The 57,671-nt window shown below is 56.9% G+C and carries 47 protein-coding genes (1 of these 47 running past the window's edge); 39 read left to right on the top strand and 8 right to left on the bottom strand.

Translation table 11 applies throughout. The features are described 5' to 3' along the window. From DQG13_RS04905 to DQG13_RS04845, 13 genes are all read left to right on the top strand, one after another. A protein-coding gene (locus DQG13_RS04905; protein ID WP_113018630.1) for a CoA-binding protein crosses the window boundary here: on the top strand, positions 1 to 397 show its 3' portion. The gene continues 29 nt to the left of window position 1, outside the view; only the last 397 of its 426 coding nucleotides appear in the window; the start codon falls outside the window, past its left edge; the stop codon is at positions 395 to 397. Between the two features lie 92 nt (positions 398 to 489). Beyond that, a complete protein-coding gene (thiE, locus tag DQG13_RS04900; protein WP_113018629.1) occupies positions 490 to 1,155 on the top strand; it encodes a thiamine phosphate synthase in 666 nt (221 codons plus the stop codon). Positions 1,156 to 1,314: 159 nt separating this feature from the next. Then, positions 1,315 to 2,112 carry a hypothetical protein gene (locus DQG13_RS04895; RefSeq protein ID WP_258525466.1) on the top strand — a complete coding sequence of 266 codons (798 nt, stop codon included), beginning with the start codon at positions 1,315 to 1,317 and terminating at the stop codon, positions 2,110 to 2,112. An 80-nt stretch (positions 2,113 to 2,192) separates the two neighbouring features. Further along, positions 2,193 to 2,411, top strand: a complete 219-nt coding sequence (locus tag DQG13_RS04890) for a hypothetical protein (RefSeq protein WP_113018628.1) — start codon at positions 2,193 to 2,195, stop codon at positions 2,409 to 2,411. Positions 2,412 to 2,430: 19 nt separating this feature from the next. Then, positions 2,431 to 2,754 (top strand): spore coat protein, encoded by a 324-nt coding sequence (locus DQG13_RS04885; protein WP_113018627.1) that lies wholly within the window; start codon positions 2,431 to 2,433, stop codon positions 2,752 to 2,754. Between the two features lie 198 nt (positions 2,755 to 2,952). Further along, the gene (locus DQG13_RS04880; RefSeq protein WP_113018821.1) at positions 2,953 to 4,848 is read left to right on the top strand and encodes a glucose PTS transporter subunit IIA; all 1,896 of its coding nucleotides are present in this window, start codon (positions 2,953 to 2,955) and stop codon (positions 4,846 to 4,848) included. After that, entirely contained in the window at positions 4,841 to 6,568 is a 1,728-nt protein-coding gene (gene ptsP, locus DQG13_RS04875) for a phosphoenolpyruvate--protein phosphotransferase (protein WP_113018626.1), read from the top strand. The genes DQG13_RS04880 and ptsP overlap by 8 nt, the downstream gene beginning before the upstream one ends. A 29-nt stretch (positions 6,569 to 6,597) precedes the next feature. After that, a complete protein-coding gene (locus tag DQG13_RS04870; protein WP_113018625.1) occupies positions 6,598 to 7,131 on the top strand; it encodes a type 1 glutamine amidotransferase domain-containing protein in 534 nt (177 codons plus the stop codon). Further along, positions 7,128 to 7,544, top strand: a complete 417-nt coding sequence (locus DQG13_RS04865; protein WP_113018624.1) for a VanZ family protein — start codon at positions 7,128 to 7,130, stop codon at positions 7,542 to 7,544. The genes DQG13_RS04870 and DQG13_RS04865 overlap by 4 nt, the downstream gene beginning before the upstream one ends. A 149-nt stretch (positions 7,545 to 7,693) precedes the next feature. Then, a complete protein-coding gene (locus DQG13_RS04860) occupies positions 7,694 to 8,116 on the top strand; it encodes a hypothetical protein (RefSeq protein WP_113018820.1) in 423 nt (140 codons plus the stop codon). 153 nt (positions 8,117 to 8,269) lie between these two features. After that, positions 8,270 to 8,620, top strand: a complete 351-nt coding sequence (gene ytxJ, locus DQG13_RS04855) for a bacillithiol system redox-active protein YtxJ (protein ID WP_113018623.1) — start codon at positions 8,270 to 8,272, stop codon at positions 8,618 to 8,620. Between the two features lie 127 nt (positions 8,621 to 8,747). Next, complete coding sequence (gene ccpA / locus DQG13_RS04850; RefSeq protein WP_113018622.1) at positions 8,748 to 9,752, top strand: catabolite control protein A; 1,005 nt, start codon at positions 8,748 to 8,750, stop codon at positions 9,750 to 9,752. Between the two features lie 119 nt (positions 9,753 to 9,871). Then, entirely contained in the window at positions 9,872 to 10,591 is a 720-nt protein-coding gene (locus DQG13_RS04845; RefSeq protein WP_113018621.1) for a 5'-methylthioadenosine/adenosylhomocysteine nucleosidase, read from the top strand. A 377-nt stretch (positions 10,592 to 10,968) separates the two neighbouring features. On the opposite strand, the gene DQG13_RS04840 is transcribed toward DQG13_RS04845, so the two are convergent. Next, positions 10,969 to 14,166 carry a transglycosylase domain-containing protein gene (locus tag DQG13_RS04840; protein ID WP_113018620.1) on the bottom strand — a complete coding sequence of 1,066 codons (3,198 nt, stop codon included), beginning with the start codon at positions 14,164 to 14,166 and terminating at the stop codon, positions 10,969 to 10,971. 513 nt (positions 14,167 to 14,679) lie between these two features. Here DQG13_RS04840 and tyrS point away from each other — a divergent pair. Then, a complete protein-coding gene (gene tyrS, locus DQG13_RS04835) occupies positions 14,680 to 15,939 on the top strand; it encodes a tyrosine--tRNA ligase (protein WP_113018619.1) in 1,260 nt (419 codons plus the stop codon). Between the two features lie 429 nt (positions 15,940 to 16,368). Continuing rightward, positions 16,369 to 16,980 carry a 3'-5' exonuclease gene (locus tag DQG13_RS04830; RefSeq protein ID WP_113018618.1) on the top strand — a complete coding sequence of 204 codons (612 nt, stop codon included), beginning with the start codon at positions 16,369 to 16,371 and terminating at the stop codon, positions 16,978 to 16,980. Between the two features lie 103 nt (positions 16,981 to 17,083). Here the strand turns inward: DQG13_RS04830 and rpsD are convergent, their stop codons facing one another. Beyond that, positions 17,084 to 17,686 carry a 30S ribosomal protein S4 gene (gene rpsD, locus DQG13_RS04825; protein ID WP_113018617.1) on the bottom strand — a complete coding sequence of 201 codons (603 nt, stop codon included), beginning with the start codon at positions 17,684 to 17,686 and terminating at the stop codon, positions 17,084 to 17,086. Positions 17,687 to 18,048: 362 nt separating this feature from the next. On the opposite strand from rpsD, the gene DQG13_RS04820 reads away from it, so the two are divergent. The 6 genes from DQG13_RS04820 to DQG13_RS04795 all read left to right on the top strand — a co-directional run bounded on the left by DQG13_RS04820 (position 18,049) and on the right by DQG13_RS04795 (position 23,533). Beyond that, positions 18,049 to 20,010 carry a sensor domain-containing diguanylate cyclase gene (locus tag DQG13_RS04820; protein ID WP_113018616.1) on the top strand — a complete coding sequence of 654 codons (1,962 nt, stop codon included), beginning with the start codon at positions 18,049 to 18,051 and terminating at the stop codon, positions 20,008 to 20,010. 139 nt (positions 20,011 to 20,149) lie between these two features. Next, positions 20,150 to 20,800: a hypothetical protein gene (locus tag DQG13_RS04815; RefSeq protein WP_113018615.1), complete on the top strand. Its 651-nt coding sequence runs from the start codon at positions 20,150 to 20,152 to the stop codon at positions 20,798 to 20,800. Positions 20,801 to 20,863: 63 nt separating this feature from the next. Next, positions 20,864 to 21,547, top strand: a complete 684-nt coding sequence (locus DQG13_RS04810; RefSeq protein ID WP_258525465.1) for a TVP38/TMEM64 family protein — start codon at positions 20,864 to 20,866, stop codon at positions 21,545 to 21,547. A gap of 54 nt (positions 21,548 to 21,601) precedes the next feature. Continuing rightward, positions 21,602 to 22,717 carry an aminopeptidase gene (locus DQG13_RS04805; protein WP_113018614.1) on the top strand — a complete coding sequence of 372 codons (1,116 nt, stop codon included), beginning with the start codon at positions 21,602 to 21,604 and terminating at the stop codon, positions 22,715 to 22,717. A gap of 99 nt (positions 22,718 to 22,816) precedes the next feature. Further along, positions 22,817 to 23,065, top strand: coding sequence for an HPr family phosphocarrier protein (locus tag DQG13_RS04800; protein ID WP_113018613.1), 249 nt, complete (start codon positions 22,817 to 22,819; stop codon positions 23,063 to 23,065). Between the two features lie 180 nt (positions 23,066 to 23,245). Next, positions 23,246 to 23,533: an Fpa/YlaN family protein gene (locus tag DQG13_RS04795; protein WP_113018612.1), complete on the top strand. Its 288-nt coding sequence runs from the start codon at positions 23,246 to 23,248 to the stop codon at positions 23,531 to 23,533. Between the two features lie 48 nt (positions 23,534 to 23,581). On the opposite strand, the gene cax is transcribed toward DQG13_RS04795, so the two are convergent. Further along, positions 23,582 to 24,646, bottom strand: coding sequence for a calcium/proton exchanger (gene cax / locus DQG13_RS04790; RefSeq protein WP_258525476.1), 1,065 nt, complete (start codon positions 24,644 to 24,646; stop codon positions 23,582 to 23,584). 221 nt (positions 24,647 to 24,867) lie between these two features. Here cax and DQG13_RS04785 point away from each other — a divergent pair, with 221 nt between their 5' ends. Continuing rightward, a complete protein-coding gene (locus DQG13_RS04785) occupies positions 24,868 to 25,248 on the top strand; it encodes an Asp23/Gls24 family envelope stress response protein (RefSeq protein WP_113018610.1) in 381 nt (126 codons plus the stop codon). Between the two features lie 63 nt (positions 25,249 to 25,311). Here DQG13_RS04785 and ftsW read toward each other — a convergent pair whose 3' ends face one another. After that, a complete protein-coding gene (ftsW, locus tag DQG13_RS04780) occupies positions 25,312 to 26,505 on the bottom strand; it encodes a putative lipid II flippase FtsW (protein ID WP_113018609.1) in 1,194 nt (397 codons plus the stop codon). Positions 26,506 to 26,687: 182 nt separating this feature from the next. Here ftsW and DQG13_RS04775 point away from each other — a divergent pair, with 182 nt between their 5' ends. The 5 genes from DQG13_RS04775 to DQG13_RS04755 all read left to right on the top strand — a co-directional run bounded on the left by DQG13_RS04775 (position 26,688) and on the right by DQG13_RS04755 (position 32,299). After that, complete coding sequence (locus tag DQG13_RS04775) at positions 26,688 to 27,863, top strand: M20 metallopeptidase family protein (protein ID WP_113018608.1); 1,176 nt, start codon at positions 26,688 to 26,690, stop codon at positions 27,861 to 27,863. A gap of 87 nt (positions 27,864 to 27,950) precedes the next feature. Beyond that, positions 27,951 to 28,391 (top strand): CBS domain-containing protein, encoded by a 441-nt coding sequence (locus tag DQG13_RS04770; RefSeq protein ID WP_113018607.1) that lies wholly within the window; start codon positions 27,951 to 27,953, stop codon positions 28,389 to 28,391. A gap of 108 nt (positions 28,392 to 28,499) precedes the next feature. Then, positions 28,500 to 30,203 carry a DNA repair helicase XPB gene (locus DQG13_RS04765; protein ID WP_113018606.1) on the top strand — a complete coding sequence of 568 codons (1,704 nt, stop codon included), beginning with the start codon at positions 28,500 to 28,502 and terminating at the stop codon, positions 30,201 to 30,203. Continuing rightward, the gene (locus tag DQG13_RS04760; RefSeq protein ID WP_113018605.1) at positions 30,200 to 31,831 is read left to right on the top strand and encodes a helicase-associated domain-containing protein; all 1,632 of its coding nucleotides are present in this window, start codon (positions 30,200 to 30,202) and stop codon (positions 31,829 to 31,831) included. The genes DQG13_RS04765 and DQG13_RS04760 overlap by 4 nt, the downstream gene beginning before the upstream one ends. 21 nt (positions 31,832 to 31,852) lie before the next feature. Further along, the gene (locus tag DQG13_RS04755; protein ID WP_113018818.1) at positions 31,853 to 32,299 is read left to right on the top strand and encodes a YlbF/YmcA family competence regulator; all 447 of its coding nucleotides are present in this window, start codon (positions 31,853 to 31,855) and stop codon (positions 32,297 to 32,299) included. 73 nt (positions 32,300 to 32,372) lie between these two features. On the opposite strand, the gene DQG13_RS04750 is transcribed toward DQG13_RS04755, so the two are convergent. Then, a complete protein-coding gene (locus tag DQG13_RS04750) occupies positions 32,373 to 33,398 on the bottom strand; it encodes an asparaginase (protein ID WP_181592581.1) in 1,026 nt (341 codons plus the stop codon). Positions 33,399 to 33,478: 80 nt separating this feature from the next. Between DQG13_RS04750 and DQG13_RS04745 the strand changes: the two genes are divergently transcribed. After that, positions 33,479 to 33,763 (top strand): YlbG family protein, encoded by a 285-nt coding sequence (locus DQG13_RS04745; RefSeq protein WP_113018603.1) that lies wholly within the window; start codon positions 33,479 to 33,481, stop codon positions 33,761 to 33,763. Positions 33,764 to 34,221: 458 nt separating this feature from the next. Here the strand turns inward: DQG13_RS04745 and DQG13_RS04740 are convergent, their stop codons facing one another. Further along, positions 34,222 to 36,489: a helix-turn-helix domain-containing protein gene (locus tag DQG13_RS04740; protein ID WP_113018602.1), complete on the bottom strand. Its 2,268-nt coding sequence runs from the start codon at positions 36,487 to 36,489 to the stop codon at positions 34,222 to 34,224. Between the two features lie 265 nt (positions 36,490 to 36,754). Between DQG13_RS04740 and DQG13_RS04735 the strand changes: the two genes are divergently transcribed. The 5 genes from DQG13_RS04735 (at position 36,755) to DQG13_RS04715 (ending at position 48,427) form a co-directional block, all read left to right on the top strand. Further along, positions 36,755 to 37,954 carry a glycoside hydrolase family 88 protein gene (locus tag DQG13_RS04735; RefSeq protein WP_113018601.1) on the top strand — a complete coding sequence of 400 codons (1,200 nt, stop codon included), beginning with the start codon at positions 36,755 to 36,757 and terminating at the stop codon, positions 37,952 to 37,954. 70 nt (positions 37,955 to 38,024) lie between these two features. Beyond that, a complete protein-coding gene (locus DQG13_RS04730; protein WP_113018600.1) occupies positions 38,025 to 44,642 on the top strand; it encodes an S-layer homology domain-containing protein in 6,618 nt (2,205 codons plus the stop codon). Positions 44,643 to 44,823: 181 nt separating this feature from the next. Beyond that, on the top strand, positions 44,824 to 45,795 hold the full coding sequence (locus DQG13_RS04725; protein ID WP_113018599.1) for an ABC transporter permease: 972 nt from the start codon (positions 44,824 to 44,826) through the stop codon (positions 45,793 to 45,795). A 24-nt stretch (positions 45,796 to 45,819) separates the two neighbouring features. Beyond that, complete coding sequence (locus DQG13_RS04720; protein WP_113018598.1) at positions 45,820 to 46,707, top strand: carbohydrate ABC transporter permease; 888 nt, start codon at positions 45,820 to 45,822, stop codon at positions 46,705 to 46,707. An 85-nt stretch (positions 46,708 to 46,792) separates the two neighbouring features. Further along, on the top strand, positions 46,793 to 48,427 hold the full coding sequence (locus tag DQG13_RS04715) for an extracellular solute-binding protein (protein ID WP_113018597.1): 1,635 nt from the start codon (positions 46,793 to 46,795) through the stop codon (positions 48,425 to 48,427). Between the two features lie 67 nt (positions 48,428 to 48,494). On the opposite strand, the gene DQG13_RS04710 is transcribed toward DQG13_RS04715, so the two are convergent. Further along, positions 48,495 to 48,686, bottom strand: coding sequence for a hypothetical protein (locus DQG13_RS04710; protein ID WP_113018596.1), 192 nt, complete (start codon positions 48,684 to 48,686; stop codon positions 48,495 to 48,497). A 394-nt stretch (positions 48,687 to 49,080) separates the two neighbouring features. Between DQG13_RS04710 and DQG13_RS04705 the strand changes: the two genes are divergently transcribed. From DQG13_RS04705 to galU, 4 genes are all read left to right on the top strand, one after another. Continuing rightward, positions 49,081 to 49,518, top strand: a complete 438-nt coding sequence (locus DQG13_RS04705) for a hypothetical protein (protein ID WP_113018595.1) — start codon at positions 49,081 to 49,083, stop codon at positions 49,516 to 49,518. 178 nt (positions 49,519 to 49,696) lie between these two features. Next, positions 49,697 to 50,608, top strand: a complete 912-nt coding sequence (locus DQG13_RS04700) for a selenium metabolism-associated LysR family transcriptional regulator (RefSeq protein WP_113018594.1) — start codon at positions 49,697 to 49,699, stop codon at positions 50,606 to 50,608. A 45-nt stretch (positions 50,609 to 50,653) separates the two neighbouring features. Beyond that, positions 50,654 to 51,535: a PHP domain-containing protein gene (locus DQG13_RS04695; RefSeq protein WP_258525464.1), complete on the top strand. Its 882-nt coding sequence runs from the start codon at positions 50,654 to 50,656 to the stop codon at positions 51,533 to 51,535. Positions 51,536 to 51,548: 13 nt separating this feature from the next. Further along, positions 51,549 to 52,421 carry a UTP--glucose-1-phosphate uridylyltransferase GalU gene (gene galU, locus DQG13_RS04690; RefSeq protein ID WP_113018593.1) on the top strand — a complete coding sequence of 291 codons (873 nt, stop codon included), beginning with the start codon at positions 51,549 to 51,551 and terminating at the stop codon, positions 52,419 to 52,421. 113 nt (positions 52,422 to 52,534) lie between these two features. On the opposite strand, the gene DQG13_RS04685 is transcribed toward galU, so the two are convergent. Then, the gene (locus DQG13_RS04685; protein ID WP_113018592.1) at positions 52,535 to 53,281 is read right to left on the bottom strand and encodes an SGNH/GDSL hydrolase family protein; all 747 of its coding nucleotides are present in this window, start codon (positions 53,279 to 53,281) and stop codon (positions 52,535 to 52,537) included. Positions 53,282 to 53,452: 171 nt separating this feature from the next. On the opposite strand from DQG13_RS04685, the gene DQG13_RS04680 reads away from it, so the two are divergent. Both DQG13_RS04680 and DQG13_RS04675 read left to right on the top strand, forming a co-directional pair. Then, entirely contained in the window at positions 53,453 to 55,711 is a 2,259-nt protein-coding gene (locus DQG13_RS04680) for a helix-turn-helix domain-containing protein (protein ID WP_113018591.1), read from the top strand. Further along, positions 55,712 to 57,253 carry an extracellular solute-binding protein gene (locus DQG13_RS04675; protein WP_113018590.1) on the top strand — a complete coding sequence of 514 codons (1,542 nt, stop codon included), beginning with the start codon at positions 55,712 to 55,714 and terminating at the stop codon, positions 57,251 to 57,253. Positions 57,254 to 57,671: the final 418 nt, after the last annotated feature.

The following is a 57,671-nucleotide window of genomic DNA, read 5'->3' as shown; positions in this document are numbered from 1 at the left end:
GATTAAAGCGATTCTGGAGAAAGCGGGCAATATCGCCGTTGTAGGTTTGTCGGACAAACCCGACAGAACCTCCCATATGGTGGCTGCGGCTATGCAGGACAGGGGCTACCGGATTATTCCGGTGAATCCCACCGGCGCGGATACGATTCTGGGGGAGAAGCGCTGCAACTCCCTGGCCGAAGTGCCCGAGTCCATCGATATTGTGAATGTCTTCCGCAGAAGCGAGTTTTGTGCGGAGGTTGCCGAGGAAGCCGTCAAGGCGGGCGCCAAGGTGCTGTGGCTGCAGCAGGGGATTATCAGCGAGGAAGCAGCGGAGATTGCAGGCAAGGCGGGGCTTCAGGTGATTATGGACCGCTGCATTAAGGTAGAGGACGCCATCACCCGGCCTGCGCGCTGATCATTTCCCCGAAATTATAAGGTCTGACACGCAGCGAAGGGCGGAGCCACCTGTCTTTCGCTGCAGTTTTGTCCGAGAGGAGTGTTTCGCGTATGAGTAAGGTTGTGGATTGGAACGGCCGTCCGCTCCGGGAGTGGCTCAAGCTGTATCTGGTTATGGATATGCAGAGCTACGGGGGCCGCACCGCCGCGGAAATTGCCCGGGAAGCCATTGCAGGAGGCGTCACCATGATCCAGTGGCGGGAGAAATCCCAGCCGCTGCGGGAGGTTCTGGAGGAGTCCAGACGGCTTCGGGCCTTGTGCCGGGAGCAGGGCATTCCCTTTGTGGTTAACGACCGTGTGGATATTGCCCTGATTCTTGATGCGGACGGAGTCCATGTGGGTCAGGACGACCTGCCCGCGCAGGAGGTCCGGAAGCTTATGGGGCCGGACCGTTTTGTCGGCGTATCCGCAGGCTCCTGGGAGGAAGCCCAATGGGCGCTGGAGCAGCAGGCCGACTACCTGGGGGTCGGACCGGTATATGGCACTCCTACCAAGCCTGATGCGGGAGAGGCTATCGGGTTTGAGCTGCTTGCCCGGCTGGCGGCCGAGTGCGGCGGGGTTCCGCGGGTTGGCATCGGCGGCATCAACCGCACCAATGCCGGATTGGTCATGGGAGCGGGAGCCGACGGGATTGCAGTGGTTTCCGCCATCACCCGGAGCAATAGCCCGCTGGAAGCGGCGGCGGAGCTGAACCGGCTGGTTCGGCAGCATATATGAAACGGAACGGAGCAGCCCGGCTGCACCGTTTCTTTTTTTTCCCAAACATAAATACAGTGCAGGTGAAGACACTATTAGAGGCTTCAAAGGAGAGACTTCTTCCCCAGGGAGGAGAGCCGGAGAAGACTAACGCAAGCAAATATGAGGGAGGATTCACCTGTGCATCAATCCCAGCAATTCCACACCTCCAACTACCGCGGCAATCAACAAGGCCACGACAACTATCTGAGATCCGATTCCCAATCTCCCAGTTCCTTTGGCGTGAACCAAAATGTGACCTCTCAATACAAGGGTATGCAAAAGGGCTTCCAGCCTACCGGAATGGTGAATTCCGTCTATGGCCAACAGCAAAACCAAAACCAAAACCAAAATCCGGCCAGCTTCCACACCGCCAGCTACCGCGGCGACCAGCCGGGCCATGACGCCTATCTGCGCTCCGACTCGGCCCAGCCTTCCCAAAGCGGCTACAGCGCAGCCAATACCTCCGTCAATTACGGGTATACCTCCAATACCGGCTATGGGGTTTCCTCCTACGGCCAAAACCAGCAAAATCAACAAAACCAAACCCAATATGTATCTCCGGATTCCTTCCACACCGCCAACTACCGCGGCAACCAGCAGGGTCATGACGCTTATCTGCGCTCCGACTCCTTTCAGCCGACACAAGGGCAAGTCAACACCTCTTATAATCAAAACAGTATTCCGCAGCAGTTCAATACCAACGCCCAATCCGGCCAAAACTTCTCCGGCGGAAACTACGGCATGAATTCCGGATACGGCAACAGCCAGCAAAACACGAACCAGCAGCAGTATGTTTCCCCCAATTCCTTTCATACGGCCAACTACCGGGGCGACCAGCCGGGCCATGACGCATACCTGCGTTCCGATTCGAGCCAAACGTCCCAGTATGGCAACACCAATATGAGCACAAACTATAACAGCTCCAACAAGTTTTAGCCAGCTGACCATATAGAACAGACCTGAAAGCGGGCCGCAGGGTCCGCTTTCAGCCACAAATGCAGAAGGAGGCATACCAAATGCAGCAAAATCAGAGTACCCTCACCCAGGACCGCAACCTGATCGGTGAAAAAGAATTGCTCTATATCAAGGACTATTTGTCCTGGGAGCTGTTGGCCGTGAAAAAATGCGAGGATACCGCAAACACCATGGAATGCCCGCAGTTGTCGCAGCTGGTGCGGGATTTGGGCAAAAAGCATCAGCAGCACTACAACACCATTTTGAGCCAGCTTCAATAAATTTAAGGAGGGATCGCTTGTGAGTGTGGAAATCGCTGTTCCGGAGGCCGCCAACCAAACCGCCCAGGGTCCTGAATTCAGCGACCGCGACCGGCTGAATGATATTCTGACCATGGAAAAGTATATGACCGCCAGCTACAACACCGGCTTGAACGAAATGCAAAATCCGAAGCTGCATGAAGCTGTTCAGGGCATCCTGAGCGACGAGCACAACATGCAGTATCAGGTGTTCGACAAAATGTGGCAAAAGGGCTGGTACAAGATTGAGGCTGCCGATCAGCAGAAGATCCAGCAAGCCTACCAGCAGTTCAACGGCTACAAATCCCAGTTTCCCAAACAATAAAGCGGCTCCATCCAAAGAAGTCCGGGTCCGAAACCCGGGCTTTTTGCTGCGACGAGGTTTTACGGCCGGGACTGTTGGGGAGATTGTCCGACAAACCTTTGACAAAAGTCCGGGCAGGCATTACCATTCAAAGGTAGAGCATTGTGGGAAAGGAGCTGCACTATGGCGCGGCAAGACAAAGTGGACCGAAACTATACGATGAATTGGATGGGCAATCTTCAGCAGCTCGGCCGTTCATTAATGCTGCCCACTATGGCCCTGCCGGTGGCGGCGATTCTGCTTTGGCTGGGGCATATGCCCTGGCAGCTCGTCCATTTTTCCCAGGCTGGAGAATTGCTGGAGTTTGCCGGACGTCTGATCATCCAGTATCTCCCCTTTCTGTTTGCCGTGGGGGTGGCCATGGGGCTGACGGACAACGGCGGAACGGCAGGGATGTCTGCTGTCCTGTCCTATTTTATGTTTACGCAGATTACCGAGCGGTTTGCCGGCAGCGCCATGCAGCTGGGAATATTCGGGGGCATCCTGATCGGGGTTCTCGCCGCGTTGTGCTACAGGCGGTTCCGGTTTATCCAGCTGCCTGAATATATCCAGTTTTTCGGCGGCCCGCGCTTTGTGCCGCTGGTCACCAGCGTGGCCACCATCTTCTTATCGGGAATTGTGGTGGCTGTAGGCCCCTGGGTGCAGGAGCTGTTTGGCCGGATCGGAGAGTTTCTGCTTTCCCTGGGCGGCTTTGGGGCGTTCCTGTACGGCTTTGGCTACCGGCTTTTGGTTCCCTCGGGGCTGCATCATATTCTGAACAATGTATATTGGTTCCAACTGGGGGCCTATCAGCTGCCCGACGGCACCATGGTATACGGGGATATTCCCCGCTTCTTCTCCGGCGATCCCACTGCGGGCACCTTCATGGCGGGGTTGTACCCGATTATGATGTTTGCGCTTCCCGCGGTGGCTCTGGCGATCATCCAGGAGGCCCGGGAGGACTTGAAGCCCAAGATCCGCAAGACCTTTCTTACGGCAGCGCTAGCCTCGCTTTTGACAGGGGTGACGGAGCCTATCGAATTCGCCTTTTTGTTTGTGGCGCCGTATCTGTTCTTTATCCATGCCGTATTGTCCGGCGCTGCCATGTGGATTGCCTATGAGCTGAATATCCACCACGGATTCTCGTATTCGGCCGGGGCCATTGATTTTATTATCAATATGCATCTGGCCCGCAATGAGTGGCTGATTTTGCCCATCGGCATTCTGTATGCCGCCGTTTATTATTTTCTGTTCCGCTATGCCATCGTCAAGTATCAGCTGCCTACGCCGGGCCGGGAGGAAGGGTCCACCATCGACGAGTTTGCCGGGGATATTCCGTACCGGTCGCCGTTGATTCTTCAAGCCCTAGGGGGCAAAAACAACATCAAGACCATCGAGGCCTGCATCACCCGGCTTCGCCTTACCCTGGTCAACGACAAGCTGATGGATATCGCCACCCTCAAGCATCTGGGCGCAGCGGGAATTATCAATCTGGGAGCGGGGAATGTCCAGGTGGTGTTCGGCACCTTCTCGGAGCTGATCCGGGAGGAAATTGTCCGCATTACCAAAAAAGACCTGCATCAGGTGCTGTTCAACTCCCCCATGCTGGGCCGGATGATTCCGCTGGAGGATGTGCCGGACCAGATTTTCTCGAAGAAGATCGTCGGCAACGGTGTGGCCTTCCTTCCGGAGAAGGGGGAACTGGTAGCCCCGGTCAACGGGACGGTGACGCTGATTTACCCGTCGCTTCACGCCTTGGGCATCACAACCGACGAAGGTTTGGAGGTGCTTCTTCACGTGGGCATCGATACCTCCCATTTGAACGGGAAATATTTCACCTGTATGGTCAAGCAGGGTGATCGGGTGGAAGCCGGGGATTTGCTGTTGAAGTTCAATCTGAACAAGGTGAACCAAAACGCCAAATCCCTGGCGACGCCCATGCTGATCACCAACTCCGACCGGGTCAAGTCATGGAGCTTTGCCCCGTTCAAGTCTGTCCGGAAGGGGCAGGCGTCGGTCATGTCGGTTATTCTGAAGGATGAAATACGCGCAGCGGGGGGCGAGACCAATGGTTAGGGGATTCGGCGGAGCATCGGGGTTTGCCATCGGCAGGGCGTTTGTGCTGCCCTCACTGGAGCTGGAGCTGCCGGACAAGCTGGTGGATGTGGCGGACTTGGCAGTGGAATTCGAGAAGCTGTATGAGGGCATCCGCTGCTCCAAAAGCGAAATTGAGAACATCAAGCAGGATATCTCCGATCTGATCGGCGAAGAGGAGTCCAATATCTTCAACGCCCATCTGGCCATTTTGGAGGACCCCATCTTCATGAACGAAATCCAGGGGCTCATGCAGCGCCATTACAAGGCGGCGGAGGTGGCGGTGAAGGAAACCATCGACAAATTCGTCAGCATGTTCGATCTTCTGGACGACGATTACATGAAGGAACGGGCGGCGGACATCAAGGATGTGGGCAACCGGCTCCTGAAGCATCTGCTGGGGGAGTGGGAGGAGGCCGATCCGCCGGCGGATACACCGTATATCCTGGTGGCCAAGGAGCTGAGCCCGTCCCATCTGGCCCGCCTGGATTCCGCCCAGGTGCTGGGTGTGGTGACCATGCTGGGAGGCACCACCTCCCATGCCGCCATTATGCTCAGGGCCATGGGGATTCCTTTTGTAATGGGAATGGAGAACCGGCTGCCCGCCGCCATCCAGACCGGCGACATTCTGATTATCGACGGGGATGAGGGCAGCGTCATCGTAAACCCTCCCCAGGATATCATCCGCCTCTACGAAGAGAAACAAAGCCGCGCTGCGGCCAATCTGGAGCGCCTGAAGCAAATCGCCCATGTGCCCACCGTCACCAAGGACAGCGTCAGGATGGAGCTGAAGGTCAATATCAGCTCGGCCAAGGAGCTGGATATGGCCTTGAAATACGGAGCCAAGGGGGTCGGGCTGTTCCGGACGGAATTCCTGTACATGGACCGGGTATCCCTGCCTCTGGAGGATGAGCAGTATGAGGTGTACCGGGAGGCCGCTGTAAAGCTGGGAGACCGGCCGCTGGTGATCCGCACGCTGGATATCGGCGGGGATAAAAGTGTGAATTTCATGAATCTGCCCCAGGAGGATAATCCGGCGCTGGGCTACCGGGCCATCCGCATTCTGCTGGATTGCAGAGAGCTGTTCAAAACCCAGCTGAAGGCGATTCTCCGGGCGGCCCTGCACGGCAACATCCGGATTATGTATCCCATGATCTCCTCCGTGGATGAGGTGCGGCAGGCCAATGAAATTCTGGAGCAGGCCAAGAGGGAGCTGGCCCAGGAGGGCAAACCCTTTAAGGAGAACACCCCTGTGGGCATCATGATTGAGGTGCCGGCAGCGGTGGTGGTGGCGGATCTGCTGGCGGAGGAGGTGCAGTTCTTCAGCATTGGCACCAATGACCTGATCCAGTACGCCCTGGCGGTGGACCGGATGAACGAAACGGTGTCCAATCTGTATGATCCGTATCATCCGGCAGTGCTCCGGCTGCTGAAGCAGGTGGCGGACGCGGCAAGGGCCCAGGGAATTCCGGTCAGCGTCTGCGGAGAGCTTGCCGGCGATCCGGAGGCGATTCCCCTGTGGCTGGGCTTGGGCATTCATGAGTTAAGCATGTCCGTTCAATGCCTGCTCCCGGTGAAGGAGCAGGTGCTGCAAAGCGATGCCCAGGCAGGGAGGAGCTTTCTGGCCGAGGCGCTGCGCCTGCGCCGGTCCAGCGAGATCAAGGAAAGGCTGAGGGCCGTTTCACAAACCATTTCCCATTAAAGCAATCCCCAAAAAGGAGGACAAACGCCATGGAATTGCGCGGCAAAAAGATACTGGCCTTTACGGAAGAGGAATTTGAGGATCTGGAAATGTGGTATCCGGTGCTCCGTCTGCGGGAATCCGGGGCCCAGGTGGATATTGCCGCTACCGGGGCGGGCAAGGTGCTCCACGGCAAATACGGGGTTCCCATCACTTCGGATGTGGGCTTCGATGACGTATCGTCGGCGGATTATGACGGTCTGTACGTTCCCGGAGGGTGGGCGCCGGACAAGCTGCGCCGTTATCCGCAGGTTCTCCGCCTGACCCGCGAATTCCATGAAGCGGGCAAGCCGATTGCGCAGATCTGCCATGCCGGCTGGGTGCTGATTTCGGCAGGCATTGTCAAGGGTTATACCATGACCTCCACACCGGGCATCAGGGATGATCTGGAAAATGCCGGGGCGGCCTGGATCGACGAAGAGGTGGTCATAGACCGGAATATTATTTCCGGGCGGCGTCCGCCGGATCTTCCCGCGTTCTCCAAGGCGTTTGTGGATGCGCTGGCAGGCGGCGGCCAAGCATGACCAAGCAGCTGGTCCGATGGTTTCCTCCCGTGCTTGTGATGGGAGCCATCTTTTATTTTTCCTCCCGCACCGGCGATGAGCTGGGATCGCTGATGCCTTTCTTCCACCGCTTCTTTCCTGCCATGGAAAGCTTCGATTGGGGGCATTTTGTCGCTTATTTTGTCCTGGGTCTGACCTTTCTGTGGGCCATTGCCGGTCCCAGGCCTACTGCGCGGCAGCGGCTCCTTGCCGTGCTGCTGAGTACAGCCTACGGGCTCACGGATGAGTTTCATCAGCTTTTTGTCGGCGGCCGCTCGTCGGATTGGCATGATCTGCGCAATGACGCCATCGGCGCAGCCCTGGCCATGCTGGCGCTGTACCTCCCGTTCCTTGCCCGCCAATATGCCCGCCTGCCCCACCGGAAAAAGCAGTAATGCGGATTTCCTGTGCGGACAATGGCTGTTGTGCCAATAAATACTAGCCCTCTAATGGAAGGAAAACCGGCTCCCTGGTCGAATTACAAGAGAGTGGAGGCATGTGCTGCTGCAGCCTTCTCTTTTTTTGGATGAAGGAGCTGGTTTTTTTGCAAAAGGAATGTAAATGCGGTCAGACGATGAATATCTGTCTGCGAAGTGTCATCTATCAGGGCAAGGTGGAGATCGCCCATGTGCCGGTGCTGACATGCGAATCCTGCGGCCGCAGCGAGGTATTCGCCGCTGTCAAGCCGGATATGACGAAGCTGATAAGCCAACTGGGCAGCAAACCGGAAAAACAGTATATACGCTTTGAGGAAATAAGCGAAATCTCCCATCTGATGGTTGCGGTAACCGATAAGGAGCACCGCCATGAGTCTGTGGGCGCGATACTGGAGGAACGGATCAACGAGCTCTTGGATATGCTGCTTCTGGCCAGATCCCTGGAGGATGACGCATGGAAGCGGGATGTGACCGAGCGCCTGTCCCAGATCACCCGGTACGCCATGAATACTTACGAATTGAAGCTTTGACCCGACTGAAAGGGAGAATAGGGGCCTCACATTGGCTTCGCCGATGTCGAGGCTTCCATAACTTATCCGGCCGCCTGCAATATGGTTGGCTTTTTTTCTTTATTTTTGATACTATTGATTGAAAGGAAATCATTTGCAGGCAGGTGAGGGAAAATGGCCGATGTGCAGGAATTAACGAAGGTTGAGGAATGGAAGCGGCTGCTGGCCGAATCGGAGAATACGCCGGTAATCCTGTTGAAGCACAGCACCCGCTGTCCCATCAGCGCCGAGGCCCACGAGGAATTTATGAAGCATGCGGAAGTGGAAGCGTTGCCGGGGGTCCTCTACGCCCGGGTCCTGGTGGTGGAGCATCGCCCCGTGTCCAATGCGGTGGCGGAGGACACCGGTGTGAAGCATGAATCGCCGCAGGTCCTGCTTTTGAAAAACGGGGCGTCCGTCTGGACTGCCTCCCATTGGAGAATTACTGCGGCGGCATTGAAGGAACAGACTTCCCGGTTAGGATAATTGACCCGGGAATAGAGGCGGAATCTCTTGCGGCGGAGAGGTTTCCGTTGCAAGGCGAATTATTTTGTCGTATCATATCGTTATTATACGGGAATGAAAATACGTCTATATATTGGAGAGAGATAACGTGACAGTAACTATTTACGATGTTGCCAGAGAAGCCGGAGTATCGATGGCTACCGTATCCCGGGTTGTCAACAACAATCCGAATGTGAAGCCCCAAACCAGAAAAAAGGTGTTTGAAGCCATTGAGCGGCTGGGCTACCGTCCCAATGCCGTTGCGCGGGGGCTGGCCAGCAAGAAGACCACCACTGTGGGCGTTGTCATTCCCGACATCTCCAACGCCATTTTTGCCGAGGTAGCACGGGGCATTGAAGACATTGCCAACATGTACCATTACAATATTATCCTCTGCAATGCGGACAAGCGCAAGGAGAAGGAAATCCGGGTCATCAACACCCTTCTGGAGAAGCAAGTGGACGGGCTCCTGTTTATGGGCGGCGTGGTAACGGACGAGCATCTGCAAGCCTTCCAGACGGCCACTGTGCCGATTGTACTGTGCGGCACTACCGTTGAAGGCAACACCATGGCCGCGGTGGATATTGACCATGAGCAGGCCGCTCATGACGCTGTGAAGCTGCTCCTGGACAAAGGCCACCTCCGGATCGGCATGATCAGCGGAACTCTGCAGGACCCCAACAACGGCTTCTCCCGGTACAACGGGTACAAGCACGCCCTGGAAGAAGCGGGGGTGGCATTTGATGAATCTTTGGTGCGGATCGGCAACTACCGGTATGAGTCCGGTATTGAAGCGATGAAATATTTCCTGAACCTGCCCGAACGTCCCACCGCCATTTTCTCGGCTACCGACGAAATGGCCATCGGCGCCATTCATGCCGCCCAGGATGCCGGTCTGTCCATTCCCGGAGATATCTCCGTCATCAGTGTGGACAACAGCCGGATGGCATCCATGGTCCGCCCGCTGTTGACCACTGTGGCCCAGCCCATGTACGATATCGGGGCCGTGTCCATGCGTCTGTTGACCAAGCTGATGAACAAGGAAAATGTGGAAAAGGGCAAGGTTACACTGATGCATGAGGTTATCCAACGCCAATCTGTGGCTGAGGTATAAGAGGCGCAACATAACGATGGTCAACCGCAGCTCCCTTCCTTCCGGGGAGCTGTTCTTGCATGTGCTGATCCTCCGGGATGAACCGGAGCGTATGGAAAGAGAAGGGAGCTGGGAGCCAAATGGGAGAAGCGGGCCTGGGCAAATACGGGGTTATCGGCATTATCGGCGCCATGGACGAGGAGGTGCGGCTGCTCGCCGGCAAGCTGGAGGAGCGGGAGGAAATCCAGGCGGCGGGAATTCGCTTCATGAAGGGGAAAATCGCAGGCCGCCGGGTGGTTCTGTGCAAATCCGGCGTGGGCAAGGTGAATGCGGCGGTGACGGCGCAGCTGCTTGTAACGGTGTGCGGTGCGGAAGCGGTTCTCTTTACCGGAGTGGCGGGAGCGCTGGACCCGGAGCTGGAGGTAGGGGATCTGGTGGTGTCCCTGGATTGCCTTCAGCATGACATGGACGCCAGCGCCTTGGGCTTTCCCCGGGGCGTCATTCCCTTTCAGGAGCAGTCGGTATTCACCGCCGATCCGGAGCTTGTCCGGCTGGCGGCGGCCTCCGGCCAGGAGCTGCTGCCTGGCAGGGTGCGGACCGGCCGGGTGCTGTCGGGCGACCGGTTTATCGCCGACAAGGAGGAGGTAGCCGCGCTGAGGCGGGATTTCGGCGGAGTCTGCGCGGAGATGGAAGGAGCGGCCGTGGCCCAGGTCTGCGGGATGAACGACATCCCCTTCGTCATCATCCGCTCCATGTCGGACAAGGCGGACGGCTCCGCGCCGGTAAGCTTCGCCGAATTTACCGCCCTGGTTGCGCAATGCTCCTGCCGGCTGGTGGAGCATATGCTGGGGAAGCTGTAGGGCTGTTGCGCATAAGATTAAGCTGCGATGGAAGGAAACTAATTTGACCATGCCCTGGTCGGATGCTAACGGCAGGGAGAGCCCTTATTTCGGCCAAAACACCGCTTTTGAAAATCTAACGGCGGCCACAGCCGCTATTGGGGCGGATTGCTCCGCTGCAAGCCCTTTTTTAGCCTGATAAGGGCTCCTGCTTCCGTTAGATTTGGCAGCCCCCCGTTTTGGAGCCAATAGAGGCTCTCACCGCCGTTAGGAATCGGGGGGATGGTAAATCGAACGAAGAACGTGTTCAAAGCAGCACAAACAACCACCTATCCCCGTTAGGGGAAGGTGGTTGTTTGTTTTCCTCCAATGCAGCGGATTACATGCCGCGGCGGCGGTTATTGCGATTGGGTGTAGTGCACGGCGCCGGTGAGCGGCGATTCCCCCAGCTCGTTGACGGCGGAAAGCTTGTAATATCCGTCATTGGTGGCGGCGAAGTAGATGAACTCCGTGCCTTCGGAGGTGCCGATTAATTTGTAGGCGCCATTCTCCGTATCGCTATAGTACACCTTGTACTCGCTCACAGCCTCTGCCCTGGGGTTGGCCGACCAGGTGAGCTGCAGGGAGACGCCCTTGCTTTTGGCCTTCAGGCCCTTGGGCTCGGAGGGCTCCTTTTGGGGCGCCGCCGGGGCAGGCGTAGGTTTGCCTGGCGTGAGGCTGCCGCCCGGGGAGGCTCCTTTGTTCGGCGTACCGTTGCCCGGGGAAACGCTGCCCGAGGGGAGCAGGCCGCCGTTGCCGGTCTGGTTGGCCTGGCTATGGTTCCGGCCGTCGGCAAACACCGGCTGGGAGGGTACGCTTTCCCGTCCCGCCACATCTACTGCGCTGACATAGTAGCCGTAGGCTTCGCCGCCGGGGGCCGGATCGGTAAACACCGGTTCGGCCGGGTTGGTCATCAATACCTGGGGCGTGCCGGCCCGCACGAAGGAATGACCGTCCGTCGTCCGGTAAAGCCGGTAGCCCACAATGTCCGGGGCCGCAACCGGCGCAAAGGAAATCCGGTTCACATCCCCGCTCCGCGTTACCGCAATTCCTCCCGGCTGCCCCGGAATGGTTCCGTCGTCCGTCCGCGGATCGGTTTCGGAAGGAGCATCGTCGCCGGCGTCCGCAGGGACAAACAGGTCCAGCGGCTTCCGGTTGTCCTCCGGCAGCTTCTCCATGGCGTCCTTAATCTCGCTGAGCAGCTTGCTTACCGATTTTTCCCTGCGGATGACCACCTGCTCGCTCAGGAAGTCGTCCGGCGTGCCGGGCTGGGGAATATAGTTCACCCCATTGTAGGTGATATATTTCATCTTCACCATTACGTCGTCTTCCTGGGTGGGCACATATTTCTTGTTGAACAGATCGGTGACGGATTTGCCCGCGGCTGCGGTAAGCTCATTGGGGAGCTTGCCGGAAACGCTGGAGACCGTCATTTCCACAATATCGGCCGGTTTGGTAAAGGCCTTGGTGGGGAACAGCTCGGGACGCTTCTCCACCGCTTCGTTCATGACCTGGGCCCAGATGTTCAAGGCCCGTTTGGTGCCGGTTCCCTTCACCAGCTTGTTGACCGGCTGGTCGTAGCCTGCCCATACCCCCAGGGTAATGTCGGGGGTAAAGCCCATAAACCAGGCGTCGGCGTCATCCTGGGTGGAGCCTGTTTTGCCGGAGACGGCCATGTTCTTGTAATACTTAAAGTTGTTCTTGATTTCCGGGGCGGTGCCGCTGGTAATAACGGTCCGCAGCATATCGGTCATCAGGTAGGCGGTCTGCTCGGAATAAACCCGGGACGGCTTCCGCTCATGCTGGTACACCACCTTGCCGGTGCTGTCCACGATCTTGTCGATCAGGTAGGCGTCGTAGAAGACCCCCTGATTGGGGATGGTGGTATACGCATTGGTCATTTCCTCCACATTGACGCCCTTGTACAGGCCGCCGATAACCCCTGTTTGGGCCACGGCGTCCTCCTTGGTGATGGAGGTAATGCCCATCTTGGCAGCGTAGTCCCATGCCTCCTTGATGCCCACCTGATACAGGAACAGCTTCAGCGCAGGGATGTTGTAGGATTGGTTCAACGCCTCCCGCGCAGTAACCAGGCCCTGGAACTTGTTGTTCCAGTTCATCGGAATGTGGACGCCCTTCTGGCCGTCGGGCAGGATAATCGGCGCATCGTCAATGACAGTGGCCGGCTGGATGGCGCCCTTTTCCAATGCGGGGATATACGCCGCAATGGGCTTCATGGTGGAGCCGGGCTGACGGTAGGCCTGGGTCGCATGGTTCAGCTGCTCCGTATAAAAGTCGCGGCCCTCCATCATGCCGAGAATGGCGCCGCTTTTGTTGTCGATCATAACAGCGCCGATCTGCTCGATTCCATCCTTTTCCTTCTGGACATTCTTCAGGTTGGCCGTAAAATTCTTCGGATTCTGCGCAATGGTCTGCATGGAATCATAGATGGTTTTGTCGATGGTGGTATAAATATGATAGCCGCCCCGCAAAAGCTGGTTCAGGGCATCCTTCTGGGCTTCGTTGAAAGCCGCTTTTTTGCTGTCCGTATCCAGCTTCAGATCGGGGTACTGGGCCTTGACCATAGCTTCAGAGGCCTTGCGCTCCACCTCCATCATCAGGTACGGATAGGTGGTATAGGCCTTTTGGGAGGATTTGGCCAGCGAGCCCTTCAGGTCAAAGGCAAGGGCCCCATCGTATTGCTGCTGGGTGATTTTGTTCTCCTCCAGCATGCGGCGCAGCACCAGCTGCTGGCGCTTCACCGCCCGGTTGAAGGCGGCGGAATCGAACTCGCCCTTGCCGGAGAAGGCGGAATAATCGCTGGGCAATTGGGGCAGTCCGGCCAGATAAGCGCTTTGGGCAATGTTCAGCCCATTCAGGTCGTCCATGTCGAACAACCCCTTGGCGGCGGCTTTGATTCCATACACCGTATAGCCGTTGGAGCCGTTGCCGTAAGGAATTTTGTTCAGATAGGCCAGCAGGATTTCATCCTTGGTGAGAAAACGCTCCATCCGGACAGCCAGGAAAATCTCCTTGAACTTCCGGGTAATATCCCGGTCCAGGGTAAGGAATACCCGTCTGGCCACCTGCTGGGTAATGGTGCTTCCGCCGGTCTGGACATCTTCGTTCAGCAGCTTCTGCTTGACGGCCCGGACCAGGCCGTTCACGTCCACGCCGATGTGCTCGTTGAAGGAGTTGTCCTCAATGGCAAGCGTTGCGTCAATAAGCATCTGGGGAATGTCCGCCATGGTGGCCATGCGCCGGTCCTCTTCGGTCCGCAGCTGGCCGATGGGAGTCTGGTCGTTGAAGTAGACAAACCCGGTGAGCATGTTCTGCTCGATCTGCTCCCGTATAAACGCTTCGCTGCGGATGGGCTCGTCCTTCAGCACGGAGGCCAGGTAGCCGAAGGCGGCTCCGCCGGCGGCAAAGCAGGCGATGATGATGCTGATAATCATCCATTTTACTGTCATAAACAAGACCAATCCGGTTCTGCGGACCGCCCGTTTCCGGAAGAACGCGCCAATGCGCTTCCAGACGGATGTGTTGGTTTGGGTCATTCCATTTCCTCCTGTACGTCCGACCCTTAAAGATGACCTTAAGGCGATATGTATAAAATGCGGGTTTCTCCGGACTGTATCCATTATACCGGGCCTGATTGACTTTTCCAAGCCGAGTATGGTATAAAAGGTGAAATGCTGGCGCAAACCTGCGCCTTTATATGGCAAAAAGCGTCGAAGGACACGGTGTGATGAACGCCCAGTAGGCTGCGCACATGTAAATTCAGAGAGCCGGCGGTTGGTGGGAGCCGGTACATGGCGGCAGAATCCGAATTACATTGTCCGGAGCTTGGAGCAGCCTTTATTCTGATGGCCCAGCTGTAAGATGGGCGCCGTCACCGGCTTCTCTCACGGGTTCTCCCGTTATCTGTTTAGAGCGAAAGCATCGGCTGCGATGCTTTAATCAGGGTGGTACCGCGGGTTTAACCTTCTCGTCCCTTATGTTGGGGGATGGGGAGGTTTTTTTGTTTGCGTCTGTTTTGTGTTTTGCACATATGAAGAGGGGGAGCTATTATGGCGGAATGGAACGAATTGTCAACAGAGCAGCAGCAGGAGGTTGAGCGGCAATGGGCGATTCTCCGGAGCGGAGCCAGCGAGGTGGTGCCGGAGGATGCGCTCAAGCAGAAAATTGCCGATTCCATAGCGGAAGGCAGGCCGTTGAACGTAAAGCTGGGTATGGACCCGTCTGCGCCGGATATTCATTTGGGCCATACGGTGGTGCTGCACAAGCTCCGCCAGTTTCAGGAATGCGGCCACCGGGTACAGCTGATTATCGGCGATTTTACCGGCCGGATCGGCGATCCCACGGGGAAGTCGGAGACCCGCAAGCAATTGTCCGAGGAGGATGTGCGCCGCAATGCGGAAACCTACCGCAAGCAGATTTACAAGATTCTCGACCCGGTTTTGACGGAGGTCCACTTCAACTCCAAGTGGCTTGCTCCGCTGACCTTTGCCGATGTGGTGGGGCTGGCGGCCAAAACCACGGTGGCCCGGATGCTGGAGCGGGATGATTTCCAGAAGCGCTACACCGGCGGCCAGGCCATTCATATCCACGAGTTCTTTTACCCGCTGATGCAGGGGTATGACTCGGTGGCGCTGCATACGGATGTGGAGCTGGGCGGAACGGACCAGACCTTCAATCTGCTGATGGGCAGAACCCTGCAGAAGGAGTACGGAATGCCGGCTCAGGTGGCCATGACCATGCCGCTGCTGGAGGGGCTGGACGGCGTCAACAAAATGAGCAAAAGCCTGGGCAACTATATCGGCATTGATGAGGAGCCCCGGGAAATCTTTGGCAAGGCCATGTCCATTCCCGATGAGCTGATGCTGAAATTCTACGGGCTGGCGACGGATATTTCTCCGGCGGAGCTGGAGGCTCTGTCCGCCGGACTCCGGGAGGGGTGGATTCATCCCAGGGATGCCAAAATGAATTTGGCCCATACGCTGGTCCGTTTGTATCACGGGGAACAGGCGGCGGCGGAGGCGAAGCGGTATTTTGTCACCGTCTTCCAGGAGCGGGCCCTGCCGGCGGATATTCCGGACGCGGTTCTCCGCCGCAGCGAGCTGGGGGAGAACGGCGCCATCCGGGTTGTCCGGCTGCTGGTGGCTCTGGGGCTTGCGCCCTCCAACGGGGAAGCCCGGCGCAGCATTCAGGGAGGAGCCGTCAAGCTGAACGAGGTAAAGGTGGAGGACCTCCTGGCGGAGGTGGTTCCCGCAGACGGGGACGTGATTCAGGTGGGCAAACGCAGTATGGTGCGAATTCGACTGTTATGAGAACTCAACATGGCAGCCGTATTCGGACAATCAACCTCAAGAACCGCCGCCCCTTGGGGCGGGCAGAAAAAAGCTGTTGGACGGGGAAAGCAGCGTTTCCCTGGCTGACAGAGAATCCGTTATTTGCCCATCATGTGGAGTTTCTTCATTCTGGCGGACACAGGAGCCGTTATTTGGCAGGAAAGAGCTGATTGGGACGGGATGGCGAGGTAATAACGTCCCGTGTGTCCGCGAAAGTGTGAAAAACGCAAAAATACCGCAAATAACGGATCGTCAGTCCGGATAGCGCTGCGCTTGTCTCAGGCGACAGTGCTGGAGGAGCCGTTATGTGATGGTTTTAGCACCCAAAGAAGGATTTTCCAACAGCAACGGCGAATAGATGATTATGGTTCTCATTATTACAATACATTCTAGGATACGGGGAATGAGATGAAGGATTCATTTATTACTGTTTTTGATTTTGAAACGTCGGGTTTGGATGCGGAGAAGGACCGGGTGATCGAAATCGCGGCCATCCGGTGCAAAGGCGGCAAGGTGGTCAGCGAATTTTCCACTTTGGTCCGCTTCGGCGGGAGGATCCCGCCGAAAATTACGGAGATTACCGGGCTGAAGGATGGGGATCTGGCGGATGGCATGGATGAGGATACGGCTTTCCGGATTCTGAACCGCTTGTTGAAGGACAGCATTCTGGTGGCGCACAATGCGGCCTTTGATCTGGCCTTTCTGCATCATGCCCTGATGCGGCTGGCGAAGCGCAGCTTCGACAATCCCTTCGTGGATACGCTGACCATCAGCAGGGAGCTGCTGTATTACCCGTACACGCTCCAGGAAACCTGCAACCAGTACGCGATCACGCTGGATGGCGCCCACCGGGCCATGAATGACGTGTATGCCTGCTGGGAGCTGTTCCAACGCTTCACCCAGGAGGTGGATGTGGCAACCTACCTGAATAAGCTGTCCTATCTGAAAAAGTACGGCCCGCCCAAATGGACTCCGCCGCATGCCGTTTTATATCCCACGGAGAACCGGTACAGGTCATAGAGGGGGATGGGTGTATAGGCGGGAAAACAAGCAGGCCCATGCATTTGCGCATGGGCCTGCTTGTTGTGCCATCATAATCATGCGCCGCGGCGCATGAAAAGGATTAACGGCTGTAGAACTCGACGATTTGCTTTTCGTCGATGTCTTGGGACAGCTCGGCGCGTTCCGGATAACGGACGAAACGGCCTTCCATAGCGGATTCATTGAATTCCACATAGTTGGGAATGGACACACGGCCGGAGAGAGCTTCCTTGATCACGGTCAGGTTGCGGCTTCTTTCACGCAGCCCGATTACGTCGCCCGGTTGTGCCAGGTAGGAAGGGATGTTTACTTTCTTGCCGTTTACGGTCACATGTCCGTGGGCGACCAATTGGCGGGCGCCGGCGCGGCTGTTGGACAGGCCCATGCGGTAAACCAGGTTGTCCAGACGGCTCTCCAGCAGGAACATGAAGTTTTCGCCGTGAATACCCTTGATCTTGGCGGACTTGTCAAACAGGTTGCGGAATTGCTTTTCGTTCAAGCCGTACATTTGACGCAGCTTTTGCTTTTCTTGCAATTGAACGCCATAGCCGCTCAATTTCTTCTTTTGGCCGGGGCCGTGTACTCCGGGGGGAAACGGGCGTTTTGCCAGTTCTTTGCCGGTGCCGGACAGGGAAATGCCCAGACGGCGGCTCAATTTAAACTTAGGACCTGTGTAACGTGCCATGTATCAACATACTCCTTTAAGGTTCAATTTGTTGGAGTGATCCATGGTGAACGTAAAGTGCCTGACTTTGTTTAAAGGCTTGTCTCTAAGGCAGCCCGCCTGACAGGAAAGTTCAGCCGCTGTCCCATCAGCAACAAAATCAGTAAGGGTGACACTTGTCATTCCACCGGCGGAAATATCCGCGTGAACTCAACAAACTATATTATAAGAAATGGGGATGAAAAGTCAAGCGGAAGAAACAGCATTTTTATTAAAAGCTTAGGTGCAACTTGGTTAAAAAAATAGTATCATAGAACTAACTGATACAATTCGAAAGAGCGCTTTGGTCCCGTGGAGTGCTGATAGAAGAAGAGGGATTCAAAATGGAAAGCCAGAGCATAGGCCGAGAGCCGGCATCCGAAGAGAGGTTGCGGGAGGAAGATGGGGCTGCAGCCGCCCCGTGCAGGCTGCAGCTGAACCCCGAATACTGCGAGGCTTCGGCTGCATCGTTTGGCAACGATATACAATGGATTGCTCTGGCCAAAGCCGCATTTGACGATTGGGCCAAGCAGGCGGAGCCGGTATTAAGCGCGGAGGCCAAAGGCTGGTTTATCCGGGACGCTTCGGGCAATTGGCTTGAATTCAGAGAAGCGGCTCCGTTGAGCTGCCCGGGAGCGGAGCTGCGGGAGGGCTTGCTTCGTCATGGCATAGACCCGAACGGGGAATGCAGCGGAGTCTTCCGGGTATCCGGAGAGCAAATTGCCCAGATGGCGCTGCATGACTCCCGCGGCAACCCGGCCCTTGCCCTGGGGCTGGTGATGCGGGAGGGGTATCCCGCAAGTGCGGACAGTATAACCAAGCTTGGCCTGGGCTTCCCCGGCTGGCTGTATGTCCATATTGAGAAGACGGCGGGCCGTTCCTTGCGGAACGAGCGGATTGCGGAGGAGCGGGAGACCCGCAAAAAGGATATTCTGTTTCAGATGGCCCTGGATCTCTACTCCAAGATCGATACCGACGAGGTGCTGGGCGGAATGATCCGCCGCATCAACGAATTGTACCCCGACGCGGGGATCGACCTTTTGATGACACAGGAACAGCCCCGTTCCGGGCTTCCGGTAAAGGTGCTGAATTTTGCCGGAATGGACGAGCATGTCTGCACAAGAGCTTTTATGGAAGGCAAAATCGTCATTGACGAATGCAGGCGTCCCGGCGAATTTCAGATGGCGGTGCCCATCAGCGGGAAGCAGGGGATTTACGGAGTGATGCATCTGCACTCCCATAAGGGTAATTTCGGGCCGGCGGACATCCGGATCATGCAGGTGCTCTCCAGCGCCGCCGGATCGGCTTTTGAGAACGCCAAGCTGTACGAGCAGTCCAATCTCCTGGTCAATGAGCTGCGGCTGATCAACGAGCTGACCAAACAATTGAATCAAAGCCTCAAGATGAAGGATATCTTCAATTTTGCATCCGCGGAGCTGATGCAGACTTTTAAGGCGGATTACTGCTGCATTCTCCAGCTTAATCAGGGGACGGGCAAATTTGTGGTTCATGCGGCCAATGTTCCGGCCATTCTGCAAGAAACCTTCGATGAAAATTCAGGATTTGCGGGGGCGGTCTGCAAGTCCAAGGAGCCGGTGATCGTCTCCGATTATTGGGCTCAGCCCAATGCCCCAACCTCCCGATTGATGCAGCTTACCGGCGCCCGCTCGCTGATTGTGGCCCCGCTGCTTGTCCACGATGAAGCCAAAGGCGCCATTCTGGTGGCCCATCAGCAGCCGGGATTTTTTTCGTACGACAATTACAAGCTGCTTCAGGTTCTGGCCGGCCATATCGGATTGGCTCTGACCAACGCCTCCCTGCATGCGGAGGTGCGGCGGATGGTAATTACCGACAACCTGACGGGATTGTACGCCCGCAGCTTTCTGGACGAGCAGGTGGGCAACCATCAGAAGAAGGATGTCTGCGGCTCCCTGATTGTGGTGGATATCGACTATTTCAAGCAGGTGAACGACACTTACGGGCATCAGGTGGGGGATGAAATTCTGATTCAGGTGAGCAAGATCATCCGCTCCTGCATCCGGGATACGGACATTGCCGCCCGCTGGGGCGGAGAGGAGCTGGCCATTTATCTGCCGCAGGTGATGGCGGAGCAGGCCCTCAGGATTGCCGAACGCATCCGCTTCCGCGTGGAGAAGGATACCCGCCCTTCCGTAACGGTGTCCTGCGGCGTGTCCGAATGGCATTGGAAGGATGATAAGATCAGTGTGGAAAGCCTGTTCTATCGTTCGGATATGGCGTTGTACAAGGCCAAGCACGTAGGACGCAACAGAATTATGAACGGATAAACACAAAACGGATGCAAAACCGCCGCGGGGCGGTTTTTTTGCTTTTGGGGAAGCCAAGCTCCCCCGCAGGATGAAATCTCTTCCTGATTGGCAAGCTAAGGGCTGAGCGTTCATTTTCCGTGAAGGAGGAGGTTGCTTCATGCGCGGCTTGAAACAAGGAATAACGTCAGGAATGATTGGTTTGTGCTTGTGTCTTGCGGTCGGCTGCAGCGGGGCAGCCGGCCTGCAAATGACCACAGATGCGGACAGGGGAGAGCGGCTTTTGGTCAGGGCGCTTTCGGAGCTGGGGAAGGAGCGGGTGACGGCCCGGGCGGCAGAGGCGGAAATCGTTGCCGACGGCATAGTCCTGTCTGCGGTCCCTCCGCAGGTGCTGGCCTCCACATGGGGGCAGTGGTCTGCAGACTACCGGGAGGCCATCAAGCTGGTGCAGCTTATGGACCGCTCCGTTGCCATCCAGAAGCCTGCCGATAGTTTGCCCGCCACCACCCTGGTGGTGTCCCTGGAGCAGGAAGCGTGGAGCCGCACCATGAAGGAAGGGCTGGAGGAGCGGCTGGCCTCGCTGCGGCGGGTTACGGAGGAGCTGGAGAACCCGCAGATCCTTGCCGCAGCGCAGAAAAGCCTGGGCACACTGGAGGAAGCGATCGGCTCCCTGTCTGCGGAAGGCAGCTGCACCATCCGGCTGAACCAGGCCACCGGGAGGCCGGAGCGCCTGATTATGGAGAGCCGGATGATCTATGAGGAGTCGGGGGAGGCCCGCGGTGAGACAGTTCGAACAATCTACGATTTTTAGGACGTTTACATCATCTGCAAACATGGTACAATAAGGGAGGGAATTGGACAGGGGGTTAATTTTTTGGCAAAAAGCTGGCAAAAGGCGGGGAAGATTCTCCTCCCGGTCTGTTTAATTGCGGCAGCGGTGGCTTTCATTCTGCTTACCGATACCGGCAAGCGTCTTACCCGTATGAATGTGCAAGAGCTTTCGGATTATTTGCGTTCCTTCGGAGCCTTTTCCGTCATTCTGGGAATGGCCATTGTCTATGTTCAGGTTATGGTGCCCTTTGTCCCGTTTGTCCTGGTTGCCGGGGCGAATGTTCTTGTATTCGGGCTGGGCTGGGGAATTGCCATCAATTATGTGATGGCTGTTTTGGGCGCCGTTACCGCCTTTGCCTTCGCCCGTTCGGCAGGCAGGGCCAAGGCCGAAAAAACCCTTTCCCGTTACAATGCCGTCCGCGTGTTCAACAAACGGATGGAGGAGAACGGCTTTTTCTATGTCCTGCTGGGCCGGCTGATTCCGGTGATCCCCTCGACTGCCGTCAGCCTCGGCGCAGGGGTGGTCAAGATCAAGGCGCGGGATTATATTCTGGCTACCGTCTTCGGCAAGCTGCCGATTGTCCTGCTGGAATCCTTCATCGGCCATGATCTGCTGCACTTCCGCGAATACAAAGGCAGGCTGCTGCTGTTATGCGCCGTCTTTGTCATGCTGTTGGCTCTCGGTACGGTGTTCAAGAACAAGCTGACCGGCAAACCGATTAAATAACCTGCCGCTTTTTGAATGGGCATGAAGCCGCTTCGTCATGTGAAAGGAGACACTATGCGAGATCCCAGACTTCAAATTTTAGCGCAAAATCTGGTTCAATATTCCCTGGACGTACAGCCGGGGGACAAGGTGCTTATCGATATGCTAGGCTCCGAAAGAGAAATTGTCCGCTGTCTGGTGGAAGAGGTCTACAAAAGGGGCGGAATGCCGTTTGTGGAGCTGCGGGATGCCACTGTCATGGCCAGTGTTCTCAAAAGCTGCACAGAGGAGCAAATCCTCACCTGGGCCAAGCTGGACCTTGCCCGGATGAAGGAAATGCAATGTTATATCGGCATCCGCGGCGGCGACAACCAAAGCGAGCTGTCCGATGTGCCGGAGGACAAAATGAAGCTGTTCAACCGGCTGTACAGCCATCCGATTCATATGGAGCAGCGGGTGGAGCATACCCGTTGGACCATTATCCGCTATCCCAATGCGGCCATGGCGCAGCTGGCGGGAACCAGCACCGAGGCCTTCGAGGACTTTTACTTCGATGTGTGCAATCTGGATTACGCCCGTATGGCCCGGGCTATGGACCCGCTGCAGGAGCTCATGAACAAAACCGACCGGGTGCGCATCACCGGACCGGGAACGGATATTTCATTCTCCATTAAGGATATCGGCTCGGTCAAATGCTGCGGCCGGCGCAATATCCCCGACGGAGAACTGTATACCGCTCCTGTCCGCAACACGGTGAACGGCGTGATCAGCTACAATACCCCATCCGTCAATGGGGGCGTGACCTACGAAAACATCCGTTTTGTCTTCAAGGACGGCAAGATTGTGGAGGCCACCGCCAATCATACGGACCGGATCAATGCAGTTCTGGATGCGGATGAAGGCGCGCGGTATATCGGGGAATTCAGCTTCGGCTTCAATCCCTTTATCAAACACCCGATGAAGGATACGCTCTTCGACGAGAAGATTGACGGCAGCATTCACTTCACTCCCGGCCAAGCCTACAAGGCGGCCAACAACGGCAATGTGTCCAGCGTGCACTGGGATTTGGTGCTGATCCAGCGCCCGGAGTACGGCGGCGGGGAAATCTGGTTCGATGACGTGCTGATCCGCAAGGACGGCAGGTTTGTGCTTTCCCAGCTGGAAGTGCTGAATCCGGAGAATCTGAAATAACGCCGATAGAAAAGTTCAGCTTGCTTGTAACCCTTTTCACATGTATTATTAAGGTAAGTTTTTCTAAATACAATGCTGTTTAATATGGAGGGATTCACAATGCCAAATGCTAATAACGCCGCGATTGTAGAAATTTCCCAAAACGCCAACAAATTCCGGTCTTCCATCGTTCTTCAATACGATAATAAGTATATCGACGTGAAGAGTATCCTCGGATTGTTTACGACGCTTTTGGCAAGCGGTACATATAATCTGCATGTTCACGGTCCGGATGCGGATGACGCCAAAAAAGCGATGGTTGAGGTATTTGCCAAGCACAATATGACCGTAAACGTGGTTAACGACTAATTTCCGCGACAGTCTCTTTTGGGGCTGCAAGCGAAACCTGCCTGAAACGGCAGGTTTTTTCTGTTATCTTCGGGTCCGGACAACGCTTTTCACAGAAAAGGCCGGCTTACTTGTTTATTCTTTCATTATCGAATAATATAGAGCATAAGAGATGTTTTTTCAGGCAGGGGGAGTTCTAGAATGCAGCAGCCGGAAATCATGCGGGATCTCAAGCAGAAGTCTCTCAACCTTTTGCAGGAAGATGCGGAACGGATTGAGAAGCTGATTGAAATACAGATGGAGAATCTGACCACCCGGAAGTGTCCGCTTTATGAGGAGGTTCTGGACACCCAGATGTACGGGCTTTCCCGTCAGGTGGACTTTGCCATACGTGCGGGACTGGTGGCAGAAGAGGATGGCAAGGAGATCATGAGCAGGCTTGAGCGGAATCTGGCCATTCTGTTTGAAGCGCAAAGCCCGAAGGAGTAACCGGTTGGTTGCTTCCTCGGGCTTTTCTGTACACAATGTGAGGATCATTTACATCAGGAGGAAAAAGGCGAAGCCCAGAATCACATATACCGTCAGCAGCAGAACACCCTCATACCAGTTGGTGGAGCCGTCCCGGGAGATGGAGGAGGCAATAAAGACGGCTACTCCAATGGCCGCCAGCTCATGGACGGTGAACACGATATCCATGGTTTGGCCCATCAGCGCGCTGGTGATGACCAGAACCGGGGCGACGAACAGAGCGATTTGCAGGCTGCTGCCCACGGCGATTTCCACGGCGGCGCCGATTTTGTTCTTCAGAGCCAGCATAATGGCGGCGGAATGCTCGGCCGCATTGCCCACAATGGCGATGACGAAGGCGCCCACAAACAATTCGGACAGCCCGAATCTATGGGAGAACTCCTCCAGCGTCCCGACCATCCATTCGCTGACCAGCGCTACCATGACAGTGGCCAGAACCAGGAACAGAATGGAGAGCTTCTTGCTCCACGGGGCTTCCCCATGCTCCACGGCTTCGTCGGCCAGCTCATTCTTGTGGGTAACCATGGAGAACAGCAGCCACAGAAAATACGCGGCCACAAGCAGAATGGATACGGTCAGACTGAGGGTGGTCAGGTGCTCATGATTCATCCGGGAGGCAAACATGGCCGGGATAAACAGGGCAATGACGGACAGCAGCATCAGAGACGAGCTGTGGGACGCCATCCGGATGTTGTAGGTCTGATTCTTGAACTTGAGGCCGCCCATAAGCACGCTTAAGCCCAATACCAGCAGCAGATTGCCGATAATGGAGCCGGTAATGCTGGCTTTGACCGTATCGAACAGCGCGGGTTTGCCGTTCACCGCATCCTTGATCAGGATGATGGCGATAATCAGCTCGGCGGCATTGCCGAAGGTGGCGTTCAGAAACCCGCCCACGCGGTTGCCGGCATAGTGGGCGACGCTTTCGGTAGCCCTCCCCAGGAAGCCGGCCACAAAAATAATAGCGATGCCTGCCAGCGCAAATTGCAGGATGGACGACAGCCCCAGATAATGGGCGCTGCCGCTGGCAATAAAGGTCAAACCCAAGGCAAAATAAAACCAATTCTTTTTCAACGACATGCACCATGCGCCACCTTTTCCATTTGAATACATGCACCCTCTGCCCGCATTTTGCTGCGGGAGTATGAATCCTAATCGATTATAACCAAGTCTGGCTTTTTCTGACAAGCTGAATTTGTGCGGGAAAGAGGGGGAAAGCCGCTGATCTCGTTGACGATGGGCGGTTCCAATCATTATAATGAAGGGGAGATGATTGCAGCAAAGGAGTGGAAGCCATGTCCGACACGATTGAAACGGGATTGATCCGCATATCCGATGATGTGGTGGCAACCATTGCAGGCTTGGCGACCTTGGAGACGCCGGGTATCACGGCGATGTCCGGAGGAATATCCGAAGGGTTTGCCAAACGGTTAAGCGGCAAAAATGTGCAAAAGGGCATCACGGTGGAGGTTGGTCAGGTGGAAGCCATTGTCCATCTCCGCGTCATCGTCCAGTACGGCTCGAAAATCCAGGAAGTGTGCCGGGAGCTGCAGTACAATGTCCGGGAAGCCATTGAGAATATGACGGGTTTGCGGGTTGTGGAAGTCAACGTGAAGGTGGAGGGTGTGTCCTTCCGCGAGGAAGAGGTGGAGGAGCCGCAGAAGCTGCTGAAATAACAGCTCCCGCTCCAGGCATAAAAAAGAAGGGGCCCCTGCAAGCAAGGGCTCCTTTTTCTCGCTTCAGCGGCTTGCCGCCTGCTTCCGCCGGGTATTGTGAGCGGCTGCGCTGCCGCGGCTGTGGGCCTCCTCCGCTTCCCGGTTATAGTCCCGGGAGATGCCCAGGAGAATGCCGAGGCTGGCCAGGGTGACCAGAACCGAGGTTCCTCCGTAGCTGATCAGCGGCAGCGTTACCCCTGTCAGCGGAATGGAGTTGGTGACGCCGCCCAGATTGATCAGGGCCTGTATGGCAATGGTGCCGATAATGCCGATGCCGGTCAGGCTGGCAAAGGTATCTGTAGCCCGCAGAGCGACGATGATCCCCCGCCAGATGAACAGCAGATAGACCAGAAGAAACAGGGAGCTTCCGAGAAATCCCAACTCCTCGCCGATGATGGAGAAGATAAAGTCATTATGGGGTGCGGGAAGAAAGTGCAGCTTTTGGATGCTCTGGCCGAAGCCTGCTCCGGTCCATCCTCCATGGCCAAAGGCGTACAGGGACTGGATCACATGGAAGCCTGCGCCGGTTTCGTCCGCCCAAGGGTCCAGGAAGGTTGTGATTCGCTCCATCCGGTAGCCAAACTCCGAGTTGACCAGGAACATGATGACGAGCACAAAGGAAGCCAAGGCTCCCCCAATAGCGCCCAAAAAAGCCAGCTGCTTCAGATTGGCCCCGCCGACGATAATGACCAGAAGCGCTCCCATAAACAGGATGGCGGCAGAGCCGAAGTCCGGCTGCAGCATGATCAGGAAAGCCACCATGCCGACGATAACCAATGCCGGGATCAGCCCTTTTTTGAAATCGCGGAACCTGTCCTCTTTTTTGGAGATCAGGGCGGCCAGATACATCACCACCGCAACCTTGGCGAATTCCGACGGCTGCAGCTGCAGCGGCCCGATGGCAAACCAGCTCCGCGCCCCTTTTACGTCAATACCGATAAAAGGAACCAGCACGAGAGCAATCAATACGCCGATAAAAAAGAGGGGGGTCAGCTTCTTCAGCTTGGTATGATGGATGTTCATGCAGATGAACATGCCGATAATGCCCAGCACGATGCCGAGAATCTGCTTTTTGGTAAAATACAGGGCGTCTCCGCTGTAATAATAAGCGGCCGACATGGAGCTGGCGCTGAACACCATGATGAGTCCGAATGTAACCAGAGTGAAGGTAAGAAGCAGCAATAAAAAGTCGGGAGTTCCCCTGCGGGTTGTATTCATGGCGTTTCCCTCACGCCCCCTGCCTATGTATTCAAATCAAAGGATCGGCTCCCAAAGAAAGGACGATTCATGTTATCATGATAGTATGTTTCCGGCACTTCCGCAAGGTGATGAAGAAGGAAACGAACATTCGGATTCAATAGATTTACAGATTTAGATTATTTCATCGGAGGAGCTGTGTCATGGGAGGAGCGGCAACACTTGAAGGGATATTTCCGGAGATGGTGGCCTGGAGAAGGCATTTGCACCAAAATCCCGAGTTATCATATCAGGAAGAGAGGACATCTTCCTTTATTGCAGAGCGTCTGGAGGAGCTTGGCCTGCAGGTCAAGCGGCATGTAGGGGGCCACGGAGTAGTCGGGGAGCTAACAGGCGGAGGGAGCGGCCCTGTGATCGCTCTGCGGGCGGATATGGACGCTTTGCCCATCCAGGATGAAAAGAGCTGCGGCTATGCCTCCAAGGTGCCCGGAGTGATGCATGCCTGCGGCCATGACGGCCATGTGGCGGCTTTGCTTGGCACGGCCAAATATTTGGCCTCCCGCAAAGGGGAGCTGAACGGAACGGTCCGGTTTATTTTTCAGCCTGCGGAGGAGCTTAGCCCCGGCGGCGCCCAGCCGATGATTGCCGAGGGAGTGCTGGATGGAGTGGACGAAATTTACGGCGCGCATCTGTGGACTCCCTTCCCCGCCGGTGAGGTCTTCACCCGGAGCGGCCCGATTATGGCTGCCGCGGATGAATTTCTGCTGGAGATTATCGGCAAAGGAGGGCACGGCGGCCTGCCCCATGAAACCATCGACAGCCTGATGGTGGGGGCTCATCTGGTGGTCAATCTGCAGTCCATTGTCAGCCGGAATCTGAATCCGGTGGAGCCCAGCGTCATTTCGGTAGGCTCCTTCCATGCCGGGTCGGGCTTTAATGTTATTGCGGAGAAGGCCGTTTTGAACGGCACTGTCCGGACCTTCCAGCATGGGCTGCGGATGCAGGCCCAAGAGCGGGTTACCCGGGTGACGGCGGATACCTGCTCCATGTTCGGGGCGGATTATAAGCTGGATTATAAGCTGGGATATCCGCCGGTGATCAACCACCGGGCGGAAACCGAATGGGTGCTGAATACCGCGGCGCAGCTTTTTGGGGCGGATAAGGTTAAGGATTGCCCCTTGATTATGGCGGGAGAGGATTTTTCCTTCTATCTGGAAAAGATTCCGGGCTGCTTCTTCTTCGTTGGCGCCGGCAACAAGGAGGCGGGAATTGAGGCTCCCCATCATCATCCCCGCTTTGATATCGACGAATCGGCGATTCTGCAGACTGCCCGGTTGTTTGCGGCCCTGGTGCTGCGCAGGCTGACTGGGACAATTTAAGCGGGTAAAGCCTGTTCACTGCGGGAACCCTAACCCTGCACCTTTTTCCTAACCTACAGTACAGGACCCCAAGGAGGCAGGAATCCCATGAACAGCAAAACGGTCAAGGACATTATGACCACGAACTGCGCCACCGTCACGCTGCAGGACAATGTTTATGAGGTGGCAGTAGCCATGTCCAAGCAGGATGTAGGCTTTATTCCCGTAGTGGAGGGCAAGCAGCTGATCGGCTGCATTACCGACCGGGACCTGGTTGTGCGCGGCTATGCGCAGAAGAATGAAGGCTCGGCCAAGGTTGAAAAGGTCATGAGCCGCGATGTGACCACGGTTACCCCGGATACGACGGTGGACGAGGCCGCCAAGATCATGGCCGACAAACAGATCCGCCGTTTGCCTGTGGTGGAAAACGGCAACCTGGCAGGCGTAGTGTCCATCGGCGATCTGGCAATCCGTAAGATCTTCGAGAATGAAGCCGGAGACGCTCTGAGCAAGATCTCCGAGAATGAATTTGCCGGAGCGGTGCATTAAACGCTCCAGCGCGAGCTTCCCCCGCACAGCCCTTTCCCCTTGCCGGGGATGGGGCTTTTTGCGCATGGGCATACTACATGGAAAAAGGCAGCGGGAGGAAGCGCGCGCATGGAATGGAAAAGCGGGGAACCGCCCCTTTGGATACAAAAAGATCTCTCCATCTGGCTGGAGGCCGGGCACCCGGAAGCGGGAGAAGCCTCCGCAATGCTCTCCGGCTTTGCCGAGCTGGTGAAAACCCCGGGAAGCATGCACCAGTACCGGATAACTCCCTTTACCTTATGGAATGCGGCTGCGTCCGGGCTGGACGCCGACCGGATCTGCCGCTTTCTGCACGGGGCCAGCCGCTTCGGACTGCCGCAGACGGTGCAGAACCAGATCCGCATCTTAATGGGCCGCTTCGGCTTATTCCGGCTCACACAAGGGGATGCTGCCCTCCGGCTGGCAGCGGAGTCCGCGGAAGCCGTGGCCTTGCTGGAGGGGCTACCGGCGGTCAGCCGGTTTTTTGGCCGCAAGCTGGATGAACGGACCGTTGAGATCGGGACGGCCTCCAGGGGGCTGCTCAAGCAGGAGATGGCCCGCGCCGGATATCCGGTGGTGGACGAGGCCGGTTTCCTGCCGGGAGAGGCGCTGGCGGTGCGGTTCCGGGATAAGCTGGCAAGCGGGGCCGCCTTCAGTCTGCGCAGCTATCAGCGGGAGGCTGTGGAGGCTTTTGCCCGGCAGGATTACGGCGGCGGCAGCGGTGTAGTGGTTATGCCCTGCGGCGCGGGCAAAACGGTGGTGGGCCTGGCGGTGATGGCCCGCTACGCCTGCGAGACCCTGATTCTGACGGTAAGCGGCACCTCCGTCAGCCAGTGGAAGCGGGAGCTGCTGCAAAAAACCTCCTTAACCGAGGAATACATCGGCGAATACAGCGGGGAGCGGAAGGAGGTCCGTCCCGTCACTATCGCTACCTACCATATCCTGACCCATGGGGCCGGGCGGAAGGAAACGGCCCATCTGGACCTGTTCCGCAGCCGGAGTTGGGGCCTGATTATTTACGATGAGGTGCATTTGCTCCCGGCGCCGGTGTTCCGGATGACGGCGGAGCTGCAATCCGCCCGCAGGCTTGGGCTGACCGCCACTCTGATCCGGGAGGACGGTCTGGAGGCGGATGTATTCGGGCTGGTGGGCCCCAAGCGTTATGAAATCAGCTGGAAGCAGCTGGAGCGGGAGGGATGGCTGGCCAAGGTGGAGTGTACGGAGGTGCGGGTTCCTTTTTCCGAGGAGGACCGGGAAGGTTATGATCAGGCGCTTCCCCGGGAGAAAATCCGGGTAGCGGCGGAAAATTCCCGCAAGCTGGACATTCTGCGCCGGGTTCTGGAAGGCTGCCAGGGAGATAGGGTGCTGATTATCGGTCAGTATCTGGACCAGCTGCGCCGGGTGGCGGAGGCAACGGGCATTCCCCTTATCTGCGGCGATACCCGCCATGAGGAGCGGGAGCGGCTGTTTCAGGCCTTCCGGCAAGGGGAGGTAGAGACTCTGGTGGTTTCCCGGGTGGCCAACTTTGCGGTGGACCTGCCGGACGCCTCTGTGGCGGTACAGATTTCCGGCAGCTTCGGCTCCCGGCAGGAGGAGGCCCAGCGGATGGGCAGGATTCTGCGGCCCAAATCCGGCGCCAATGCCGCCCGGTTTTATACGCTGGTTACGGAGGACAGCCGGGAGCAGGATTTTGCCGTCAACCGCCAGCTGTTTCTCCTGGAGCAGGGGTACCGCTATGAGGTGAAAGAAGCGGCGGAGCTGATAGGGGCGGCGGAAGGGCGGGAGCTGCCATGAGCTCCCCGGAGGCGGCTCTGGCGGCGGCTTACGCCAGGCTCCGACCCTGGGCGGCGGAGGTTTTCCGGCTGCTGGTTGCCCGCTGCGGGCCTTTGCCGGCGGAGCAGGAGGAGCTGGCGCAGCTGGCCTTGCAGGAGGGCTTAAGCGCCGCCCATGTCAAGGCCGCCCTAAGCCTGCTGCAGAACGCCGGATTGGTTGCCGCCGTGCCCAAAGGCTGGCAGGAGCACCAATACCGGGTGCCGGTGGAGCATTTGGCCTTTTGTCGGGAGACGCTGTTTCCCCGGCTGGAGCCTGAACCGGAGGCGGCTGGAGGTTTGCCGGAGGGGGTACGGAATGAACCAGGCGATGCTGTAGCGGATGTGCTCCAGGTGCTGTTGGCCGCTTCCCGCGGGGAGCTGAAGCTGCTGAAGTCCGGGGGTTTGGCCGGACAGGCGGTGCGCAGGCTGGAGCGGGCGCTTCTGGCCCACAACGAAGAGCTGGAGGGCTGCGGGATTGCCGGAGCCGCGCCCCATCTCTATGGCCCGGCAGTGACGGCTGCGCTTCATATGGCGGTGGCCTCGGGCCTTTTGCTGGTGCAGGACGGCTGCTTAAGGCCCGCAGAGGAAGCTGCGGCTTTGTGGCTGGGGAAGTCCCGCGGTACTCTCAGAAGGGAGCTCTATTCCATCTGGAAAAAGGCGGTGGCCCCCACCCTCCGCGGCTGGGAATTTCATGCCCTGGCCGCAGTGGAAACGGCGTTGCCAGGGCGCTGGTATCCCTTGAATCATCTATTTGACTGGTTGCGGGTGTGTGGTATGATTGATTTAGACTGCATGGCACAGATGGATTTCATTTCCACCCGGCTGGTTCCGCTGGGCGCGTGGGGATGGCTGTGTTTGGAGCGGCGGGAGTCCGGCACGGCCTTTATGCTGCCGGCGCCTGTTGCCGCATTGCAGGAGAATGACCAGCAGTCCCGTTTTGCAGGCATTGTGGTGCAGCCGGATCTGGAGATCCTCGTTCCTCCGGAACCGCCCCCCGCCTTATGGTGGGAGCTTCTCCAATGGGGCGAATGGACAGTCCGCGGGGACATATCCGCGTTCCGTCTGACTCCCCGGAGCATGGGCGCCGGACGGGCTGCCGGAGGTTCGGCGGAGACGCTGATCCGGCTCTTTAAGAGTTGCAGCAAGGCTGATATAGATGAAGGTGTCATCCGTTTTATCCGGGAGCATGGGGCGGCTCGTCCTGACGGTGGCGGCTCGGTTTCACGCGGCAGGGGGTTGGGTCCGGCCCGTGTGCCGGAGCCGGTGATCGTCCCGCCGGACGTGGAAGAATACCGCCAGGGGTCCGGCGGCCATGCCACGGGTGCGCCGGGCTTGGACCCGCTGCCTGCGGAGGTGCCCGCCGCCTGGTGGACCATCGGCGGACGCGGCCATCCCTCCACGGAGAAGGAGCTCATCCGCCGGGCCATTGCCCTGCGGACGGCGCTTCGCATCCGCACCGCCGGCGGCGATGAGGTGATGCTGGTGCCGCTGCGGCTGGTGGAGGAAGCGGAAGGCTGGGAGCTTTGCGGAATGCAGGGCAGGCGGGCTGTCCGGTTGAAGCCCGGGGAATGGACAGGTCTGCGGCTGGTATGGCCGGGGATACATGAATAGATGAAAGGGCGTGAGGCTGCCATGAGCGTAATGGAGAAGCAAGCATTGGATATGTCGGCCCTGCTGCTTCGCGCTTATGAATTGGGAGATCTGATTCTCGCCTCGCAGGAGGCGGCGCGTTATCTGGCCGAAAAGGAAAGGTTGTCCGGGGACCCGGCTGCCCGGGAATTAATCGGCAAGCTGGGGAAAAAGAAGGAGCTGTTCGAGGAATGCCAGCGCTTCGGGCATTTCCATCCGGAATATCATAAAGCCATGGATGCGGTGAAGGAGGTCCAGGACCAGCTTGACGCGCTGCCCAGTGTGCAGGCCTTCAAGGAAGCGGAGAAGACGCTGGATAACCTGCTGTATGACGTGTCTGCGCTGATTGCCGGAGCCGTATCGGAGACGGTGAAGGTGCCGTCCAACGACCCGCTGCCCAAGCAGGGCGGCTGCAGCTCCGGCGGGAGCTGCAGCGGAAACTGCGGGTAGGGTGTGTGCAACCCTAAAGCGGCCGGCGGCGCGGGAATAACGAGCCGCGCTGCCGGCATTGCCGGTGCGGCGTTTAGCCGTTTGCCGCTTGCAGCTTGAAGACAGGGAGTATTTCCCCCACCTCTGTGCCCTTCCAGTTGCGGACGATGGGCTTGTGGAAGGCGGAGAGCGCCTTGCTCTCCCCGTCTGTCAGCCAGCTCAGCTGGACAAGGGCTTCGGTTACCGCGGGGTAGATGGCCCGCTGGGCCCCGTCTTCGATCTTGAGGGCCAGGCCCAGCCCCAACTGCGGGGCTGCCACGGTGAAGACGCCTTCGGCCCCCATCTTGCCGATGAGCCTGCCGCCGGTCACTTCGATCAGCCGGGTATCATAGCGCCCGGTTCCCGCCAGATGGCCGGGATGGGCGGTGATGGCCGCGATGATCCGCCGGGCGGCTTGGGCCAAGGGGCCGGGATGCTCTTCCCGGCTCAGTTCTCCCAGCCGGGCATAGGCCGCGGCCAGCCGGTTCAGCGGCAGGCCGAATACGGGCACGCCGCAGCCGTCGGTGCCGAGAACGATCTTCGCCGCGGGATAACCGGACAGCTGGCTCACCGTCTCCAGCATCCGCTGTTGGACGGGATGGGCCGGGTCCATATAGGTGCCGGTGTCGGCGCCGAGCTGCAAAGCCAATGCCAGCATCCCCGCATGTTTCCCGGAGCAGTTGTTGTGCAGCTCTGAGGGCTCTTTGCCGGCTTTGGCCAGACAGGCGGCGCTTGGGACATGGTAAGGGGCATGGGGGCCGCAGAGCAGGCAGCGGGAGTCCAAGCCCAGCTTGCCCAGCATGGAGGCCACGGTTGATGTATGGAACTCCTCCCCGTTGTGGGAGGCGGCGAGAATGGCAATTTCCGCATCCATGAAGCCGTATGCGTCGGCTGCTCCCGATTCCAGTACGGGCAGGGCCTGAATGGGCTTCATGGAGGAACGGGCAAATATGAAGACCTCGGGATTCCCGGCGGACGCGACAATTTTGCCTGTGGAGTCGGCAACGGCAAGATAGCCCCTGTGCAGGCTTTCCACAAGCGACCCCCGGGTTACATGGAGCAGGATTTCTGAGTTGTGCATGATTAAACATCTCCGAATTCATGATAGAATAGCATACTCGCAAGAAAGCGCTTTGGCGACCAGAAAAGAGGGAGAGAGCAATGATTACAGAAAGAACCGGCCTGATTATTTGGGTGAATGACATTAAACCGGCCAAAAACCTGGAACGCTTCGGCAGTATCCATTATATCTCCAAAAAGATGTCTTATGTAGTCCTGTATATTTATTCCGACAAGCTGGAGGAAACCCTGAAGGGCTTGCAGCGTCTTCCTTACGTGAAGAAGGTGGAGCGCTCCTTCCGCAACGAGATCAAAACGGAATACAGCCGGAACAACCAGGAAGAGCCGGACAAAAGCTTGAATCCCCAGGAGATCAGCGAGGCTTAGCCGCAGCTTAAGCCACAGCCTGGCCAACAGCAGCCTCCGGTATGAGGCCGGCCAAACCCCCCAACCAAAAAAACCAGGAGCCAAGCGGCTTGTTCCCGCTTCGCTTCTGGTTTTTTTCAGCATGCTTTGCAAGCCCTGCTTTGCAAGCGCGCAAGCCTGAGCCCTTGTTGTTGCGGAACTCAGCGACCCTTATGGCGCTGAAAGCGGGAGTTTGGAGGATTAGCGGAACTGAGAAACCGTTAAATCCCCGATGCGGCGAAAATAGGGAGGAAATCGGGCTGCGGCGGGAAATAAGGGCTTCCTAGTTCCGTTCAGGCGGAAATAAGCGGCAAAAGCCGCTTTAAGAGTCGCTGAGTTCCGCTACGCTCTTCCGGACGCAGAGAGTGGGTGTGAGCGCGATTTCCTGGCACAAAGAGTAGATGTGAGCGCAGGCCATTTTCCGGCACAGAGAGTTCCGCCTATTCATCCGTTGCCTCTTTGCGGTATTCCCCGGGGGTAATCCCCACCACTTGCTTGAAGCGCCTGATGAAGCTGGTCACGTTGTAATAGCCGACCTCCAGGGCAATATCCCTTAACGGCAGCCGCGTACTGGCAAGAAGCCGCTTGGCCCGTTCAATCTTCAGAGAGGTGTCGTAGTCCGAAATCGTCAGCCCGGTCTGATCCTTGTAATATTGGCTCAAATAAGCCTGCGACATCTCAAAATGCTCGGCCATCATGCTGACACTGAAATTCGGATGCGTAAAGTGCTCCCGGATATAGGCATTCATCTGGTCCACCAGCGTTTGCTTCTTCATTTGCTTTTGCTTGTCCAGCAATGCGCTGATTTCATGGCTGACGGCTTTTATCGTTTCCGCCATCTCGTCGATGGTCTCAAACTCCTTCAGGCTGAACACATCGGGAAGGGCGGCCTTGAAGTCTCCGCCGGTTCGCTTCACTTCCTCCAAGGCTTGGTCTACCGTGCGGATAATGTCCAAACAGATCAAACGCGCTGCAAACAGCGACGCCTTGCCGGTCTTCAGATTGCCCACGATTTCATCGAGCAGGTGGTCGACTTGATCCCAATGGCCTTGGCGGATGGACAGACTGAGCTTCTCCTTCTGCTGGCTGGAGATCAGGTCCACGGGAAGATCCATGTTGATGTCGCTAAAATAGATGGACTGCCCGATGCCGGTAATCAAGCGGTAATCAATGGCCGTCAAAACCTCCAAATAACATTGGGGAATATCCGCGGCAGACCCGCTGCTTCGGCTTACCCCCATGGTAACAAGTCCATGGCTCCATGAGCCCAGCCTTGCCTTGACATGCTCCAGCATTTCATAAAGCCGGGCGCTTTGTTGCGGCTCGAAAGAGGCAAGCAGCAGCAATTTCTTCTGCTCCAGCTCATTCCTCGCATGAAGCTGAATGCCCTCCGGCAAGTCCTGCTCCAAAGCCGTCTGCCAATCAGCCTCCTCAAACACCGCCGACTCCTTGCTGTGAAAATAATAACCCGCCACCAAAAAAGCCGGCTGGTCCAGGCAAACCCCGGCAAGCTCCCCTTGCTCACGGATCTGCTCGGAGGAACGGAACGCCCCCTTGAACAGCTTGTACAGAAAGTATTCCTGCGCCATGGCGGAATGGTCCATCAGCCTTTCGTTCAGCTCTCGATTCTGGTGGCTGAAATAATGGAGGGTTCCCCGCACCGCCTCCAGCTCATTGGCATGGTCGCCCTTTCCGTTCCACAGGCTGTCGGTGAATTTTTTCAACTCATGGATCGGCCTGTAATTGATGTTAAGGGAGATGCCAATCACAACCGCCCCCAGCAAAAAAATCAGGCTGACGGCAAATAAGAGAACCAGTTTGACCGTCGCCACTTTTTGCAGCACCTGAGCCTGCGGAATCAGGGTGACATATTTCCAGTTGGTCTGATCCGATTTTACGCAGGAAAGCAGATAGGGTTGGCGGTTTAGATTGATGGAGTTGGTAAAAAAACGGCTGTCCTGTATAAGCGGAAGCCACTCTTCGGGATTCAGATTTTCATCGGCAACAAGGGAGGCCACGATTTGGTTATGCTCGTCCAGAACGTAAGAATTGCCCGTATATTGATCATGAACATCCAAGAGCAGCTCTGTAATGGATTGTTCGGGAACCTGCAGAAGCAGGGTCCGGTTGGGGTTTACTCCAAAGTTCGTAAGCGGATACATAAATGTGACTACCCGTGTCTTTTCAGCTCTTGAAGATCCGGAAACCACCCATTCGGCAGGGCGAACCTGCGGGACCTGCAGCGAATTCAGCGCATCCACAAAATCCTTATGACTCCATGACGGGTATTTAAATATGCTTTGGTTCATCATTTCAAGCGAGATGGAGCTGGTGGAGGAATACAAATACTGATCGCCGCGGTAGTACAGGAAGATTTCGGAGAAGAAGCTGTTGGTTACCGCATAGTTGTTCAGATCTTTGATGATATCAAGGGCGTCCAGCGGCCGGTCCAAAAAGCGGTAGTGGTTGTCGATCTGGCGGAGGGTAATTTGGGAGCCAATGTTTTGCAATTGCTGCAATTGAGCGTCAACGATGCTTCTCGCCCGGTCCAGCTTGTTCAGGTTGGCTGCAAGAATCTCATCTTGGAAGCTGCGTATGAAATGCAAATAAATCAATCCGCCCAATACCAACAGCGGGAGCAGCAGAAGGATCATGTAGGAAGCCAGATGTTTGTAAAAAAATTTGTGCGAGCTCGGAAGGAGTCTCATCTGTTTTCACCCCGCCTTACGAAGTATGAACCTGATGTATCCTAACCCGCTTATTATAGAGAAAACGGGCGGGGCAAGGCAATATCCATTTCATTTCCCCTTTGCAATTGATCGCGGGGCGGCCCGCGGCTTTATACTTTTACCGGTATTGTACCGAAAAATCAAATGAAATGTAAGCGCTATATAAAGTGTGAATATACAAGCGTCCCCCTCTTTATGTATGGTCAATCTGCGCACATAACTTAACGGGGGAGTGAAATAAGGAATGAACGGCAAGAAGATTCATGAAGAAGCCATCCTGAGGCCTGAACGGTTTCAGTCTATTGATCTGGGCGATAAATCCGTTTATGAAACAGCGTTTGGCCATGTGCTCCGCAAAGTGGATGAAGGGATGAAGGACTTCGCCAGCCCATTCATCTATCCGGGTCCCAACAGTGTGAACGGACGCTATGAAGGAACGGAATACTACAGCTGGACCAACAGCTTCTGGACGGGGCTTGTCTGGCTTTGCTACGAAATGACCGGAGATGACAAGTACAGAAGCTTCGCGGAGAAACAGATTGAAGCGTATTATGACCGCCGGATGAAGCACAGGATTGAAACGGACAATCACGATATCGGGTTCGTGTATACGCTGTCCTGTACGGCTGCTTACAAATTGACGGGAAATGAGGCTGCCAAGCAGTTGTCCTTGCAGGCGGCGGAGTTGTTGGCCGACCGGTTCCTGGAAAAGGCGGGGGTGATTCAAACCCATGGCAGTCTCGATGATCCCGAGCTTAGAGGCAATTTTATTGTCGATTGCAGCATGAATGTCCCCCTTCTGTTCTGGGCCAACCAGATCGCGCCCAATCAGCGCTGCTATCATGCCGGGTATACCCATATGAAGCAAGTGATGAAGCACAGCGTAAGGGAATCGGCCGCGGCTTATCATCTGTGCAAGCTGGATGACAGGGGGTTGCTGCGAAAAGTGGAAGCAGGCCAAGGCTGGTCGATAGACGGATGCTGGTCCCGGGGGCAAAGCTGGCTGATGTACGGCTTTCCCCTGGCCTACCGGTATACGGGGGATGACAGCTTTATCGATACGGCCCGCAAAGTAAGCCATTATTTTCTGAACCGGCTGCCTGAGGACGATGTTTGCTGCTGGGATCTGTGCTTTACGGACGGCAGTGAATTGCGGGACAGCTCGGCTGCGGCCATCGCCTCCTGCGGCTTGCTGGAGCTGGCCGGGCATCTCAAGGAGGAGCCGGCCCTCCAGGAGCTGTACCGTAAGGCGGCTTACGGGATCGTACGCTCGCTGTCGGAAAACTACACCACTGCCGGAGCGCCTCAGTCCAACGGTATACTGGCACATGCGGTATATTCGTATTTCTACGGGATGGGTGTGGATGAAAGCTGCATTTGGGGCGATTATTTCTATGCCGAGGCTCTGGTGCGCATTCTCCGGGATTGGAAATCTTACTGGTGATTGGTGATCGGTGTTGGCCCGGGCCTACCAAGGCCCGGTGTAATAAATCAAATAAGATAGGAGAATTGCCATGAAAAAGATTTGGGGAACATGGATGAAGCAAGTTATGGCGAGTATGTGCGTATTGATGCTGCTGGCCTCCGCTTTGCCGCCTTTTCCGGGCGGTGGAGGGGGCAAGGTCCAGGCGGCCGGAGCCAATCTGCTGGTTAATGGCGGCTTCGAGACGCTGGCAGGTGATCTGAGCGGCGGCTGGACCGACTTCAAAGCGGCGGGCTGGAGCATCTGGAAGGCATCGGGAAGCTCTGTTGTAACCGCCACCTACGGAGAAAGCTACGCCGGAGGCCGAAGCCTGCGCATATCCGCGCAGACTTCAGCGAAGGCGACAGTCAGCAGTATCGCTCCATACGCGCAGGTTACGCCGGGCGGATATTACCGCCTGTCGGGCTGGGTCAAGCGCGAGAACATATCCAACAAAGTGTTTTTGCAGGTTTTTTTCCGCGACCAGTCGGGACAGGTTCTTGCGCAAAAGGATTCGCTTACGCTGAACGGAAGCGGCGATTGGCAGCTGCTGGAGCAAGTGGTTCAGGCTCCGGCGAATGCGGCTGCAGCCAATGTAACCGTCTATTTTGATACGGGTACGGGAACCGCATGGTTCGATGAACTGGCTTTGACCCCTTACGTGCCTGACCGGGCGCTTCACTTGTCGGCGGTCAGCAATACGCTGCTGGTTGGCGAAGGGACGGATCTGCTGCTGACTGCCAATTTTGAAACCGCTTTATTGTCTCAGGCCCAGTGGAGCAGCTCCAACCCTCAAGTAGCCGCCGTCACCGGGCAGGGACATGTTATTGGAGTTAACGCCGGGGAAACGGTCATCAGCGCCGTCTTATGGGACCAGGAGACGGAGCGGGAGCTGCGTGCGGAGATGGTTTTGGAGGTTCAGGCGGAAGGGCCGAATCTGCTGGTTAACGGCGGCTTCGAGACGCTGGCAGGCGATCTGAGCGGCGGCTGGACCGACTTCAAGGCAACGGGCTGGAACATCTGGAAGGCCTCCGGCAGCTCCGTGGTGACGGCCGTCTATGGGGCAAGCCACGAGGGAAGCCGCAGCTTGCGCATCCATGCGGAGCAGACCGCGAAGACGACGGTCAGCAACGCCCAGGCGGTGGCGGTTGTTCCGGGAGAGCATTACCGCCTGTCGGGTTGGGTCAAGCGCGAGAACATCTCCAACAAAATATTTTTGCGGATTTATTTCCATGATGAGTCGGGAAAGCAGCTTTCGTATGCGGATTCGGCCGTGCTGAACGGAAGCGGCGATTGGCTGCTGGCGGCGCTTACGGTTCAGGCTCCGGCAGAGGCTGTGAAGGCCAATATAAACGCCTATTTCGATACGGGTATGGGAACCGCGTGGTTCGATGAGCTGAGCTTAAAGCGGTATATTCCGGAGCGAAGGATTGCCGTGTCCGGCAGCAGCCATCTGGTTGTGGGTGAAGCCGCAGCGCTTGAACTGAGCGCCAGTTATGAAGGCGCTTCCCTGTCCGAGGCCCAGTGGGCCAGCTCCAACCCCCAGGTTGCATCGGTAAACCAAGAGGGCCGGGTTACCGCGTTGTCTGTGGGAGAGACGGTTATCTCGGCTGTGCTGTGGGACAGTGAGCTGCTGCGCCAGTATGAGGCGGAGTTTACCGTTTATGTTGCAAGCGGATATCCCGATTTATTGCAGAATGGCGGATTTGAGGTGACGGATACCCCGCCTCCCGGCAGCAACTGGTCGCAGAAGCGGGCATTAAACTGGAGCAATCCCTGGCTTCCCAACGGAACGCCGGTGGTGACGGTGGACGCTCAAACGGCCCATTCGGGCAGCCAATCTCTTAAAATCTCGGCGCAGGCAGCCTCCCGGGCCACCACCACGCAGTCGGTTCCCGTTGAGAGCGAAGCGTACTATCGGGTCGGCGCCTGGATCAAAACAGCCAATATGCAGCCCAGCGCGTTTCTGCGCATCTATTTTGACAAAGCGGATGGTACGGCCATTAACTTTGTGGACACATCGGCTATTGGCGGCACACGGGATTGGACTTATGTCCAGGGAATCGTACAAGCTCCGCCGGAGGCCGCCAAGGCCGGAGTCGCCGCGTATTTCAGCCTGGGTACGGGGACGGCGTGGTTTGACGATGTCACTATGCACAAAATCATTCCCCCCGCCAGCATCAGCCTTGAGCCAAGATTGGGGTTTGTCGGCATCGGCGGGACGCTGGGGTTGAATCCGGTATTCGTACCGGCTTACGCCACGGAGCGGGGCCTGGTTTGGAGCAGCTCCGATGACACGGTTGCCGCGGTAGCGGATGGAGTTGTGACAGGCGTATCGGCCGGTTCCGCCGCTATTGAAGCGCGGACTGCGGACGGACGTTTGACCACCCGGGCGATTGTGGCCGTTGGCCCGCAGCCGAAAATGTTGGACATCGGCGACTTCACGGCAGCCGCCATGGAAGAACAGGCGGCAATGGGGACATTGCCCGCCACTGACGGCCAGGGTGTGCCGCTTGTCTATTATATCCTGGACGCCCCGGCGAATGGGGTGCTCCATCTCGAAGCAACCGGCGCATGGATCTATTATCCCGATGCCGGTTTCAGCGGAACAGACCGCTTCACGGTGGTGGCGGCCAGTGCGGACGGGGGGCTCGGCGTGTCGGCGGCAACCGTCAATATCGGGCGGGCGAACCATCCTCCGGTTATAGAGACGCAGGTTATTTCCGTGCCGGACAACACCACGCACACAGGCAGCTTCCAGGGAAGCGACCCCGACGGCGACACTGTTGCGTACAGCATTGCGACGCCGCCCGACCACGGAAGCCTGCAGTTGAATGGAGCGGAGTGGAGCTATACGCCCGCTGCCGGCTACATCGGGTATGACCGCTTTACGGTTCGCCTGACCGACGCTCATGGCGCTGTGGCCGAGTCGGAGCAGAATCTGATGGTGGTGATGAGCCGCGACAGCATTGCAGCCCAGCTTGCCAACCTCCAGGGAACGCGGCAGCCGCGAATCATGGCGGGCGCAGGAGGCTTTGAGCGGATCAGCTCCCTGCTGACAGCGTCAGACCCGTATATAACGGCTTGGTTTGCCAAGGCAAAGGCCAAAGCGGACCAAACCCTGGAGCTGCCTCCCTCCATCTATGAAAAGCCGGACGGCATGCGGCTGCTGGAGGTAAGCCGCCGGGTGCTGGACCGTGTGGAGGTTCTTGCCATGACCTATCGTTTGACCGGAGACGCACGTTATGCCGAAAGGGCTTGGACAGAGCTGGCAGCCGTGTCGGCCTTTCCGGACTGGAATCCGGCGCACTTCTTTGATACGGCGGAAATGACGGCGGCAGCAGCCATCGGGTACGACTGGCTGTACGACTATTGGACGCCTGAGCGGCGGACCGCCCTGCGTCAGACCATTGTGGAGAAGGGGCTTCAGCCCGCGCTGCCCTATTACCGCAATAATCTGGAATGGGCGCAAAGTACGACAAACGCCAATTCCGTGATGAACGGCGGTCTGGGCATGGGGGCGCTGGCGATTGCCGGGGATGATCCGGCGTTATCCGGCCTGGTTTCCGAAATTCTTGCCCACGGCGTTCGTTTGCTGCCCTTGATGGTGGAGGAATACGGTCCGGACGGCGCATGGAATGAAGGGCCGACCTACTGGGATTACGGCACCTCGTACCTTGTTTATTTCCTCAGCTCTCTTGAGAACGTGCTTGGCAGCGATCTGGGCTTTACGGGCATGCCCGGCATGAGGGAGACGGCGGGCTTCCCCATGCATATGACAGGGCCCAACGCTTCCTTCAACTTTGCCGATGCATATCCGGCCTATATTCAATCGCCGGCGCTGCTCTGGTTTGCCGCCAAATACAATGATCCGGTGTATGCCTGGTATCACAAGTCAATGGCGGACCGGGCTACCAACGGAGTGCTGGATATGATTTGGTACCGGCCCGAGCTTTACAGCTCGGCGCAGCCTTCGCAGCAGCTGGACGCCTATTACGGCCAGGTGGAGACCGCCGCTTTCCGAAGCTCATGGAATGACAGCAACGCCGCTTTTGTCGCCTTTAAAGCAGGGGACAATCAGGCGACGCATGGTGATCTGGACATCGGTTCGTTTGTATTCGACGCCCTTGGCTACCGCTGGATTTCCGATCTTGGGATGGACAACTACAATCTGCCCGGTTATTGGGACAATGGCAGCGACGGAGGCCGCTGGGCATTATACCGCAAGCGGGCGGAGGGGCATAACACGCTGCTGATCAACCCGGACAGGGGACCGGACCAGGACCCGCTGGCCAAGGCGGCGGTGCAAAGCGTCTATTCCGGCGAGGCCGAGGCTTGGGCCGTTATGGACATGACCCCCGCTTACAAGAAGGATGCGGTGTCGGTCAGAAGGGGCTTTCGGCTGGACAACGGCCGCCGCGAGCTGCTGGTTCAAGACGAGATCAAGAACAAAACCCGCTCGGAGGTGCGTTGGCAGATTCATACGCAGGCGCGGGTGGAGCTGTCGCCGGACGGCAAAACGGCAACCCTGCGCATGATTGACCGCAGCTTGCAGCTGAAGCTGCAATCGCCTTCGGCGGCGGTATTCTATACCGCACCCTCGGAGCCGCTGCCGTCCTCGCCGAACCCGCCGGGACAAGCGTCCAACAACGCCTATTCCGTGATCGGCATTCATTTGCCGGCAGCTCTTGAGGAGACCATCGCCGTGCGGATGATTCCGCTCATGCCGGGACAGGAGCCGGCGGCGGAGCTGCTGCCGGTGGCGCCGATAGCGCAATGGACCATCCCTACGCAGCCCATGTCTGCACTGGCAGGCATATGGGTCGATGGCGAGCTGCTGGGCGGCTTCCAAAGCAGCAAACGCTTATACGAAATCAGCCTGCCCCAGGGAGCGTCCATACCCGGGATAACGGCAGCGGGAGAGGATGCCGAAGCCGTGGTGCAGGTGACGCCGCCTGTCTCTCTTCCCGGCGCAGCGGTTATTCGCGTGGAGACTCCCGGCAAGCTGGCGAATGAATACCGCGTGAATTTCACCATTTCACAGGCCATCGGTCTGCCGCTAGACAAGACCGAGCTGCCGGTGGTGGAAGTGACGGCCAATAACCACGATCAGAACTATGTGCCGGAAAATACCCTTGACGGCAATCTGGCCGGGGAGTCCCGCTGGACGGGTATCGCCGGCGACTGGATCAGGTTTGATCTGGGCGGGTTAAAGCGGGTTGACGGCATTGCCGTTGCTTTCTTAAGCGGCAACGCCCGCAAGACCATCTATGATGTGGAGGTGTCCGAAGACGGCGAGAATTGGCAGACGCTGGTCAGGACAGCAAGCACAGGCGAAACGCTGGATTATGAATATACGGAGCTGGGAGGCGCCTTGGCCAGATACGTCCGTATTTTCGGCTACGGCAATACTATTAGCCAGTATACGAGCATAACGGAGGTTAAGCTTTTTGGCTCCGATATCCTGCCGCCGGGCCCGGACACGCCGGATACACCAGACACGCCGGATACACCGGATACACCGGATACACCGGATACACCGGATACGCCGGATACGCCGGATACGCCGACGGCGGACCCCACACCGGACTCCGCATCGGAATCCGGGCAGCAGCAGGCTACGCTGAAGCTGGATCTGGCATGGGCCGAGAAAGCATTGCAGGCTGACGGTGGAATGATCGTCGATCTGGATGGCGGCGGCCAGGGCGGCAAGCCCTTGACCGGCGTCGCCCTGACGAAAGAGGCGGCTGCGCTCCTTCAAGCAAGCGGGAAACCGCTTGTTCTCCGGACGGCAGCCGCAGAATGGACCATTCCGTTGGATGGGGTGGAAGCAAGCCAAGGGGTGGAAGCGGCGGTTCTTGCTGCCCCGGCTCCTGCGGTTGGCCTGCCTGCCCATACGCGGGGCTACCGGCTGTACAGCCTGCAGCTGCAGGATGGCGCGGGCAACCCCTTGCAGACGGCGGCAACGCTGCGCATCGGCGCGGCAATAAGCGCTCCGCTGGACAAGGAGCTGCTTGTGGTCTACGGACAAACGGCAGGCGGGGGCTGGAGCTATGTGGGGGGCCGAATGGAAGGGGAGCGGCTGCAATGGAGCTCTTCTGGTTACAGCGCTTTTCTGGTGGCGGAATCGACGGCTGCCTACGCCGATGTCACCGGCCATTGGGCCAAGCGCACTATTGAAATTATGGCTGCCCGGCAGCTGGCCCAAGGCATGGAGGACGGCCGGTTCGCGCCGGACAATGCATTAACCCGGGCCGAGGCGGCGGCGCTGCTCGCCCGTCTTCTAAAGCTGGAGAACGGCGGCGCCGAATTTGCCGATGTGCCCGCCGGCAAGTGGTACGCCAAGGAGATCGGAGCCGCCGCCCAAGCCGGCCTGATCCAGGGAGCCGGCGGCCGCTTCCGCCCGGAGGATGCCGTCACCCGGGAGGAATGGGCGGTTATGATCATGAGAGCCTATGACGCGGCAGGCGGCGAAGCAAGCAGCGGCGGCCGCGGACAGTTCCGCGACGGCGCCGAGGTTTCGCCGTGGGCTGCCGGCGCGGTGCGGCAGGCGCAGTCGTTGGGGCTAATCGAGGGACAGGAGCAGGATTTGTTTGCCCCGAAGAACAACACCACCCGGGCGGAAGCCATGACCGTGCTGCTGAGACTGATGAATGCTTTGCCCGAATAATGCAATATGCAATTGATCTCCCGTTTGCAGTTGATCGCCTGCGGCGTGCGGAAGCCCTCCGGGCGCGGCGCCGCGGCGAAATCCTGATAGGCTGCAAGCGGTAAATAAAGTGTGAATATACAAATGCCCTTCCCTTTTTGTATTGTCGGATTGTACACACAACTTGCGAGGGAGTGAGGACATGAAGCAACTGGCGGATACCGGATATGTGCCCGGGGACAAGGCCCCTTCGAGTATTCCGGCAATAAAGAAAGGGCTCGCCATCCGGCTTATCCGGGATTACCAATTATACCTGCTGGCCCTTCCGGCAATCGCTTACTTATTTATTTTTAATTATGTTCCGATCTACGGCGTTCTGATTGCCTTCAAGAATTTCAATGCCGTTCAGGGGATTTGGGGAAGTGATTGGGCGGGCTTCGAGCATTTCCGGCGATTCTTCCACTCGTATCAGTTCGGGCCGATTCTCCGCAACACAATCGGCTTAAGCTTGTATCAGCTGGTGGTAGGTTTCCCCATTCCCATTATGCTGGCGCTTTTGCTCAATCAGACCCGGAACAAACGATTCAAGTCATTGGTGCAAACGGTTACGTATGCGCCCCATTTTATCTCCATTGTCGTGATGATCAGCATGATTTTTATTTTTCTGTCTCCCCGGACCGGTTTTGTCAACCATCTGCTGACCTTCTTTGGGCATGAACCTGTCCTGTTTATGGGAGATCCCGCTTATTTCAAAACCATCTACGTCCTTTCGGGCGTCTGGCAAAATACGGGCTGGGGCAGCATTATTTACCTTGCCGCACTGGCTTCCATCAATCCGGAGCTGTATGAAGCGGCAAAGGTGGACGGGGCCAGCAAGTGGCAGCAAATTCTGAAGATTGACATTCCGAGCATCATGCCCACCGCCGTGATTCTGCTGATTCTGAATGTTGGCCATATTATGGATGTGGGCTTTCAGAAGGTCTTTCTGATGCAGACGCCGCTTACTGCCGCGTCCCAGGAAATCATCAGCACCTATGTTTATAAGATGGGCCTGATCAACACAGATTACAGTTATTCCGCAGCCATTAATTTGTTCAATACCGTTATCAATCTGGTGCTGCTGATTGCGGTCAATCAGGTGGCCCGGCGGGCTTCGGACACAAGTCTTTGGTAGAGAGGGATAAGGGAGGAACCTGCTATGAACGGAATCAAGCTCTCAAGAAGCGACCGCATCTTTGAATGGATCAATTACACCATCCTTACCGCTGTTCTGCTGGCGGTATTGTATCCGCTTTATTTTGTCGTTATTGCTTCCTTTTCCAATCCCACCTATGTCAACAACGGTTCGATGGTCTTTTGGCCAAAGGGCTGGATGACCCTGGGATATGAGAAGGTGTTCCAGTATGCCGATGTGTGGATCGGCTTCCGCAATACCATCTTTTACACCGTATTTGGAACCGTGCTGAATGTGGCGGTGACCATGGGCATTGCCTACACGATGTCACGCAGGTCCTTCCTGGGGAAGAAGGCGCTGATGATCTTTGTCCTGATCCCCATGTTTTTTGGCGGCGGCCTGATTCCCACCTTTCTGGTGGTCAAGGGTCTCGGTCTTTACAATACCTGGTTGGCCATGATCATCCTGGGGACAGTCAATGTTTTCAATGTGATTATTGCCAGGACATTCATTCAGTCCTCCATTCCGGAGGAGCTGTACGAGGCGGCGCAAATGGACGGATGCAATCATTTTACCTACTTTTTTAAGATTATCCTGCCGTTGTCCAGCTCCATTATTGCCGTGCTGCTCCTGTATTACGGAGTGGGCCACTGGAATGATTTTTTTACACCGCTGATTTATTTGAATGATAAAAATTTATTTTCGCTTCAACTGGTGCTGCGGGGGATTTTGATCCAGAGCACGATTCAGACTGACCTGCTGGACGCCGAGGATGCAGCCCGCAAGCAAATGATGGTGGAGCAAATTCAGTATGCGCTTATTATCGTCACCAGTCTACCGATTCTGGCCGTCTATCCCTTCTTGCAGAAGTATTTTGTCAAAGGGGTCATGATCGGCTCGGTCAAGGCGTGAGCAGCTTCGGTTAGGATTACTTTTTGGCTGCAGGGATAGTATCCTTGAGCATATATCATTTCAGACATTTTAAGGAGGGTCATCAATGAAAACAACCATCTTAGTGCGCGCCGGCCTGGCGACGTTTGCTTCCGCTTTGGTCTTAAGCGCTTGCAGCGGCAACGGCGGCAACAACAGCGGTGATGCGGCGGGAAAAAGCCCGGCTGCATCCGCAAGCGCCGACAGCGCCGTACCTGAAACGGGGCTGCCGCTGTCCAAGGAACTGCAAACCATCAAATTGGTCACGGTTATTGACGACGGCAAACCGCCCAACAAGGATATCCGCTTCTGGCAAAATCTCGAAAAGGAAACCAATGTGCATGTGGAATTCCAGGATATCAATGTCAGCCAATGGAAAGAAAAAAAGAGCCTGATGTTTGCCAGCAACGATCTTCCCACCGCCATTCTCGGCCATGCCAGCCTTACCGATATCGAACTGCTGAACTATGGTTCCCAGGGGCAATTGATTCCTCTGGAAGGGCTGATCGAGAAGTATGCGCCGAATTTGAACAAGGCCTTCAAGGAATATCCGGAGCTGAAGAAAGAATTGACTGCTCCCGACGGGCATATCTACGCCATCCCGTCCTTTGACGACGGTCTTGTGCCGGAAGCCGCCTTTCCGCTTTTTATCAACAAAAAATGGCTGGATCAGCTGGGACTGAAAGTGCCGACAACCACGGATGAGTTTGAACAAGTGCTGCTGGCCTTCAAGCAAAAGGACCCCAACGGCAACGGCAAGGCCGATGAGATTCCGCTGACCACCGGGTCGACTTGGGGATATTTCTCGCAGATGTTCGGCTCCTTCGGACTGGTCGACGATTATAATACCCACATCGCTCTGGCGAATGGCAAGGCCGTCCACACGGCGTCCCAGCCCCAGTTCAAGGAGGCCATTCAGTATTTCCGCAAGCTTCAATCCCAAGGGCTGATTGATAATGAGGCCTTCACCCAGGACAGCAAGGTGCTGACCTCCAAGCAAAAAACGGTGCCGCGGATTGCCGGTGCTTTCCAAGGCTGGCGCAGCTCGGCATGGGCCAATAATCCGGAGGAAACCAATGATTATGTGGTTGTCCCTCCCCTCAAAGGACCGAAGGGCGATCAGGCATGGCCAAGAAATACCACAGGCTTAACGGCAAGAGGATCTTTTTCCATCACCAAAAACGCAAAAAATCCGGAGCTGCTGATGAGATGGGCCGACAACCTGTTGGCGGACGACAACGGATTGATGCTGACCTTTTCCTATCGGATGGGGGATACCATCGAGAAAACCGCCGACAACAAAATCAAGATTTTGCGGGCGCTGGATTGGAATAATCCCGATGAAAGCCTGAATTCGCCCACCACTTCCTCCAAAATGAATTTTATGACCAAGAGCAATTCCAAGCGGCTGCTGGATGTTCCTGCCCATATGATCGAGAAGCAAGGCTTCGATAAGGTGTACACCCAATACCTGGAGCCCAGATTCCCCAACGTATTCTTCAGCAAGGAAGAATCGCAGAAGCTTGCCACTATCGGCAATGATCTCAATACGTACATCAACAGCATGTACGCCAAATGGATCATGAGCGGCGGAATTGAAAACGAGTGGGACAGCTATCTCAAAAAGCTCAATGATATGGGCCTGAAAGACTATGTGGGCATTTATCAAACGGCGCTGGAGCGGTACAATCAAGCCAAATAACACAAACAAAACCCCCGCGTTGAGCATCAACAATGCGGGGGTTTATCCTGTTCCATGAGGAAGAACGTCAGCAGAGCGCAACCTGCACCAGGCTGCGCAGGTATTGGTCGCCTCCGGGCACCTGAATCAAATCCCGGGAATACCCCTTCAGCGGCCCCACATAATCCTGCTCTCCCTCCACCAAAACCGCCACGCTGCATTTGTTGACGATCACATAATCAAACTCCGCATCCTTTTGCAAATATCCGCTTATTGTCATGCTGAAAATCCTCCTTATGTGGTTTTGTTATTCAGACACTTTAAAATGGCAGAGTATAACGCTGTTCACAAAACCTTCAATATTTTCACCGATAACAGACGGAGCCAAAAGTAATTCCCGCCGCATATCCGACTTGAAGACTATATGAGTCTTGCAACATAGCGAAAATAATCATTGCGTTCCTGTGCAGTAATGTGATAAATATAGGAAAAGAAGGATAATCCGAACGTGCCCTTTTACCAGATTTAAGGTGGTTTTTAATAAAATTGAATAGGATTTTAGGAAATGCGGGAGATTATTTAGTTGGAAATCCAATTGCAATCAGGTATCCTATTGGTATATCCACGATCATCCGGGTCTAAAGTCCTTCCAGGGTTGTAGAGGAGTGAAACATATGAGAGATAAGCAGATGGACAGATGGAGCACATACGAGCCCTTTTTTGTTATCCTGGGAGAGAAAAAAATTGCCGATATTGTCATCACTCATCATGCCCGCTCCCGTTGGCTGGACCGGGTGGAGAGCCAGAAGGCAGGTTACGAGGATATCTCTTCGTTTTTATGGGATAGGTTAAAGAACGGTCAAATCCGCAACTATTACCGTCATGAGCAGGATGTATACCTGATTGACGAAGATTTGGTTATGGTGGCGGAATTTGTTCCCTTGGAGAATGAAACGGATCTGACCGGAGGACCGGTCTATAAGATGATTGTGGTGACCTTTCTCGGCCGGATGTCGGAAACCATGGAGCTGCGCGATCTGAAAACCTATTACTCCTGGCTGCGCCATTCCCGGCGGATGACCCTGGTGAAGAACAGCCGCAAGCGCAAATAATGCAACCCGGAGCAGGCGCTGCACCGGGAAGACAGAAGCCATTCACAGCATTCCCCAAAAGAACTCATTGGAGACTCTTTTTGCGGGGATGCTTTTCATTTATATGTGGAAATCGGCGGCGCAGAAGCTTTTTGCGCAACTTTGTTATAGAATGGGAAGGAAGGGATGGTGCACGCGTATGGCGTTAAATTTCCATCAGCTGCATATTTTCTATACGGTGTCCGAAAAGGGCAGCTTTTCCGGGGCCGCCCAGGCATTGCATATGACCCAACCGGCGGTGACCATGCAGATTCAGTCGCTGGAGGATTATTTCGGGACCAAGCTGTTTTTGCGCACCACCAAAAAAATCGAGCTTACGGAAGCGGGGCGGGCGCTCCTGCCCTTCGCCAAACGGAGCATTGAACTGATGCGGGAGACGGAAACCGCCATGTCCCGGTTTACCCATATGCTGGAGGGCCGGCTTCAGCTGGGGGCGAGCCTGACCATCGGCGAATATATCCTGCCCCGGCTGCTGGGTCCCTTCGGGCGGGAGTTTCCCCATATCTCTGTGAGTCTGAAGGTGATGAACACCACTCAGATTCTGGATGAAATTATGCAGCATCAGCTGACCTTCGGGCTGGTGGAGGCGCCGATTGAGCATCCGGATGTGCTGCTGGACCCGGTATTGAGCGACGAGCTTCTGCTGGTGCTGCCGGCCCAACACGAGCTGGCCCAACAAGAGCGGATTACGCTGGAGGATGCGCTGCGTTATCCCTTTGTGCTCCGGGAGAAGGGCTCCGGCACCCGCAGGGTGATGGAGGAGGAGCTGCTCCGGCGGGGGCGTGATCTGTCGGATATGAAAATCCTCATGGAGCTGGGCAGCACCGGTGCCGTCAAATCGGCGGTGGAGGCCAATCTGGGCCTGTCCATCCTGTCCCAATCCTCCATCAAGCATGAGCTGGCCCTTGGGGTGCTTGCGGCGAGAAGCATAGAAGGCATCCGTTTTGTGCGGAGTTTCTATTCCATTCATCTGAAATCTGCGTTATTGCCCATCTCGGCAGTGACCTTCCTGACCTTTATGAAGGAGCGGGATTTGAAGCAGTGGCTATAGCTTGGGAATAAAATGATGCGCTTTCGCGGAAAGGATGCGGCAGGTATGGCTGAAATCATGGAAGGGTACGCTGATTTACATACCCATACCCGTGCCTCCGACGGAACGGGAACCCCCTCGGACAATGTCCGCCAGGCGGCGGCAGCGGGCTTAAGCGCCGTTGCCATAACGGATCATGACACGGTCGCCGGGCTGGAGGAAGCCTTCGAGGCCGGTCGGGCTGCGGGGATCACCGTGGTCCCGGGGGTGGAGATCAGCTCCTCGGAGGACGGCAAGGACATTCACGTGCTGGGCTATTATATGGACATTGCCGATCCGTTGTTTTTATCCCGGCTGGAGGAATTGCGCAATGTCCGGGAGGGGCGCAATGAGCGGATGCTGGAGCGTCTCCGTGAGCTGGGTTATGCCATTACACTGGAGGAGGTGCTGGAGCGGCGGGGGCCCGTGGAGCAAAAGGATTCCACCGTCGGCCGTCCGCACATTGCCCAGGTGCTGGTGGACAAAGGGTATGCAGAGTCCCAGCAGGATGCCTTCAACCGTCTCATTGGAGAAAACGGAGCCGCCTACATCAGCCCCAAGCGCATCTCGCCGGAGACGGCCATTGCCTGGATTCACGAGGCCGGGGGAGCTGCCGTGCTGGCCCATCCCGGGCTGTACGGCAACGATGCCCTGGTGGAGCGGCTGGCCGGCGGCCGATTGGACGGCATAGAGGCCGACCATTCCGACCATTCCCCGGAAGAGGCGGCGAAGTACCGGGAGCTTGCCCGGCGCCATGGTCTGGTGGCCACGGCCGGATCGGATTATCATGGAGAAAGAGGCGGCCAGGTGTTTCACGGGCCGTTGGGGGGCAGGCGGGTGGAAGCAGCCGTTCTGCCGCTATTGCGTCAGAGGGCGGAAAGCCGCGCCCGTCACCGTCACCAGTATTGAAGGAGGCTGACACATGCGTATCAAGAAGGCGATTATTCCGGCTGCAGGGTTGGGGACCCGATTCCTGCCGGCCACCAAGGCCCAGCCCAAGGAGATGCTGCCCATTGTGGACAAACCCTCCATCCAATATATCGTGGAAGAGGCTATCGCTTCGGGCATTGAGGATATTATCATTGTCACAGGCCGCAACAAGCGGGCCATCGAGGACCACTTCGACAAATCGGTAGAGCTGGAGATGATGCTCTCCAAAACCGGCAAGGACGATCTTCTCCATATGGTGCAAACCGTTTCCAACCTGGCCGATGTCCATTATATCCGCCAGAAGGAGCCGCTGGGTCTTGGCCATGCTGTCCTTTGCGCCCGCAAATTCATCGGCAATGAGCCGTTTGCGCTGCTGCTGGGGGACGATATTATCGCTTCGGAGCCCCCTTGCCTGAAGGGGATGCTGGATTTGTACGAGCAGGTGAACACCTCCGTCATTGCGGTGCAGGAGGTGCCCTGGAGCGAGGTGGACAAGTACGGCATTATTTCCCCGGCTGACCCCAAAGACGGTGTGGAATATATCCGCGATCTGGTGGAAAAGCCGGAGCGGGAGCAGGCGCCGTCCAATCTGGCCGTGATCGGCCGGTATGTCATTGAGCCGGAGGTGTTCGCCATTCTGGAGCACCAGGAGCCAGGCAGAGGCGGGGAAATCCAGCTGACTGACGCTCTGCGGGTGCTGAATGGGGACAAGCCCATGGCCGTTTTCCGGCAAACGGGAGACCGCTATGATACCGGCGACAAGCTGGGCTATATCCAGGCGACCATTGAATTTGCCCTCAAACGGGAGGAGCTTGCCCCGGCGCTGCGCAGCTATCTGCGGGAGCTGGTGCGGCGTATGGACTAAAGAGCAGAGGAAAACACCCCCTCCGCACTTCCGCCGGCTTGCCGGTGAAGGGGAGGGGGTGTATTATTGCGCGCTTCGGTTGTCGCCGCAAAGGCGTCATCAGGCGTTTCGCCTCAGCCCGGAGACGGTTCGCTGTTGTCCTGGAGAAGATAGCCGTAATGCTCCCGGACAAAAGCCAGCACCCGCTCGGAGATGATGCGGTGGCCGTCCTTGTTGGGGTGAATTCCGTCCATGCAGATGAAGCGGGTGAAATCCGGATGCTCCAAAAAGGCGCCGCGGATATCAATATATTTGGTTTTGGTAGCCTCCGCCACCTTCACAATGGTAGAATTATAGCGTTCCTGCCACCAGTAGATTTTGGTGACGCTGCCCAGCCACCGGAGAATATTCCGTTCGGCCTCCGGATTGCTGCGGCTTACCCACTTGAAATATTGGTCCGCATTCAGAGGAGGCAGATTCATCAGCACGGGAACAACGTCCTTGCTGCGCAGAAACTCGATGGTTTCCTTCAGCATCCGTTCAAATACGTTGAAATCCGTTTTGGGCGTGTGATCCCCCTCGGGATTCTCGGCGATTTCGTTCCAGTTGAAATCACAGTCATTCCCGCCGTATTCGATCAGCACCACATCCGGCTTTTCGTTCACCACATCCCGCTTCAGATGGCCGATTCCCTTCAGCAGGGTATTGCCGAACCGCGCCGTATTGTGAATGACCCCCTTCAGCTTATCCTGCAGCAGGGCCACATAGTTCTCTTCCAGCACCACATATTTGTTGCGTACTTCGTCAAGCACTACACCCTTGGAGATGGAATCTCCGGAAATCATATACTTGGCAATATTGCCTGAAAGCGGATTGTTCATGTTCCTCACCTCTATTTATAATGTAGCATAGTCCGCCCGCCAAGTAAAAGCCTTCCTGGTCCCGGACGGGTGCAGGAAAAAAACATGTCAGGCCGTATGGCGGCTTGACCTCACAGACTGATCAAAAAGGGTGAACCGGTTTTGCGCAGGAAACAAAGAGGCCGTTATTATTTGAAATTGCTGCTGTTCTGCTTTATTCTCGCCTCGCTTCCCGTTCTGCTCCTGGGCATCATTTCCTATGGCAAGTCCGCCCAGGTGGTGCGGATGAAGGTAAGCGAGCAGAAGGCGTTAAGCCTCCGCCAGACCCAATTGGGGGTGGAGGAGACGCTGAAGGTGGCCGACCAGGCCATGAGCCATTTTTTCAGCTCCAGGCTGATGATTTCCGTGCTGACGGAGCCCCTCCGTCCCGACCAGTTCCAGCTGTACAATCAGGTCCGCACGGAGCTGACCAATCTGCAGCGGCTGGATACGGGGATTGAGGAGGTACGGGTGTGGAGCGTGGCGGGCAACTGGATGATTACCAATGAAGGCTTGTCCCGGCTGGATGCCTGGACCCAGAGCCATCCGGAGGCGCGCATCCCGGAGCTGGCGGAGGTGACGGTGCACCGCCCCGCCGGGGACGCCTCGGGAGCCGGAGAGTCCGGCTGCGGCAGCTACCTCCTTCTCCAGAAGGGCCTCCCACTGACGGCCTATTCCAGCATCGGCATGGCCACGGTGAAAATTCCCGCCTGCCGGCTGAATGAGGTATTTACGGCGGAGGAGCAGAAGGAGCCCCTGTATCTGTTTGACGATCAAGGGGAACTGATTCTGCAGAGCGGAAACACCAATCCGCAGCTGGATGATGCCGTGGGCAAAACGGCGGCCGCCCTGGCCGGGGCGGACGGAAAGCCCTTTGTCCTGAAGGCGGGCAGGGAAGAATTCGCCGTGAATTATCTGGTTTCGGAATATAACGGCTGGACGTATGTCTCGGCCGTCTCCCTCAATGAGCTGAACCGCAACTCCCGGGAAATCGGCTGGTTTACCTTTTATATCTGCTTGGGGCTGCTGCTTTTGTTCATCCTGCTGGCGTATTTGGGCTCCAGGAAGCTGTACCGGCCCATCGGCAATATCGTCAAGCAGGTAATGGCCGGACAGGCTCCGCCGGGAAGCGGAGAGTCGAAGGACGAGCTGGATTTCATCGGCCGGCAGGTGCATTTTTTGTTCGACGCAAAAAAAAGTCTGGAGGAGCGCCTTTCCGGGCAGGGGGAGCTGTTGCGCAGCTTCTTCATGATCCGGCTGTTCCTTGGCGGTCTGAAGGAGGAAGAGGTGACCGGGCGTCTTCTGGAATACGGCCTGAACGCGGATCTTCGCTCCTTCTGCGTGGTGGCAGTGCAGACGGGCAATCTGGAGGAAACCCGGTTTAAGGAGGAGGACCGGGACCTGCTGCTGTTTGCGGTGAACAACATTATCGGGGAGCTGGTTCCCGCTGACCGCCGCCTGGAGCCTACGGTGCTGGGCAAAACCCAGCTTACGGTCATCACCGCCCCTGATGCGGACCATCCGGAGGAGGAGATGTACCGGATTGCCAAGCAGATCGTAAAAACCCATGCGGAGCTGCTTGAGCTTCCCGTGGCGGTGGGCATCAGTCTGGCTCACTCCGGCGCCTCCTGTATCCCCCGGGCCCATGATGAAGCGGTGGAGGCTCTCCAGCGGCGGGCCGCCTTCGGGAATCAGCCGATTATCCGGTTTGCCGATTTGGGCGAATCCCATGCCCTGCATGACCGTTATCCCCGGAAGCTGCAGGAGGAGCTGTTCCACTCCATCAAGCTTCTGGAGCGGGAGCAGTCGGAGGCGCTGGCGCTTACGCTCCTGGAGCAAATCCGGGAGGCGTATCCCGTTTTGTATGACCGGCAGTTCCAGTATGTCCGTCTGTTGGTGAATCTGCTGGCCCTTGCCAACAGCATTGCCCGCCAGGCGGTGCCTCCGGAGCAGCAGCAGCTGCTCATCGACCAGCTGTTTGCCCTGGACAAGGAGGATGCGGCGGCAGACTGGTTTATGGAAAAGGCCATCGGCCCCCTGCTGGACAGCATGGAGGAGCAATCCGAGGTCCGGCATATGGCCATTGCCAAGGAGATGGTGCGGATGGTCCATGAGGAGTACGATACGGACTTGACTCTGGATACCTGCGCCGACCGGCTTCATTACCAAAGCGGCTATGCCGGAACGATTTTCCGCAATTGCATGGGGATGACCTTCGCGGCCTATCTGGCCCGCCACCGCCATCAGGTTGCCCTCCAGTGGCTGAAGGAAACGGATATGCCCGTCAAGGATATTGCCGCCAAGCTGCAGTACAACAATCCGCAGAATTTTATCCGCTCCTTCCGCAAGCTGGAGGGTGTGAGTCCGGGGAAGTACCGGGATATGCAGGCGGACGAGGAGGAGGAAGCGTAGATGAGACATATGCGCAGACGGGCCGCGTCAAAGAGAGGTCGTCCGGCGCTGCTTCTGGTTTTGCTGCCAGCCGTATGGGTGCTGTCGTCCTGTCAGGGCGGCGGGGGGCCGGTTGCAGCAGATAAGCCGCCGGAGGAAGCGGTCATCCGGATGATGCTGGTGCAGAATACCGGCGATCCGCCGCTTCCCGGCATTGTGCCGGAGCTGGAGAAAAAAACCGGCAAGCGGCTGGGCATCACCTGGGTGCCGGAGAATCTGTACTCCGACCAGATGGTGTCGGCTCTGGCCAACGGAATTTTGCCGGAGGTGCTGTCCGTCAAGGCTGTGGACCTGAAGCATCCATCGGTTGTCAATGCGGTCCGCTCCGGCGGTTTTTGGGAGATTGGGCCGTATCTCTCCCGGTTTCCGCTGCTCACCCGCTATCTGGACCCGGATATTCTCCACAACGGCTCGTATTTCGGGAGGATTTACGGCTTGTATTGGGAGCGGCCGGTGTCCCGGCAGGGCATCCAGTACCGCAAGGACTGGCTGGAGCGCCTTGGACTTGCCGAGCCGCGGACGGTGGAGGAACTATACCGGGTGCTCCGCGCGTTTACCTTCGATGATCCCGACGGCAACGGCAAGCAGGATACCTACGGACTGGTGGACCGCAACGATCTGGTCTACGGCGCTTTCCGCAATCTGGCCGTCTATCTGGGGGCGCCTAACGGCTGGGCGCTGCAGGAGGAGGGGCTGGTTCCGGATTTTTACTCGGAGGCGTATATGGACGCCATGAAATTCATGAGGCGGCTGTATAACGAGGGTGTCATGAACGCAGATTTTACCGTAACCAGCAAGTCGCAGCAGGAGGAGCGCTTCGTCCGCGGGGAAGCGGGAATGATGATCACCAACATCGTGGCGTCCGGGAACCAGGACAAGATGTCCAAGCTGAATCCCAAAGCCGTCATCGGCATCCAAAACCGTCTGTCCGGTCCCCAAGGCGACCGGGTATGGGGCGGGCCGGGCTTCGGCGGCTTGTTCCTGTTCCCGAAGAGCAGCGTCAAGACGGAGCAGGAGCTGCTGGGCATTCTTGATTTTTTTGAGCAAACCCTGTCCGCCGATGTGCACAACCTGCTGTCCTTCGGCATCGAGAACAAGCATTATACGCTCCTGGAGAACGGGAATGTGAAAATCTGGCCGGATACCAAGGCCCTGCGGGAGCGGGAGGTGGAGCCCTATACCACCGCCCTGCGGCTGGTGCAAATCCCCTACCTCAGCCAGGACAAGCTAAGCGCATCCCAGGAGCGGGTCAATGAGATGACGGCGGACAACAAAACCATCGCTGTGGCCGACCCTACGACGGCTCTGGTTTCTCCGGTGCAGGCGGAACGGGGCAATGAGCTGGGCGAAATCATCACCAATGCCACCTACCTGTATATTCTGGGCCAGCTGGATGATGCGGGCTTTGCACAGGAGCGCAAGCGCTGGGAGGCAGCCGGAGGAACCCAGGTGATCCGGGAGCTGAACGAAAGCTATAAGGAATCGCAACAGCGCAAGCAATAGATGCTGCGCGACGGATGCGAAGAGCCTCTGCGGGAATGATCCGCAGGGGTTTTTGTACGTTGCGCGGAAGGCGAGGCGGAAGAGGGGCGCAAGCTTGCCGCCCCGGGGCAAGCGGGCTGTAGGGAGAGTTCGTCGAAGGGGGCAGACCGTCAATGGGAGCGGCCCATCAGACTATTCGTCACGGCAGCCGCCAGCCGGACACAGATTCCGTTATTTCACGAAAAAGCGCTGCTTTTGCGTTTGAGCGGACTGAGAATCCGTTAAGAAGCGGATTTCAGCCAATTCGGGGGGCTGGATAAGCAAATAAGGGATCGTGAGTCCGCGAAACATGGAAAAGGGGGGAATAGCCCAAAATAGTTATAATGAACGAAACCGACATCCAGTTTGCTTCAACGTAGGTTAATTTGGAAATAATGGG

This window comes from Paenibacillus sp. YN15 (assembly GCF_003285005.1).
GTDB lineage: Bacteria > Bacillota > Bacilli > Paenibacillales > NBRC-103111 > Paenibacillus_AR.
Note: the sequence above shows the minus strand (reverse complement) of the source record. Positions and strands in the feature narration are given on the sequence as shown.

Excerpts from the sequence above, each read along its gene's own strand:
- DQG13_RS04870 (WP_113018625.1), top strand. The coding sequence starts at position 6,598 with ATGGAATTGCGCGGCAAAAAGATACTGGCCTTTACGGAAGAGGAATTT.
- ptsP (WP_113018626.1), top strand. The coding sequence starts at position 4,841 with ATGGTTAGGGGATTCGGCGGAGCATCGGGGTTTGCCATCGGCAGGGCG.
- DQG13_RS04840 (WP_113018620.1), bottom strand. The coding sequence starts at position 14,166 with ATGACCCAAACCAACACATCCGTCTGGAAGCGCATTGGCGCGTTCTTC.
- DQG13_RS04740 (WP_113018602.1), bottom strand. The coding sequence starts at position 36,489 with ATGAGACTCCTTCCGAGCTCGCACAAATTTTTTTACAAACATCTGGCT.
- DQG13_RS04765 (WP_113018606.1), top strand. The coding sequence starts at position 28,500 with ATGGAATGGAAAAGCGGGGAACCGCCCCTTTGGATACAAAAAGATCTC.
- DQG13_RS04760 (WP_113018605.1), top strand. The coding sequence starts at position 30,200 with ATGAGCTCCCCGGAGGCGGCTCTGGCGGCGGCTTACGCCAGGCTCCGA.
- DQG13_RS04735 (WP_113018601.1), top strand. The coding sequence starts at position 36,755 with ATGAACGGCAAGAAGATTCATGAAGAAGCCATCCTGAGGCCTGAACGG.
- ftsW (WP_113018609.1), bottom strand. The coding sequence starts at position 26,505 with ATGAATACAACCCGCAGGGGAACTCCCGACTTTTTATTGCTGCTTCTT.
- DQG13_RS04730 (WP_113018600.1), top strand. The coding sequence starts at position 38,025 with ATGAAAAAGATTTGGGGAACATGGATGAAGCAAGTTATGGCGAGTATG.
- ytxJ (WP_113018623.1), top strand. The coding sequence starts at position 8,270 with ATGGCCGATGTGCAGGAATTAACGAAGGTTGAGGAATGGAAGCGGCTG.
- DQG13_RS04710 (WP_113018596.1), bottom strand. The coding sequence starts at position 48,686 with ATGACAATAAGCGGATATTTGCAAAAGGATGCGGAGTTTGATTATGTG.
- DQG13_RS04805 (WP_113018614.1), top strand. The coding sequence starts at position 21,602 with ATGCGAGATCCCAGACTTCAAATTTTAGCGCAAAATCTGGTTCAATAT.
- DQG13_RS04775 (WP_113018608.1), top strand. The coding sequence starts at position 26,688 with ATGGGAGGAGCGGCAACACTTGAAGGGATATTTCCGGAGATGGTGGCC.
- DQG13_RS04750 (WP_181592581.1), bottom strand. The coding sequence starts at position 33,398 with ATGCACAACTCAGAAATCCTGCTCCATGTAACCCGGGGGTCGCTTGTG.
- DQG13_RS04845 (WP_113018621.1), top strand. The coding sequence starts at position 9,872 with ATGGGAGAAGCGGGCCTGGGCAAATACGGGGTTATCGGCATTATCGGC.
- DQG13_RS04795 (WP_113018612.1), top strand. The coding sequence starts at position 23,246 with ATGCAGCAGCCGGAAATCATGCGGGATCTCAAGCAGAAGTCTCTCAAC.
- DQG13_RS04880 (WP_113018821.1), top strand. The coding sequence starts at position 2,953 with ATGAATTGGATGGGCAATCTTCAGCAGCTCGGCCGTTCATTAATGCTG.
- DQG13_RS04675 (WP_113018590.1), top strand. The coding sequence starts at position 55,712 with ATGAGACATATGCGCAGACGGGCCGCGTCAAAGAGAGGTCGTCCGGCG.
- DQG13_RS04820 (WP_113018616.1), top strand. The coding sequence starts at position 18,049 with ATGGAAAGCCAGAGCATAGGCCGAGAGCCGGCATCCGAAGAGAGGTTG.
- DQG13_RS04700 (WP_113018594.1), top strand. The coding sequence starts at position 49,697 with ATGGCGTTAAATTTCCATCAGCTGCATATTTTCTATACGGTGTCCGAA.
- DQG13_RS04890 (WP_113018628.1), top strand. The coding sequence starts at position 2,193 with ATGCAGCAAAATCAGAGTACCCTCACCCAGGACCGCAACCTGATCGGT.
- DQG13_RS04830 (WP_113018618.1), top strand. The coding sequence starts at position 16,369 with ATGAAGGATTCATTTATTACTGTTTTTGATTTTGAAACGTCGGGTTTG.
- galU (WP_113018593.1), top strand. The coding sequence starts at position 51,549 with ATGCGTATCAAGAAGGCGATTATTCCGGCTGCAGGGTTGGGGACCCGA.
- DQG13_RS04715 (WP_113018597.1), top strand. The coding sequence starts at position 46,793 with ATGAAAACAACCATCTTAGTGCGCGCCGGCCTGGCGACGTTTGCTTCC.
- DQG13_RS04770 (WP_113018607.1), top strand. The coding sequence starts at position 27,951 with ATGAACAGCAAAACGGTCAAGGACATTATGACCACGAACTGCGCCACC.
- DQG13_RS04720 (WP_113018598.1), top strand. The coding sequence starts at position 45,820 with ATGAACGGAATCAAGCTCTCAAGAAGCGACCGCATCTTTGAATGGATC.
- tyrS (WP_113018619.1), top strand. The coding sequence starts at position 14,680 with ATGGCGGAATGGAACGAATTGTCAACAGAGCAGCAGCAGGAGGTTGAG.
- rpsD (WP_113018617.1), bottom strand. The coding sequence starts at position 17,686 with ATGGCACGTTACACAGGTCCTAAGTTTAAATTGAGCCGCCGTCTGGGC.
- DQG13_RS04685 (WP_113018592.1), bottom strand. The coding sequence starts at position 53,281 with ATGAACAATCCGCTTTCAGGCAATATTGCCAAGTATATGATTTCCGGA.
- DQG13_RS04745 (WP_113018603.1), top strand. The coding sequence starts at position 33,479 with ATGATTACAGAAAGAACCGGCCTGATTATTTGGGTGAATGACATTAAA.
- DQG13_RS04785 (WP_113018610.1), top strand. The coding sequence starts at position 24,868 with ATGTCCGACACGATTGAAACGGGATTGATCCGCATATCCGATGATGTG.
- DQG13_RS04815 (WP_113018615.1), top strand. The coding sequence starts at position 20,150 with ATGCGCGGCTTGAAACAAGGAATAACGTCAGGAATGATTGGTTTGTGC.
- DQG13_RS04865 (WP_113018624.1), top strand. The coding sequence starts at position 7,128 with ATGACCAAGCAGCTGGTCCGATGGTTTCCTCCCGTGCTTGTGATGGGA.
- thiE (WP_113018629.1), top strand. The coding sequence starts at position 490 with ATGAGTAAGGTTGTGGATTGGAACGGCCGTCCGCTCCGGGAGTGGCTC.
- DQG13_RS04725 (WP_113018599.1), top strand. The coding sequence starts at position 44,824 with ATGAAGCAACTGGCGGATACCGGATATGTGCCCGGGGACAAGGCCCCT.
- DQG13_RS04705 (WP_113018595.1), top strand. The coding sequence starts at position 49,081 with ATGAGAGATAAGCAGATGGACAGATGGAGCACATACGAGCCCTTTTTT.
- DQG13_RS04755 (WP_113018818.1), top strand. The coding sequence starts at position 31,853 with ATGAGCGTAATGGAGAAGCAAGCATTGGATATGTCGGCCCTGCTGCTT.
- DQG13_RS04800 (WP_113018613.1), top strand. The coding sequence starts at position 22,817 with ATGCCAAATGCTAATAACGCCGCGATTGTAGAAATTTCCCAAAACGCC.
- DQG13_RS04695 (WP_258525464.1), top strand. The coding sequence starts at position 50,654 with ATGGCTGAAATCATGGAAGGGTACGCTGATTTACATACCCATACCCGT.